General features: G+C 69.5%; 42 protein-coding genes (1 of these 42 only partly in view). 13 read left to right on the top strand and 29 right to left on the bottom strand.

From position 1 onward, the window contains the following. Positions 1–127 precede the first annotated feature (127 nt). Positions 128–988, bottom strand: a complete 861-nt coding sequence (locus AC3WOE_RS29095) for an alpha/beta hydrolase (RefSeq protein ID WP_492695746.1) — start codon at positions 986–988, stop codon at positions 128–130. A 47-nt stretch (positions 989–1,035) separates the two neighbouring features. On the opposite strand from AC3WOE_RS29095, the gene AC3WOE_RS29090 reads away from it, so the two are divergent. Continuing rightward, positions 1,036–2,313, top strand: a complete 1,278-nt coding sequence (locus AC3WOE_RS29090) for a THUMP domain-containing class I SAM-dependent RNA methyltransferase (protein ID WP_492695744.1) — start codon at positions 1,036–1,038, stop codon at positions 2,311–2,313. Continuing rightward, positions 2,300–2,812 carry a hypothetical protein gene (locus AC3WOE_RS29085; RefSeq protein ID WP_492695742.1) on the top strand — a complete coding sequence of 171 codons (513 nt, stop codon included), beginning with the start codon at positions 2,300–2,302 and terminating at the stop codon, positions 2,810–2,812. Before AC3WOE_RS29090 ends, AC3WOE_RS29085 begins: the two co-directional genes overlap by 14 nt. On the opposite strand, the gene AC3WOE_RS29080 is transcribed toward AC3WOE_RS29085, so the two are convergent. The 7 genes from AC3WOE_RS29080 to AC3WOE_RS29050 all read right to left on the bottom strand — a co-directional run bounded on the left by AC3WOE_RS29080 (position 2,794) and on the right by AC3WOE_RS29050 (position 9,972). Continuing rightward, positions 2,794–3,957 carry an MFS transporter gene (locus AC3WOE_RS29080; RefSeq protein ID WP_492695740.1) on the bottom strand — a complete coding sequence of 388 codons (1,164 nt, stop codon included), beginning with the start codon at positions 3,955–3,957 and terminating at the stop codon, positions 2,794–2,796. The genes AC3WOE_RS29085 and AC3WOE_RS29080 overlap by 19 nt on opposite strands. After that, positions 3,954–4,667, bottom strand: coding sequence for a 16S rRNA (uracil(1498)-N(3))-methyltransferase (locus AC3WOE_RS29075; protein ID WP_492695737.1), 714 nt, complete (start codon positions 4,665–4,667; stop codon positions 3,954–3,956). The genes AC3WOE_RS29080 and AC3WOE_RS29075 overlap by 4 nt, the downstream gene beginning before the upstream one ends. A 36-nt stretch (positions 4,668–4,703) precedes the next feature. Then, positions 4,704–5,237, bottom strand: a complete 534-nt coding sequence (locus AC3WOE_RS29070; RefSeq protein WP_492695735.1) for a hypothetical protein — start codon at positions 5,235–5,237, stop codon at positions 4,704–4,706. A gap of 54 nt (positions 5,238–5,291) precedes the next feature. Further along, positions 5,292–6,962: a long-chain-fatty-acid--CoA ligase gene (locus tag AC3WOE_RS29065; RefSeq protein ID WP_492695733.1), complete on the bottom strand. Its 1,671-nt coding sequence runs from the start codon at positions 6,960–6,962 to the stop codon at positions 5,292–5,294. Positions 6,963–7,061: 99 nt separating this feature from the next. Beyond that, a complete protein-coding gene (locus AC3WOE_RS29060; protein ID WP_492695731.1) occupies positions 7,062–8,537 on the bottom strand; it encodes an NAD(P)(+) transhydrogenase (Re/Si-specific) subunit beta in 1,476 nt (491 codons plus the stop codon). Further along, positions 8,534–8,854: an NAD(P) transhydrogenase subunit alpha part 2 gene (locus AC3WOE_RS29055; protein ID WP_492695729.1), complete on the bottom strand. Its 321-nt coding sequence runs from the start codon at positions 8,852–8,854 to the stop codon at positions 8,534–8,536. The genes AC3WOE_RS29060 and AC3WOE_RS29055 overlap by 4 nt, the downstream gene beginning before the upstream one ends. A 2-nt stretch (positions 8,855–8,856) precedes the next feature. Beyond that, positions 8,857–9,972, bottom strand: coding sequence for a Re/Si-specific NAD(P)(+) transhydrogenase subunit alpha (locus tag AC3WOE_RS29050; RefSeq protein ID WP_492695727.1), 1,116 nt, complete (start codon positions 9,970–9,972; stop codon positions 8,857–8,859). A gap of 86 nt (positions 9,973–10,058) precedes the next feature. On the opposite strand from AC3WOE_RS29050, the gene AC3WOE_RS29045 reads away from it, so the two are divergent. The 7 genes from AC3WOE_RS29045 (at position 10,059) to AC3WOE_RS29015 (ending at position 15,976) form a co-directional block, all read left to right on the top strand. After that, positions 10,059–10,556, top strand: a complete 498-nt coding sequence (locus tag AC3WOE_RS29045; protein ID WP_492695725.1) for an NUDIX domain-containing protein — start codon at positions 10,059–10,061, stop codon at positions 10,554–10,556. A gap of 13 nt (positions 10,557–10,569) precedes the next feature. Next, positions 10,570–11,406, top strand: coding sequence for an alpha/beta hydrolase (locus AC3WOE_RS29040; protein WP_492695723.1), 837 nt, complete (start codon positions 10,570–10,572; stop codon positions 11,404–11,406). A gap of 86 nt (positions 11,407–11,492) precedes the next feature. Beyond that, on the top strand, positions 11,493–12,254 hold the full coding sequence (locus AC3WOE_RS29035) for a hypothetical protein (RefSeq protein ID WP_492695721.1): 762 nt from the start codon (positions 11,493–11,495) through the stop codon (positions 12,252–12,254). Between the two features lie 10 nt (positions 12,255–12,264). Then, positions 12,265–12,969 (top strand): 2OG-Fe(II) oxygenase, encoded by a 705-nt coding sequence (locus AC3WOE_RS29030; RefSeq protein ID WP_492695720.1) that lies wholly within the window; start codon positions 12,265–12,267, stop codon positions 12,967–12,969. A gap of 24 nt (positions 12,970–12,993) precedes the next feature. Further along, positions 12,994–14,115, top strand: coding sequence for a tRNA 2-thiouridine(34) synthase MnmA (gene mnmA, locus AC3WOE_RS29025; protein ID WP_492695718.1), 1,122 nt, complete (start codon positions 12,994–12,996; stop codon positions 14,113–14,115). Further along, positions 14,112–15,332, top strand: a complete 1,221-nt coding sequence (locus tag AC3WOE_RS29020) for a sensor histidine kinase (protein WP_492695715.1) — start codon at positions 14,112–14,114, stop codon at positions 15,330–15,332. The genes mnmA and AC3WOE_RS29020 overlap by 4 nt, the downstream gene beginning before the upstream one ends. Next, positions 15,314–15,976, top strand: a complete 663-nt coding sequence (locus AC3WOE_RS29015) for a response regulator (RefSeq protein ID WP_492695713.1) — start codon at positions 15,314–15,316, stop codon at positions 15,974–15,976. Before AC3WOE_RS29020 ends, AC3WOE_RS29015 begins: the two co-directional genes overlap by 19 nt. A gap of 121 nt (positions 15,977–16,097) precedes the next feature. Here AC3WOE_RS29015 and AC3WOE_RS29010 read toward each other — a convergent pair whose 3' ends face one another. Next, entirely contained in the window at positions 16,098–16,589 is a 492-nt protein-coding gene (locus AC3WOE_RS29010; protein ID WP_492695711.1) for a CAP domain-containing protein, read from the bottom strand. 51 nt (positions 16,590–16,640) lie between these two features. On the opposite strand from AC3WOE_RS29010, the gene AC3WOE_RS29005 reads away from it, so the two are divergent. Next, complete coding sequence (locus AC3WOE_RS29005; protein ID WP_492695709.1) at positions 16,641–17,054, top strand: hypothetical protein; 414 nt, start codon at positions 16,641–16,643, stop codon at positions 17,052–17,054. A gap of 76 nt (positions 17,055–17,130) precedes the next feature. On the opposite strand, the gene AC3WOE_RS29000 is transcribed toward AC3WOE_RS29005, so the two are convergent. The 13 genes from AC3WOE_RS29000 to AC3WOE_RS28940 all read right to left on the bottom strand — a co-directional run bounded on the left by AC3WOE_RS29000 (position 17,131) and on the right by AC3WOE_RS28940 (position 33,823). After that, positions 17,131–20,292, bottom strand: a complete 3,162-nt coding sequence (locus tag AC3WOE_RS29000) for a S8 family serine peptidase (protein WP_492695707.1) — start codon at positions 20,290–20,292, stop codon at positions 17,131–17,133. Between the two features lie 26 nt (positions 20,293–20,318). Continuing rightward, positions 20,319–21,053 carry an NF038120 family PEP-CTERM protein gene (locus AC3WOE_RS28995; RefSeq protein WP_492695705.1) on the bottom strand — a complete coding sequence of 245 codons (735 nt, stop codon included), beginning with the start codon at positions 21,051–21,053 and terminating at the stop codon, positions 20,319–20,321. Between the two features lie 260 nt (positions 21,054–21,313). After that, entirely contained in the window at positions 21,314–21,826 is a 513-nt protein-coding gene (locus AC3WOE_RS28990) for a type II secretion system protein (protein ID WP_492695703.1), read from the bottom strand. Positions 21,827–21,832: 6 nt separating this feature from the next. Then, positions 21,833–22,273, bottom strand: a complete 441-nt coding sequence (locus tag AC3WOE_RS28985; protein WP_492695748.1) for a type II secretion system protein — start codon at positions 22,271–22,273, stop codon at positions 21,833–21,835. A 101-nt stretch (positions 22,274–22,374) separates the two neighbouring features. Further along, positions 22,375–22,842 carry a type II secretion system protein gene (locus AC3WOE_RS28980; RefSeq protein WP_492695701.1) on the bottom strand — a complete coding sequence of 156 codons (468 nt, stop codon included), beginning with the start codon at positions 22,840–22,842 and terminating at the stop codon, positions 22,375–22,377. A gap of 9 nt (positions 22,843–22,851) precedes the next feature. After that, positions 22,852–25,032: a secretin GspD/PilQ domain-containing protein gene (locus tag AC3WOE_RS28975; protein WP_492695699.1), complete on the bottom strand. Its 2,181-nt coding sequence runs from the start codon at positions 25,030–25,032 to the stop codon at positions 22,852–22,854. After that, positions 25,029–25,550, bottom strand: a complete 522-nt coding sequence (locus tag AC3WOE_RS28970) for a hypothetical protein (RefSeq protein WP_492695697.1) — start codon at positions 25,548–25,550, stop codon at positions 25,029–25,031. The genes AC3WOE_RS28975 and AC3WOE_RS28970 overlap by 4 nt, the downstream gene beginning before the upstream one ends. Continuing rightward, positions 25,547–26,071, bottom strand: a complete 525-nt coding sequence (locus tag AC3WOE_RS28965; RefSeq protein ID WP_492695695.1) for a hypothetical protein — start codon at positions 26,069–26,071, stop codon at positions 25,547–25,549. Before AC3WOE_RS28965 ends, AC3WOE_RS28970 begins: the two co-directional genes overlap by 4 nt. Further along, positions 26,068–27,216 (bottom strand): hypothetical protein, encoded by a 1,149-nt coding sequence (locus AC3WOE_RS28960; protein ID WP_492695693.1) that lies wholly within the window; start codon positions 27,214–27,216, stop codon positions 26,068–26,070. The genes AC3WOE_RS28965 and AC3WOE_RS28960 overlap by 4 nt, the downstream gene beginning before the upstream one ends. Next, entirely contained in the window at positions 27,209–28,723 is a 1,515-nt protein-coding gene (locus tag AC3WOE_RS28955; protein ID WP_492695692.1) for a GspE/PulE family protein, read from the bottom strand. The genes AC3WOE_RS28960 and AC3WOE_RS28955 overlap by 8 nt, the downstream gene beginning before the upstream one ends. A gap of 169 nt (positions 28,724–28,892) precedes the next feature. Next, positions 28,893–30,086: a type II secretion system F family protein gene (locus AC3WOE_RS28950; RefSeq protein ID WP_492695690.1), complete on the bottom strand. Its 1,194-nt coding sequence runs from the start codon at positions 30,084–30,086 to the stop codon at positions 28,893–28,895. A gap of 12 nt (positions 30,087–30,098) precedes the next feature. After that, complete coding sequence (gene gspG / locus AC3WOE_RS28945; protein ID WP_492695688.1) at positions 30,099–30,521, bottom strand: type II secretion system major pseudopilin GspG; 423 nt, start codon at positions 30,519–30,521, stop codon at positions 30,099–30,101. A gap of 122 nt (positions 30,522–30,643) precedes the next feature. Then, positions 30,644–33,823, bottom strand: a complete 3,180-nt coding sequence (locus AC3WOE_RS28940) for a DUF8696 domain-containing protein (RefSeq protein ID WP_492695687.1) — start codon at positions 33,821–33,823, stop codon at positions 30,644–30,646. 1,030 nt (positions 33,824–34,853) lie between these two features. Here AC3WOE_RS28940 and AC3WOE_RS28935 point away from each other — a divergent pair. After that, positions 34,854–35,615, top strand: coding sequence for a sulfite exporter TauE/SafE family protein (locus AC3WOE_RS28935; RefSeq protein WP_492695685.1), 762 nt, complete (start codon positions 34,854–34,856; stop codon positions 35,613–35,615). 37 nt (positions 35,616–35,652) lie between these two features. Further along, positions 35,653–36,471 (top strand): HDOD domain-containing protein, encoded by an 819-nt coding sequence (locus AC3WOE_RS28930; protein ID WP_492695683.1) that lies wholly within the window; start codon positions 35,653–35,655, stop codon positions 36,469–36,471. Positions 36,472–36,626: 155 nt separating this feature from the next. On the opposite strand, the gene AC3WOE_RS28925 is transcribed toward AC3WOE_RS28930, so the two are convergent. From AC3WOE_RS28925 to AC3WOE_RS28900, 6 genes are all read right to left on the bottom strand, one after another. Further along, entirely contained in the window at positions 36,627–37,628 is a 1,002-nt protein-coding gene (locus AC3WOE_RS28925; RefSeq protein ID WP_492695681.1) for a GGDEF domain-containing protein, read from the bottom strand. 204 nt (positions 37,629–37,832) lie between these two features. Then, positions 37,833–38,711: an amino acid ABC transporter substrate-binding protein gene (locus AC3WOE_RS28920; RefSeq protein WP_492695679.1), complete on the bottom strand. Its 879-nt coding sequence runs from the start codon at positions 38,709–38,711 to the stop codon at positions 37,833–37,835. Positions 38,712–38,967: 256 nt separating this feature from the next. Further along, positions 38,968–40,056, bottom strand: a complete 1,089-nt coding sequence (locus tag AC3WOE_RS28915; RefSeq protein WP_492695677.1) for a GGDEF domain-containing protein — start codon at positions 40,054–40,056, stop codon at positions 38,968–38,970. Beyond that, positions 40,053–40,961 carry a pseudouridine synthase gene (locus tag AC3WOE_RS28910; RefSeq protein ID WP_492695675.1) on the bottom strand — a complete coding sequence of 303 codons (909 nt, stop codon included), beginning with the start codon at positions 40,959–40,961 and terminating at the stop codon, positions 40,053–40,055. The genes AC3WOE_RS28915 and AC3WOE_RS28910 overlap by 4 nt, the downstream gene beginning before the upstream one ends. A gap of 3 nt (positions 40,962–40,964) precedes the next feature. Next, complete coding sequence (locus AC3WOE_RS28905; RefSeq protein ID WP_492695674.1) at positions 40,965–41,870, bottom strand: TIGR02285 family protein; 906 nt, start codon at positions 41,868–41,870, stop codon at positions 40,965–40,967. Beyond that, positions 41,871–43,172, bottom strand: coding sequence for a UDP-N-acetylglucosamine 1-carboxyvinyltransferase (locus AC3WOE_RS28900; RefSeq protein ID WP_492695672.1), 1,302 nt, complete (start codon positions 43,170–43,172; stop codon positions 41,871–41,873). 209 nt (positions 43,173–43,381) lie between these two features. Between AC3WOE_RS28900 and AC3WOE_RS28895 the strand changes: the two genes are divergently transcribed. Then, positions 43,382–44,056: a hypothetical protein gene (locus AC3WOE_RS28895; protein WP_492695671.1), complete on the top strand. Its 675-nt coding sequence runs from the start codon at positions 43,382–43,384 to the stop codon at positions 44,054–44,056. Here AC3WOE_RS28895 and trhO read toward each other — a convergent pair whose 3' ends face one another. After that, positions 44,057–44,420 carry the end of an oxygen-dependent tRNA uridine(34) hydroxylase TrhO gene (gene trhO, locus AC3WOE_RS28890; protein WP_492695668.1) on the bottom strand. 431 nt of this gene lie beyond the right edge of the window, so the window shows 364 of its 795 coding nt (coding positions 432–795); its start codon lies off the right edge, out of view; it ends in the stop codon at positions 44,057–44,059. It abuts the gene before it with no gap.

Raw genomic sequence — 44,420 nt, 5'->3', positions numbered from 1 at the left:
GATCAAGCGACCTGGAATGCCGTCAAGCATCTGCAGTCTCCATCAGAGGCTTGACACCGAACACAGTTGCTCGGGGGGACCGGTCAGACTTGCTGGCGTTCAGCCATGCAAGGCTGGACGAGGGGCTTCAGTCGCGGGACGGGCCCTTCTCCGGCGCCAGCGGCTCGAAGACGAAGCGCATGCCGCGCGTGTAACTCTCGGCCTTGGTGCCGGCATGCCGCTCGCCGTCGATGGTGCGGTTCTCGAACACCAGGCCGGGGTGCTTGAGCTCCGGCAGCAGGGCCTGGTAGCGCTTGATGCCGGCCAGAAAGCCCGGCCATTCGTTCTCGGCCCCTGTCACGTACAGACGCGCCTTGATGGGCTTGCCCGTCGCGGCATAGGCCTTGGCCTGGCCGATGATCCAGTCGCCGCCCACCACCACGGCCGGGCTGGCCGCGATATAGCCCTTGAAGAGATCGGGCTTGGCATACATCGCATGCAGGGTGAACAGGCCGCCCAGCGAACTGCCGGCCAGATAGCGCTGGGCCGGGTCACCCCGGTAGTCGCGCTCGACCAGCGGGAAGATGTCCTTCTCCAGCGCGGCAATGAATTGGTCCGCATGGCCGGTGCCCAAGGCCAGCGGGCTCACGCGCACCGGCGACAACTCCCAGTTGCGCAGCTCGCCGTAGTCCAGGTTGTCGCCGGCATAGCCCAGGCCGACGATGATGAACTCCGGCACGACCTTGTCGTAGTTCAGGTTGTTGTAGGAGGCCACGACGGTGGCGAAGTCCCAGTAGCCGTCGGTCACGTAGAGCACCGGGTAGCGGCGCTTGGGGTCCTTGGCGAAAGAGCCCGGCAGGTGGACGTGCAGCTGGTAAGTGCGGCCGTCGGCGTTCTTGGGCAGGGCGCGCAGCTGGGTGTTGGGAATCGTGTGCGGCGGATAGGCCGCCTGGGCCTGCGCCTGCAGGGCGGTGAACAGGAAGGCGAGAGTCAGGACGAATCGCTTCATGACGGGCAGCACGGATGGCAACGCTGTCAGTTTAGAGGGCGGCGACAATGCCGCCCGTGAGCCTGCCCAACAAACTTTCCCTGTTCGTGTCCTGTGCCGGCGGCGTCGAGCCGCTGCTGGAGGAGGAGCTCAAGCGCTTCCTGCCACCCGGCGTGCGCAGCAAGGTCGAGGTGCTGCGTGGCGGCTGCGGCGTGCTGGGCACGGCCGAGGACGTGCTGCGCATCAATCTCGAGAGCCGCCTGGCGCAGCGCGTGCTGGTCGAGCTGATCGAAGGCCCCTACCGCCACGAGGAAGACCTCTATGCCCTGGCCCGCCGCGTCGACTGGCGCGACTGGATCACGCCACGGCACACCCTCCGCGTCGACACCGTCGCCCAGCGCTCGCCGCTGAAGAGCCTGAACTTCACGACGCTGCGCATCAAGGACGCCATCTGCGACCAGCTGCGCGAGCACACCGGCGAGCGCCCCAGCGTGGACACCCACTCGCCCGACCTGCCGGTGCTGCTGCACGTCGGCCCCGAACGCGCCGCGATCTACGTCGACACCTCGGGCGAACCGCTGTTCAAGCGCGGCTGGCGCGTCGACAAGGGCGATGCGCCGCTGAAGGAGACGCTGGCCGCCGCCATGCTGGCCGCCGCCGGCTGGCGCGGTGAGTCGGCCCTGCACGACCCCTGCTGCGGCTCCGGCACCATTCCCATCGAAGCCGCGCTGATCGCCTGCGATTCGGCGCCGGGCCTGCTGCGCCGCTTCGCCTTCGAGCGCCAGATCCCTTTCTCCACGCCGGCGCTGAAGGCCGCGTGGGGCGAGATGGCCCAGGCCGCGCGCGCCCGCATCCATCCGCCCGCCGTGCCCATCTACGCCAGCGACGTGGCCTTCCGCATGGTTGACTTCGCGCGCCGCAATGCCGAGCGAGCCGGCGTCGCCCAGTACATCCAGTTCAACGGCGGCGACGCGCTGGAGCGCCCCGCGCCGCAACTGCCCGAGGGCATGGCCGGCGCCATCGTCATGAACCCCCCCTACGGCGAGCGCATCGAGGTGCGCGGCAAGGCGGCCATGACGCGCGATGCCGGCGGCAGCGAGGAGCGCGATGCGGGGGATGACTTCTTCCCCCGCCTGGCCGCACACTGGAAGCGCCAGTACACCGAGAACCCGGCCGGCTGGACGGCCTGGATGCTCAGCCCCGACATGAAGCTGCCCAACAAGATGCGGTTGAAGGAATCACGTCGCGTGCCGATGTGGAACGGCCCCATCGAATGCCGGCTGTTCCGCTTCGACCTCGTCAAGGGCTCGGCGCGCAAGCCGGCTGAAGGCGATGCAGCCGCGTGAGCTGATCGCTGCGACGCTGCTGGCGCTGGCCGCCGCCGCCGCGCCCGCCGCACCCTGCACCCTGGTCTTCGGCCAGGGACGCAATCCACCCAGCGAGAGCGGCCCGGACTGGGACGCGCTGAACCAGAACTTCAACACCGCCGTCGCCAACGCCCTCGATGTCGACGACCGGCGCATCGTCTCGATGGCGATGCCGGCCGTGCAGGCGGATCCGGCGGCGGCCGGCGCCGCCCTGCTCGAACAGGCCGACAACCTGGGCTGCAACACGCTCATCGAAACGGCCCTCTTCCAGGACGAAGCCGGCACGCTGGTGCTGCGCCTGCGCGTCTACCCGCTGCTGCCCACGCTGGGCGACGGCGGCGTCATCAACGGCCTGCGCATCGGCACGCCGCTGTTCGTGACCCAGCGCGACCTGGACATCAAGTCACTGCCGCGCCTGAAGCCAGACCTCGTCGGCCAACAAATGGCCGCCGAATACCTTCAGCACGATCGGCGCTGAAGCAGCGCCAGCGCGGCCAGCGCCGCCGCGCACAGCGCGATGGGCACCAGGCTGGCCCAGTTCATCCACTGCCAGCCGCCCGTCGTGACCAGGGCGCCCGACGAGAACGAAGTCAGCGTCATGGTCGCGTAGACGCCGGTGTCCAGCAGCCCCTGGGCGCGCGTCTTCTCCTCGGGGCGATAGGCCTGGGTGAACAGCGTCGTGCCGCCGATGTAGAGGAAGTTCCAGCCGATGCCCAGCAGCAGCAGGGCGCCGAGGAAATGATCCAGGTCCTGGCCCGACAACGCGAAGGCCACGCAGCCGAGATTGAGCAACACGCCCACCGCCATCACGGGCAGCACGCCGACACGCTTGATCAGCGGCCCGGTGAAGAAACTGGGCACGAACATGCCCAGCACATGCCACTGCAGCACCGTCGTGGCGTCTGCGAAGGGCAGGCCGCACTGGCCCATGGCGATGGGCGTGGCGGCCATCAGCAGGTTCATGACGCCATAACCGAGCGCACTCGCGGCCAGCGCGACCAGGAAGACGGGCTGTCGCGCCAGCTCGGCGCTGGAGCGGCCGCCGGCACCGGGCACGGGCTGGGCCAGAGGTGGGAAGTCGATCAGCGAGATCAACAGGAAGCCCACAACGGCGACGCCTATCAGCAGCAGATAGGCGCCGGCAAAGGGCGCCACCAGCAGGTTCTTGCTTTCGCGCGCCAGGACCGGTCCGACGATGGCGCCCAGGCAGCCCCCGCCCAGCACCCAGGAGATGGCGGCCTCGCGCTTCTCGGGCGCGACGATCTCGGTCGCGGCGAAGCGGTAGAGGGCCGCGTTGGACGTGTAGTAGCCCGCCACCAGCGTCGCGAGCACGACACCCCAGAACTGCGAGTGCAGCACGCTCCACAGCGCGACGGCGCAGCACAGCATGGCGACGACGAGACCGATCTGGAAGGCACGCCGGCGGCCGAAACGCAGCTGGTGTCGGCCCACCATGCGCGCCATCAGCGCGCCGCCGGCCACGTAGGCGCAGATGGGCAAGGTGGCCATCCACGGCCGCGGCGCCAGCGCCAGACCGACGAGGCCATTGATGGCCATGAAGCAGATGTTGTTGGTCAGGAACAGGCCCTGGACCAGGACCAGCAGGGCGAGCTTGCGGTTCAAGACAGGGCGAGCCAGGAGAGCACGGCCAGCGGCGCGGTGTCGGCACGCAAGATGCGCGGGCCCAGCGTGATGGCCACGAAGCCGCGGGCGCGGGCGGCCTCCTCTTCGGCGTCGCTGAGGCCGCCCTCGGGGCCGCTGAGGAAGAGGGCACGCTGCTGGGGAAAGCCGGCCAGCGGCGAGGCGGCGCGCGGGCTCAGCAGGCCGCGCCACTCATCGTCGCGAGGTGGCAGCGAAGCGAGCCAATTCGCCAAGGGCAGAACGGGCTCGACGCGCAGCGGCACGGTGCGGCCGCATTGCTCGGCCGCGGCGACGGCCACGCCCTGCCAGTGGCTGCGCTTCTTGTCGGCGCGTTCGCCGTTCAGGCGCAGCACCGAGCGCTCGCCCATCAGCGGCTGCAGGGCCGCGGCGCCGAGTTCCGAGGCCTTCTCGACCAGGAAGTCCATGCGGTCATTGGCCGGCATGACGACGGCCAGCGTGATGTGCAGTGCCAGTTCGCGCTGCGGCTGCTCGGCAGCAAGCAGCTTCACCCTGACCTCGCTGCGGCCCATGGCCGTCACCTCGGCCTGCCATTCCGGGCCGCTGCCGTCGAACAGGGTCAAGGCATCACCGGGCTGCAGACGCAGCACCTGCACATGGCGGGCGGCGCCGGGCGGCAGGGCGATGTCGCCATCGGTCGCGGCGAGCGGGGTGTCGACGAAGAAGCGGGGCAAGGCGGACTCTGCAGGCGGTAGGCCCGCGAGTGTCCCTCAGCGCAGGCCGAGGGCGTCGCGCACGGCCTGGGCGGCGTCTTCGCCCTTGGCCTTCTGCACGCGCTCGACGAGTTGCAGGGCCAGGCCCTGCAGGGTGGCGAGACTGTCGGCGCGTTCGACCTCGAGGGCGAAGGCATAGCCCTTGAACGGGCCGAGCAGCTTGGTCGCCTCGCCGCTCAGATAGGTGTACAGGGCCGCGCGGTCCAGCAGCGGCGAATGACCTGCCGCCGCCGGGGCCGGCGCCGCGGGAGCCAGCGGCGCAGGTGCCGTCGCCACGGGGGCCGGCGCTGCCGCCGGCGGTTGGGTCGCCATGGGTTGGCCGGCAGCGTTCTGGGCCGCGATCAGGCCATGCTGGCGCAGGGTCTCGAAATCGGCCTCGCTCGCACCGGCGACGAGGCGCACCCACTCGCTGCCCGGCTTGCTTGCGTCCAGCACAAGCAGCAGGTTGCGCGCGGTGCGCGACAGCGGCAGGGTCCGCGCGCGAATCTCGGCGCGGCCAGCATCGGTTTTGGAATACAGCAGATCGAGCACGTTATCGAACCTCGCCTGCGGGCGGGTTCACCACCCGCGGGCCATGGGAAAGCATCAGCTCTTGTCCCGCAATTCCCTGCGCAGGATCTTGCCGACCGGCGTCTTGGGCAGTTCGGTACGGAACTCCACGATCTTCGGACGTTTGTAGCCCGTCAGGTTGGCTTCGCAATAGGCGCGAACGTCAGCTTCCGTGACATTCGGGTCTTTCTTCACGATGACGACCTTCACCGCCTCGCCGGCCTTGCTGTCCGGCACGCCCACGGCGGCGCATTCCAGCACGCCGGGCATCTGGGTGATGACGTCCTCGACTTCGTTCGGATACACATTGAAGCCGCTGACCAGGATCATGTCCTTCTTGCGGTCGACGATCTTGAAATAACCGCGTTCGTCGACGGTGCCGATGTCGCCGGTGCGGAAATAGCCGTTGGCCGTCATGACCTTGGCGGTCTCGTCCGGACGCTGCCAGTAGCCGGCCATGACCTGCGGGCCCTTGATGGCGATCTCGCCCGGCTGGCCCATGGGCACTTCGTTGCCGTCGTCGTCCAGCAGCTGCAGGTCAGTCAGCGGCATGGGCAGGCCGATGGTGCCGCTGTAGGCGGTGCTGTCGGTCGGGTTGCAGCTGGCCGACGGCGAGGTCTCGGACAGGCCATAGCCCTCGACGATGGGGCAGCCAGTCTTTTCCAGCCACAGCTTGGCCGTGGCCTGCTGCACGGCCATGCCGCCACCCACCGAGATGACGAGGCGGCTCCAGTCCACCGTGCCGAAGTCGGCATGGTTGGCCATGGCCATGAACAGCGTGTTGACGGCCGGGAAGCTGTGGAAGCGGTGGTTGGCCAGTTCCTTGAACACCGCCGGCAGGTCGCGCGGGTTCGGAATCAGCACATTGGCGCCGCCCATGTGCATGGACAGCATCATGTTCGTGTTGAAACCGAAGATGTGATACAGCGGCAGCGCGCAGATGGTCGTGACCTGCTCGCCGACCGGGATCTTCTTCAGGGCCGGCTGGTACCAGGCCTCGCTTTGCAGGATGTTGGCAACCAGGTTGCGGTGCAGCAGCACGGCGCCCTTGGACACGCCGGTCGTGCCGCCGGTGTACTGCAGCACGGCGATGTCGTCGGGGCCCAGCTTGGGCGCCTTGTAGGTCAGGCCGCGGCCCTTGGACAGCGCGTCGTTGAACTTGATGGCGCCCGGCAGCTCGAAGGCCGGCACCATCTTCTTGACCTTGCGGACCACGTAGTTGACGAGCAGGCCCTTGAGGCCAAGCATGTCGCCCATGGACGCCAGGATGATGTGCTTGGTGGGCACGTTGCGCACCACCTGCTGCAGCACCGAGGCGAAGTTCTCGATGATGATGATGGCCTTGGCGCCCGAGTCCTTGAGCTGGTGCTCCAGTTCGCGCGGCGTGTACAGCGGGTTGACGTTGACGACCACATAGCCCGCCCTCAGCACGGCGGCCACGGCCACCGGGTACTGGAAGAGGTTGGGCATCATGAGGGCGACGCGGTCGCCCTTCTCCAGGCCCAGGCTCTGCAGATAGGCGGCCATCGCACGCGAAGCCTCGTCCACCTGCGCAAAGCTGACGCTCTTGCCCATCATCAGATAGGCGGGCTTGGCGGCGTTCTTCTTGAACGAGGTGTCCAGCAGGTCGACCAGGCTGGGGTAGAGCGACACGTTGACGTCGCGCGGCACAGCGGCCGGGTAATGCTTCAGCCAGATCGGCTCCATGCCTTGTCTCCTTCTTTGTTGCGGCGATTCTGACCGAAGGCTGACAGCCCACGGGTCAGGGGATTCGATAGCGCTCTCTAGGGAGCGCTTTCCGCAGGGCTATTCGACGGCCTTGAGCATGTCCTCCACGACCTTCTTGGCGTCGCCGAAGACCATCATGGTCTTGTCCATGTAGAAGAGTTCGTTGTCCAGGCCCGCATAGCCGGCCGCCATCGAGCGCTTGTTGACGATGATGGTCTTGGCCTTGTAGGCCTCCAGGATGGGCATGCCGTAGATGGCGCTGCCCTTGACGTGGGCGGCCGGGTTCACGACGTCGTTGGCGCCCAGGATGATGGCCACGTCGACCTGGCCGAACTCGCCGTTGATGTCTTCCATCTCGAAGACCTGGTCATAGGGCACCTCGGCCTCGGCCAGCAGCACGTTCATGTGGCCCGGCATGCGGCCGGCCACCGGGTGGATGGCGTATTTGACGGTGATGCCCTTCTCGGTGAGCTTGGCGGCCAGTTCCTTCACCGCATGCTGGGCGCGCGCCACGGCCAGGCCGTAGCCCGGCACGATGACGACGCTTTCGGCATTGCCGAGCACGAAGGCCGCGTCGTCGGCACTGCCGCTCTTCACGTTGCGCTGCTGGGCCGCACCCGCCGCCGGGCCGCCGACCTCGCCGCCGAAGCCGCCCAGGATGACGTTGAAGAAGCTGCGGTTCATCGCCTTGCACATGATGTAGCTCAGGATCGCGCCGGAGCTGCCCACCAGTGAGCCGGAGATGATCAGCATGCTGTTGTTCAGCGAGAAGCCGATGCCCGCCGCCGCCCAGCCGGAATAGCTGTTCAGCATGGACACGACGACCGGCATGTCGGCGCCGCCGATGGGGATGATCAGCGTCACGCCCAGCACGAAGCCCAGGGCGATGACCAGGCCGAAGTCCATGGCGCTCTGGCTGTGCCAGAAACCGAAGATGAAGAAGGCCGCCGCCAGGCCCAGCACCGCGTTCAGCGCATGTTGGCCCTTGAAGACCACCGGCGCGCCCTGGAACAAGCGGAACTTGCTGCCGCCCGACAGCTTGCCCCAGGCGATGACGGAACCGGTGAAGGTGATGGCGCCGATGAAGGCACCCAGGGCCAGCTCGATGCGGTTGCCGCCCGGAATGGGCGCCAGCGTGCGCGGGGCGACACCGTCTTCCGGCGCGATGGCCGCCAGCGCGGCGTCCATGGCCGGCGTGATGCCGAAGGCCGCCGGCTCGGCGACGGCCGCGACCGCGATGGCCACGGCGGCCAAGCCGATCATGCTGTGGAAGAAGGCCACCAGTTCGGGCATCTTGGTCATTTCGACCGTCTTGGCCTTCCAGGCGCCAAAGCCGCCGCCGACGACCAGGCCCAGCAGCACCCAGGTCAGGCCGACGCCCGAGCCAGCCAGCTTGACGATGAGGGCCGCCGTCGTGAGGGCCGCGATGGCCATGCCGGTCATGCCGAAGAGATTGCCGCGGATGGACGTTGTCGGATGCGACAGGCCCTTGAGCGCCTGGATGAAACAGACGCTGGCGATCAGATAGAGCAGCGTGACGAGATTCATGCTCATGGCTTGCCCTCCGCGACCGGTGCCTTCTTTTCCTTCTTTTTGAACATCTCCAGCATCCGTCGCGTGACGAGGAAGCCGCCGAAGATGTTGACCGCGGCCAGGGCCACGGCCAGCACGCCCATGCCCTTGGCGAAGGGCGTCTCGGTCATGGCCGCGGCCAGCATGGCGCCGACGATGACGATGGCCGAGATGGCGTTGGTGACGGCCATCAGCGGCGTGTGCAGGGCCGGCGTGACCGTCCAGACCACGTGGTAGCCCACGTAGATGGCCAGCACGAAGATGATGAGATTGATGATGGTGTGGTCGACGACATCCATGCTCAGCTCCGGGTCACTTGACCGTCTTGGGTCACGCGGCAGGCCGCGACGATGTCGTCATCCAGCGGCACGTTGAACGTGCCCTCCTTGGAGATGACGAGCTTCAGGAAGTCCAGCACATTGCGGGCATACAGCGCCGACGCATCGGCCGCGACGAGCGCCGGCAGATTGGTCTCGCCGATGATGACGACGCCGTGCTTGGTGACAGTCTTGCCGGCCTCGGTCAGCGGGCAGTTGCCGCCGGCGGGGGCCGCGATGTCGACGATGACAGAGCCGGGCTTCATGGCCTTGACCATGTCCTCGGTGACCAGCACCGGGGCGGCGCGACCGGGGATCAGGGCCGTCGTGATGACGACGTCGGCCGCCGCGACGCGCTTGGCGACCTCGGCCTTCTGGCGGTCCAGCCAGCTCTGCGGCATGGGGCGGGCATAGCCGCCGACGCCTTCCGCTGCTTCCTTCTCCTCGGCCGTCTCGTAGGGCACGTCGATGAACTTGCCGCCGAGGGACTCGACCTGCTCCTTCACCGACGGCCGCACATCGCTGGCCTCGATGACGGCACCCAGGCGCTTGGCCGTGGCAATCGCCTGCAGGCCCGCGACGCCGACGCCGAGGATGACGACGCGCGCCGCCTTCACGGTGCCGGCCGCCGTCATCAGCATGGGGAAGAAGCGCTGGTAGCGGTCGGCCGCGATCATCACGGCCTTGTAGCCGGCGATATTGGCCTGGCTGGACAGCACGTCCATGCTCTGGGCCCGCGTCGTGCGCGGCGCGGCCTCGAGGGCAAAGCTCGTCAGGCCCGCACCGGCCATGGCGGTGAGCCCGTCGCGGTCGAAGGGGTTGAGCATGCCGACCAGGGCGGCGCCCGATTTCATCAGCGGCAGCTCGTCGGCGCCAGGTGCGCGCACCTTCAGCACCAGCTCGCTGCCGAGGGCGGCGGCCTGGTCGACGATCTCGCAGCCCACGGCCTCGTAGGCGGCATCGGTGACGCTGGCGGCGACGCCGGCGCCGCTCTCGATGCGCAGCGTGTGGCCGGCGGCCTTCAGCTTCTTGGCCGTCTCGGGCGTGACGGCCACGCGGGTCTCTCCGGCCGCGCGTTCGCGCGGTACGCCGATCTGCATGGAAGCTCCTGTCGGGGGGCAAAGGGTGCGCGGCAGCTTACACAATGGATGGGCCAGTCCCGTGCGGGATTTCGATGGGAGGTTTCATGACTGCCACAGACCGGTTTCGCCCCAGCGTGACTGTCGCCGCCGTGATTGCACGGGAAGACCACTACTTATTGGTCGAAGAAGACACACCCGAGGGCCTGAGGCTGAACAACCCCGCGGGACATCTGGAGCAGGCCGAAAGCCCGATTCAGGCCGTCGTGCGCGAAACGCTGGAGGAGACCATGCGGGCCTTCCAGCCCGAGGCCTTCCTCGGCGTCTACCTGGCCCGCTTTGTCCGCCCGGCACGTTTAGAGGATGTGACCTATGTTCGACTGGCCTTCAGTGGTGCAGTGGGCGAGGAAATCGCCGGCCGCACCCTGGACCAGGGCATACGCCGCACGCTATGGCTGAGCCTGGACGAGATCCGCGCCTGCGCCGACCGCCACCGCAGCCCGCTGGTGCTGGCCTGTGTCGAGGACCACGCGGCCGGCCGCCGGCTGCCGCTGGATACTGTCTTCGCCCATCCCTCGCTGGCCCAGCCCTGGGTCAACGCCTGACACCGGATCTCCCATGCCCCATCTGCTGCTGCGCTGCCTGCTGACTGCCCTGCTGTCCTTCGCCGCCCTCGGCGCCTCGGCCCTCGACTTCAGCGGCGCCCGCCAGCCGCTGGTGATCGGCGACACGCTGATGCTGGAGTCCCGCGTGCTGGGCGAGACGCGGCGCATCAACGTCTACGCGCCGCCGGGCTACGCCGAGAGCACGACGGCCCGCCTGCCGGTGCTGGTGATGCCCGACGGCGGCCTCGCCGAGGACTTCCTGCACGTGGCCGGTTTGCTGCAGGTCGGCTTCGCCAACGGCACCGTGCGGCCCTTCCTGCTGGTGGGCATCGAGAACACCCAGCGCCGCCGCGACCTGACCGGCCCGACCACGCAGGACAGCGACCGCAAGATTGCGCCGCGCGTCGGTGGCTCGGCGGCCTTTCGCGCCTTCATCCGCGACGAACTGCTGCCGGCCGTGGCCGCGCGCTACCGCGTGACCGATGAGCGCGTGCTGATGGGCGAGTCCCTCGCCGGCCTGTTCACCGTCGAGACCTGGGTGCTGGAGCCCGAGCTCTTCAGCACCTATGTCGCCTTCGACCCCAGCCTGTGGTGGAACGCCGCCGGCCTGACGGTACCGGCCCAGGCCGCACTGCGCCAGCGCAAGGGCGTGGCGCCGCGTCTCTTCATCGCCACCAGCTCCGAGCCCAGCCTGGTGGCACCGGCGCAGGCCTTCGTCGACATGCTCAAGCGCGAGCTGGCCCCCGGCAGCGACTGGCAGGTGCTGAACCTGCCGCAGGAGACTCACGGGACGATTTATCACCCGGCCGCCCTGCTGGCGCTGCGCCAGCTTTTCAAGCCGGCGCCCTAGACAACGTGAATTTCGACGCTCGGCGGGCCGCGGCGCGCGGTCGGGGCTGAAGGGTGGGCGTCACAATTCTTGGCCCCCCGCCCAACATGCCCGACACGCCGTCCTGCTCCCACCGCCTGCGCCTCGCCGCCTGCCTCGCCCTGCCCCTGGGCCTGGCCTTGCGTGCCACCGCCCAACCGCAGCCGCCGGTGCAGATCGCAAGCTGGGACCGCACGACCAATCCCCTGATCGGCGTCAGCGAGGCCGTGCTGACGCGGCTCTATGCCGACATCGGTCAGCCCCTGCAGTTTCTCGACCTGCCGGCCCGCCGCGCCGGCCTGCAGCTGGCCAGCGGCGAAGTCGACGCCAACACCCACCGGGCCCGCGACTACATCGAAGCCAACCCGGGCGTCGTCGCCGTCGCCACGCCGCTGGGCCAGGTCGTGCTGCGCGCCTACACGCGCGACCCCACGCTGCGCATCAGCAGCTGGGCCGACCTGACGCGCTGGCGCGTTGCCCACCTGCGCGGCGTCGTGCGTGTCGAGCAATTGATGCCGCCCGGCACGCACCGCGTCGAGGCCGGCAGCCTGCGCGAGCTGTGGCGGCTGCTCGCCACGGAAGCGGCCGATGTGGCCGTGCTCAGCGAGCTGGCCGGCAGCCCGGCGCAGAAGCCCGCGGGCGTGCCAGGCCTGCAGCGCCTGGACGTCGTGCTGGACGAGCACACCGTCCACCATGTGCTGGCCGGCCGCCACGCCGCCCTGGCCCTGAAGCTCAATGCCGCCCTGCTGCGGCTGCAGGCCAGCGGCGAGCTGGAGGCCCTGCGCCAGTCGACGTTGCAGGCCCTGCTGAAGCGCCAGGTCGGCGGCTGACAATGCCGGCATGACATCCCCTGCCGACTTCATCGAGGTCTACGACGGCGCGCTGAGCCCCGAGGCCTGCCGCGCTCTGGTCGAGCGTTTCCAGGCCAGCAACCGCCTGCAGCGCGGCGAAACCGGCAGCGGCGTCGACGTGACGATGAAAGACAGCTGGGACATCGCCATCAGCCGCCACCCCGAATGGGCGGACGCCTGCCAGCAGCTCGACAACGCCGTCATCGCCGGCTTCAAGCACTATCTGCGCCGCTATGCCCATCTGGCCCTGGCGCCGCTGAAGCTGCAGATGCAGAAGGCCGATGGCAGCCTGGCACCGCTGGATGCCGAGGCCGTGGCCGGGCTGAACGACGAGATGCTGATGGGCCTGATCGCCAAGGTCTTCCGCCCCGGCGCCATCAATCTGCAGCGCTACACGGCCGGCCAGGGCGGCTACCCCTACTGGCATTGCGAGCAGTACCCGCGGCTGGACCAGGGCGAGGCCCTGCACCGGGCGGTGCTGTGGACCCTCTATCTGAACGACGACTTCGCCGAGGGCGAGACGGAGTTCCTTTACCAGGGCCGCAAGATAGTTCCTCGCACCGGCAGCCTCTTGATCGCGCCCGGCGGCTTCACCCACACCCACCGCGGCAACCGGCCCCAGGGCGGCGACAAGTTCATCGCCACCAGCTGGGTGCTCTACCAGCGCGCGGAAAGCCTGTTTCCAAAAGGCTGAAGGGCCGTTTGGGACAATCGGGGCATGAGTTCCGCTGAGAAAAAGCATCGAGTCGTCGTCGGCCTGTCCGGCGGCGTGGACTCGGCCGTGACCGCCCACCTGCTGAAACAGCAGGGGCATGAGGTCGTCGGCATCTTCATGAAGAACTGGGAAGACGACGACGACGACGAGTACTGCTCGACGCGCCAGGACTTCCTGGACGCCGCCTCGGTGGCCGACGTGCTGGGCATCGACATCGAGCACGTCAACTTCGCCGCCGAGTACAAGGATCGCGTCTTCGAGAGCTTTCTGCAGGAATACCAGGCCGGCCGCACGCCCAACCCCGACGTGCTGTGCAACGCCGAGATCAAGTTCAAGGCTTTCCTCGACCATGCCATGCGCCTGGGCGCCGAGAAGATCGCGACCGGGCATTACGCGAGAGTGCGCGAGGTCGACGGTGAATTCCAGCTGCTCAAGGGCCTGGACCCGCTGAAGGACCAGAGCTATTTCCTGCACCGCCTCAGCCAGGCGCAGATCAGCAAAGCCATGTTCCCGGTCGGCCACCTGCCCAAGACCGAGGTGAGACGCATCGCCGCCGAGATCGGCCTGCCCAATGCGAAGAAGAAGGACTCGACCGGCATCTGCTTCATCGGCGAGCGGCCCTTCCGCGAGTTCCTGAACAAATACCTGTCGCACCAGCCCGGCCCCATCAAGGACGAGCGCGGCCGCAAGCTGGGCGAGCACGTGGGCCTGAGCTTCTACACCCTGGGCCAGCGCCAGGGCCTGGGCATAGGCGGCGTGAAGGAGAAGGGCAGCCCGCGTGGTGGTGGTGAGCACGAGCCCTGGTTCGTGGCGGCCAAGGACATCCCGAACAACACGCTGATCGTCGTGCAGGGCCACAACCACCCGCTGCTGCAAAGCCCGGCCCTGGTCGCCGACGACCTGAGCTGGGTCTCCGGCCGGGCGCCGACCACTGGCGAGGCCGCGGCCAAGACGCGCTATCGCCAGGCCGACGCCCCCTGCAGCGTCGGCTTCGACGCCAGCGGCCATCTGCAGCTGCGCTTCCCCGACCCGCAGTGGGCCGTCACGCCGGGCCAGAGCGCCGTGCTCTACGACGGCGAGGTCTGCCTGGGTGGCGGCGTGATTTCCGCTGCCCTGCCGGCATGACCAAGTTCGACCGGCTGCTGGCGCGGCTGGCCGAGCCCGGCGTCGTGCTGCGGCTGGCCGCCCTGGTCGTTTGCGTGATGGAGCTGGTCAGCGCCGGCGCGGCGCTGCTGGGCGCCCGCACCGAGCCCTACGACGGCCTGGTCGCCTGGGTCTGGCGCGCGGCCGGCGGTGGCGCCAACGACCGCGGCCTGCTGCTGCTGTGCGTGGGCCTGCTGCTGGCCTTCGTCGCGCTGATGTGGCGCCTGGCCAGCCAGGGTGGCGGCGTCGTCGCCGTGAACCGCCGCCTGGCCTGGCTGCTGCTCGTCGACCTGCTGGCCTTCGGCGTGACGCCCGGCCTGCCCTTCCTGGTCACGGCGCTGGCCGCCGTGCTGCTGCCGGCGCGGCTGGCCCTGGGCTTCGGCTTCGCCCAGGTGCTGCTGAACACCGGCATCTATGCGGCTCCGCAGGCGACGGCCTGGCTGGACCAGTTCGGCCTGCTGTCCTCCATGCTGGCCCTGCACGGTCTGGCCTTCGGCCTGGGGCGCATGGCCGCGGCCGAGGCCGAGAAGCGCCGCTGGCTGCAGGCCGTGCTGGCCGAGCAGATGGCCGGCGAGCACCTGCTGGCCGAGCAGATGCGCTACAACGAACGCATGCAGATCGCCCGTGAGCTGCACGACCTGATGGGGCACCACCTGACGGCGCTGAACCTGCAGCTGCAGCTCGGCGGCGCCCTGCTGGTGCGCCAGGACACCTCGGGCGCCGGCCAGGCCATGGGGCGCGCCGAGGGGGTGGCGGCCCAGTTGCTGGCCGATGTGCGCGAAGCCGTCTCCCAGCAGCGCAGCTCGCAGCGCATCGATCTGTCCGCCGCCCTGCAGGCCCTGGCCGAAGGCATTGCCAGCACCCGCATCGAACTGGCCCTGGACGATGCCGCCCGCGACCTCGGGCCCCGCGCCGCCCATGCCCTGCTGCGCTGTGTACAGGAAGGCGTGACCAACAGCGTTCGTCATGCCGGGGCGCGTCGCGTCCAGGTCGAACTCAGGGGTGATGGGGATGAGGTCGCCGTCAGCATCGACGATGATGGGCGGGGAGCGCCGGGCTGGCGCGAGGGCCGCGCCGAGGGCTTTGGCAACGGTCTCTCGGGCATGACCGAACGCATGGCCGAGCTGGGCGGGCAGATGTGCGTGACCCGCACCAGCCCGGGATTTCGAATCGAGCTGAGATGTCCGCGATGGGTGTGATCAAGATCCTGCTGGTCGAAGACCAACAACTGGTGCGGGAAGGCCTCAAGGGCCTGCTCGCGCTGCATGACGAACTGCAGGTCGTCGGCGAGGCCAGCGACGGCGCCGAGGCGCTGGAATGGCTGTCTGCCGCTGCGGCAGACGACATGCCCGACGTCATCCTGTCCGACATGCGCATGCCGCGCCTGGACGGCATCGGCCTGATCCGCGCGCTGGCCGCGCGTGCCCTGCGCCTGCCGGTCATCCTGCTGACCACCTTCGACGACACCGCCGCCTTCGACGAGGCGGTGCGCGCCGGCGCCCGCGGCTTCCTGCTCAAGGCCATCAGCCCCGAGACCCTGGCCCAGGCCCTGCGCGACGTACACGGCGGCGGCACGGCGCTGCGGCCATCGCTCACCACGCGCATGGAAGCCAAGGGCGGCGAGCGCGCCTTCACGGCGGCCGACCATCCCGACCCGCTGAGTCCGAAGGAGCTGCAGGTGCTGCGCCTGGTGGCCAGCGGCCGCAGCAACACCGAGATCGCCGGCCTGCTGGGCAACAGCGAAGGCGTCATCAAGAACCACTGCTCGGCCATCTTCTCCAAGATGGGCGTGCGCGACCGCACGCAGGCCGTTCTGCGCGCCATCGATCTCGGCTGGATTTAGCGGGCCGAGCGCCGGGCCGCTCCCTAGCCGGCCCGCCTTGGGCGATGTGCATGCGGCTCAATGCCGCATGCATCGGCGTCCCCTCGGGGGACCGGCCAAGGTACTCCTTGGACGAGGGGCTTCATTTTTTCGTGGGGGCCGCCATGTGCAGCACCCAGTAGCGCTGCAGCCTGCCTGAGCCCACCGCACAGGCCAGGCCGAATTCCTGGAAGTCCGGCGCCATCAGGTTCTCGCAATGCGCCGGGCTGGCCAGCCACTGGGCCATGGCCTCGTCCAGGGTCTCCGGGCCGCCGGCCAGGTTCTCGCCGGCCGACTTCATCAGATAACCGGCCTCGCGCAGCCGCGTGCGCAGCGAGGTGCCGCCTGCGCCGACATGCTCGAGGCGGTCGCGCCTGGACAGCTCCAGGGCATAGCGGCGGGCCGATTCGGCCAGCAGGGGATTGGCGTGCAGCGGCGCCACCGCCGGCCAGGCGCGCTCGCCACAGGCTTGGGGCTGGGCACGAAAGGCGTTCAAGGCCGCCCGTACGGCGGCCTCGCTGGGCTGGCAGCTCTCCTGGGCCCTGGCTGGCGCCAGGGCGGCAAGGCCAAGCAACAGGCATGACAAGGCTCGCATGCCGGCATCCTAGTTGTTGCCAAGGACCGGCACGGGGCCCAACATGGGGGCATGAAAACCCATAGCTTGCTCGCCGCCCTGCTCGCCGCCGCCGCCCTGGCCAGTTGCGCACAGACACCGCCGCCGGCACCGGCCCCTGCGCCGGCCGCCGCCGAAACCGAGTCCGTGCGGCTCGGGCGCGAGCTGCGCGCCCTCGTCGGCCCCGCCGCCTGCACCGCCGACTCGCAATGCCGCACCATCGCCGTCGGCGCCAAGGCCTGCGGCGGCCCGGCCGGGTACCTGGCCTGGTCCACCCAGGGCACCGATGCCCAGAGGCTGGCGGCGCTGGCCGCACGCCAGGCCGACGCGGAGCGGCGCGAAACCGACGCCGGCGGCCTGCGCTCCAACTGCATGTTCGTGGCCGATCCCGGCGCGGCCTGCGTCGCGGGTCGCTGCGAGCTCGCCGGCCCCAACAGCGCCCGCTAGCCAAGAAAAAGGCCGCATACCTCGCGGCATGCGGCCCGATGGCGCCAGGGCGAAGGCCCTGGCGAGATGGCTTGGCTTACTCGCCGGTGGTGGCTTCGACCAGCTTGCTCGGCATGTTGGTCGGCACGTTCTGCACCGGCACGCTGCCGTCGGTCGAGACACGCAGGATGGTGGTGGCCTGCACCTTGCCGGAGGCATCCAGCCATTGCGCGCCACCCACGGTGCGCTTGCCCGCAGCCAGGCCCGACCAGCTCAGGCCGACCGTGGCCGTGCTGCCGGCGTAGACCGAGCTCGGCACCAGGGCGTTCAGGCCAGCGGCGTCGCCAGGCATGACGATCCAGCTCGACAGCTTGTGCTTCATCGGCGCGACACCGGCGTAGGCCAGCACGCAGGCGCGGTAGGTGGCGGCTGCCGGTGAGGCGATCTGCACGACTTCATCCGACCCGTCGTTGCCCGAGTAGCCGGCGACGGTGGCGGCGGTCATGTTGATGACGACCATGTCGTGGTCATCAACCGCCGTGCCCACATCGGCCTGGCGCAGGGCCCAACGAGCCACGATGGCACCCGCCGGCACGGTGAAGTTGTACTTGGCGATCGACGCGTAGTTGTTGCTGCTGTAGCAGCGGTTGGCCAGCGTCGTCGAACCGGTCGCCAGCGGCGACAGCGACGTTTCCGCGCCCATCGTCACGTCCTTCAGGCCACCCTTGAGCACGCCCATGCGGCCGGCGAAACCGGTGCGCACCGTGAACAGCTTGCTGCCCGAAGCCTTGGTGTCGGTGAACTCGGCGGGTGCCGAGATCGCCTTGCCGGCCTTGACCTGGATCGGGGCGCGCACGCTGTGGCCGGCGCCGTCGTTCCAGACCAGCTGACCGAATTGCCAGACGCCTTCGGCGGCGCCGGCAGCGGCGATGGTGACGGTGAAGGACTTGGTCTCACCCGGGGCCAGCGTCAGCGTCGACGGCGACACCGTCGTCGTGAAGCCGGCCGGCGTCGTGACCGCGGCCGTGTAGGTCGCGGCCGAGGCGCCGACGTTGGTGACGTTGCGGGCGACGATGGTGCTGCCCGTCACCGTGCTGACCGTGATGGACGGCAGGTTCAGGTTGTAGGTTTCGTCCAGGGTGCCGATGTTGGTGCAGTCGCTGGCCGGCTGGACGGCAGACTTGTTCACCTTGCACTGGTACTTGACCCAGTCGTTCTTGCCGGCGTTGTAGACCAGGCCGGGATCGTTGGCCTTGTTCGGGTCGATGTGGCCAGCGCCCTGCGACCAGGGCAGCAGGCCGTTGGAGGCACCGGCCACGCCGTCGTTCAGCGTCGAATAGGCCGTGGTCATCAGGGCCGACTTGATGGCGCCCGGGCCCCAGGTCGGGTGAGCCTGCTTCAGCAGCAGCGCCACGCCAGCCACGTGCGGGCTGGACATCGACGTGCCCTGGTAGGAGGCCCAATCGGGCGGGGGGACCAGGGTGCCGGCAACGACGGCATTGCGGTCGGCCTGGCTCAGGGCCGGGGTGACCTGGGCAATGATGTCCACGCCGGGGGCGGTCAGGTCGGGCTTGAGGATGTTGCCGTCACCGCCGTTCGGGCCGCGCGACGAGAAGTTCGCCATGATCGGCGCCGGGGCGGTGCCGATGTAGAACTTGGTCATGTCGGCGCTGGCACCGGCAGTCTGGGCGTAGGTCTTGATGGCGGCACCGTCGGCCGTGGTCACGTGGACCGTCGGCACCGAGTGGGCCTCGGCCACCAGGCCGGAACCGTTGTCCATCATGACCATGCCGACGCCGCCGGCGTTCAGCACGGCCAGGCTCTTGTCGACGCGGGCGTTGTTGCCGCGCGTGCAGACGACGATCTTGCCGGCCACCTTGGCGGGATCCAGCTCGAGCGGGTTGCTGAAGCACAGCGGCAGGTTGGCGCTGGCGCCGGCGATGCCGGCATCCTCGGCGCGGATGATGGACTTGCCCGTCAGCGCGGTCAGGCTGTTCAGCGAAGCACCGGTGTACTTCACGCCGTTGCCCAGCGTGACGTCGCCCGAGAAGGCGCGGTCATGCGTGGACGCGGCCACCGTTGTCAGCCAGGGGCTGATGTGGGCGACCGCCTGGCCGGGGCCGCTGTTGCCGGCCGAAGCGGCCACGAAGACGCCGGCCAGCGAAGCGCGGTAGAAGGCCTGCTCGACCGGATCGTTGACCGTGGTCTGCGAGCCGCTGATCGAGTAGTTGATGACGTTGACGCCGTCGGCCACTGCCTTGTCGATGGCGGCCACCGAGTCGGAGTTGAAGCAGCTGTTCTGGCTGCCGGTGCCGTCGGTCGCGGCGGCGTTCACATAGGTGTAGCAGACCTTGTAGGCCGCGACGCGGGCGCGCGGCGCCATGCCGGAGGCCTGGCCCAGGGCGATGCCGTTGACGATGGCGGTGACGTTGGCGTTGCCTGCCGCGGTGGACGCGGTGTGGTCACCGTGGCCGCCATGGCCGGTGGCGCCGCCCAGGTCGTCACGACCCGAGGCGAACGAGGTCCAGTGCGGGGTGTTGCCGGAAGCGATGAAGCCGGCGTTGAAGTGCTGGATGCCGATCAGCTTGTTGTTGCAATGCTTGGCCGGGTCGATGCCCTCGCCAGCCACGCAGCCGCCCAGATAGGTGGCGGGCTTGGGGCCGTAGACCTGCGCGTCGGCCGGGTTGTTGCTCGGCACGCCGTTGGCGTCCACGCGGTCGAAGAAGGCGGGGTTCTCGGGCCAGATGCCCAGGTCGACCACGCCGATCACCATGTTCTCACCCTTGAGGGCCGCACCACCCACGGTCTGAGACCACAGGCCGCCGGCGGCCGTCAGGCCGAGGAACTTGCTGGTGGAGATGGTGTCGACCTGGCGGGCTTCGTCCTGCCACAGGCCGACGACCTGGGTGTTGGTGGCCAGCGTGCGGGCCTCGTCGTCCGTCAGCCGGGCGGCGAAGCCGTTGAACACGGTGTTGTAGGTCGTCAGGACGGGCGCATTGCCGACCGTCGAGATCACCATGTTCTGCTGCTGGCTCAGGTAGTTGACGTAGGCCTGCACCGCGGCGCTGCCGTACCTGAAGGTTTCGCCGGCTGCCGGTTGCGTGGCGGCCAGGCCCGACACCGTGCCTTGGTAGGAGGCAGCGGGTTCGTCCTTGAGCTGGACGATGTAGGTCTTGCGGTCCTGTGCAAAGGAGCTCGTGGCCAAACCAGAGAGCAGGACCAGCGTCGCCAGTGCGGCGGGCTTGAGTTTCATCTTCATTGAATGATCCTTTCGGCGGGGGGCGTTCAGACAGCGCGACGACGACGGGCACCCAGGGCCGCCAGACCGGCGGCACCCAGCAGGGCCAGGCTGGCCGGCTCGGGCACGTGCTCGATGGTGATGTCGTCAAGGGCGAACTGGGCGCGGTTGGTCGAGAACGCCGAGCAGCTCGCGTTGGCGCAGGCATAGCCATAGGCATAGACGGCAGCGAACTCGTAGTCGCCGAAGGCCCCCGTATCGATGGCGCCGAAGTTCAGGTGGCCATTGGCATCGACGCCGCTCAGCGCGTAGTAGGCGGTCAGGGACATGCCGTCGGCCGTCACGCCCTGAAGAGCGAGATAGCCGGGTGTCGCATCAAGCGGGTCGCCGGAACCGATGAAACTGGCGTTCAGGCTCTTCACGGAGAAGGTGAAGTTGCCGGTCGAACCGAAAGCCAGGAAGGCGTCGTCGACCAGGCCGACATAGTTCGTCGCGTTGTTGATCGGGCACATCAGGTCGGCGCAGGCGCCGTTGAGGATGGCGCCGGTGAGGTCGCCAATATGGGCGTCGGGAGAGTTCGACGCCGGGTCGAACCACATCGTGCGACCGCCCAGCCCGGCCTGGTAGAACTCATCACCGTTGACCAGCAGAGGCGGGAAGAACAGCCCCGACGTGTCCACCGGATCGAAGGTCATCGTCGTGCGCAGCACGCCCGCCTGGGCGCCGACCGAAGCGGCAAGGGCCACCGCTGCAAAAGCGATCGACGTCAAAGTCTTCTTCATCTAACTACCCACTTTCTATGCAAAGTTGATCAATGCTGCGCAGGGCCGCGGCGCATAAGCACTGCCACCACCCCAACCGCCAAGGTCTGACGACCAGAGTGCCTGCGCGTAGATAGGCCACCAGGCCCAACTAGGCGGCCGATTCTGTTTGAGCAAAATTCCACGACCATCCCAAGTTCCCCGGCATCCAAGCAAGGGGGGAAGGGGTATTCCCCGAGTCCGCAGACTTGACTAGGTCGACAGAAATTCCCTCGTACAAATCACCTTGACGCCGCACTGGCCGCTGAGGCAGCGGAAGCGGGGTCGGCCGGCAGCTGCGCACCGGCCGTCGCATTGCGCGCGGAGAAGAGCAGGTCGCGCGCGACGCGCACCTGGACACCGTCCGGGCCGACGTCGCGCAGCAGCAGATGCTCCGAGCGGCTGCGTACCGCGCTGAAGGCGCCGGGCTGGCCGGCTTCGGGCACCAACTCCCAGTCCGGCTTGCCGGTGAACGGGTCCACGTAGACCCGGCGCAGATGGCGCCTGGGCGTCACGCTGCGCCGGTCCTCGACAAGATCGTCCAGGCTCTTGGGATATTGCTCGGGCGGGGGCGTGGTCTTGGCATAGGCCGCGATGGCCCGCGCAATCTCGCCGCCGCGGAACAGCAGTTCCCTCTCACGCTCGCGTTCGGCCGCCGTGCTCCAGGCCTGGCCCAGGGCCGCCAGGCCGGCCGCGGTCAAAGCGACGAGGAAGAGAACGGCCAGATAGCTGAAGCCGCGCTGCGGACGCGCCATCACCGGCTACCAGTCGGCGTAGAGACGGCCATCGGCGCTGCGGCCGGCCGCACCGCTGCGCACATCCCAGACCCGGCCATTGGCCTGCATCTCGGTGGGCGGCGGCAGCTCGACCCAGGTCTCGCGGCTGGACGTCAGCGGGTCCTCGGGCACGTCGCGGATGTAGCGCGCCGCGGCCAGCTCCTGCAGCGATTCTGGATAACGGCCCTTGTCAGCGGCATATTGATCGATGGCATCGCGCATCGTCGTCAGCGACTGCAGCAGGGCCGTCTCCTTGCTCTTGTGCAGGGACGCGAAATAGCGCGGCGCGACGATGGACGCGAGCAGGGCCACGATGGCCATCACGACGATGAGCTCGATGAGGGTGAAGCCCTGAGCCGGGCGCCGGGCCGCCCCTAGGCCGGCTCGCGTCCCCTCGGGGGCTGAGGCCGCGCAGAAAGCGCCCAGTGGGCGGTTTCTGGCTGCCGAAGAGTGGCGCCCTTGGGCGGCACGCGGCCTGCAAGGCCGACCGCGTACTCGCGAGCGGGGGGCTGGCATTTCGGGCTTCATCACCAGTCCTTCAGCTTGGAACCGTCCAGCGCCTTGCGCTCCGAGCGCGAGTAGACGTCGAAGACGTCCTTGCCCGCGCGCGGGTCGTCGGGCGGGCTGTCGTAGGCCCGCAGGCCCCAGGTCTCGGCGGCGCCCTGCTCGCTCGGCGCAAACGGGTCGCGCGGCAGGCGGCGCAGGAAATAGATCTTGCGGCCATTGGGTGACTTCACGTCGACCACGCCGTCGACGAGCAGGGTCAGCTTCTGCGGATAGCCGCTGTCCTCGGGGCTCAGCGCGATGCTGCCGGCCTCGGTGGCGTGCTTGTAGGCATCCAGGGCCTCGCGCAGCGTGCGCAGGGCCTGGCGCAGCTCGTGTTCGCGGCTGCGCTGCACCGACAGCTCGAGCAGGGGCCGGGCCGCGGACGCGAGCACGCCCAGCATGGCCAGCACGACCAGCATCTCGATCAGCGTGAACCCACGGGAGCGCATGGCCGGTTCTTACTTCACCGGTTCGACCGTCAGCAGGCCGGAGCCTTCCAGGCGCACCGCCGCCGACTCGCCGTTGAGGCCCGTCGCGGAGAGCGCGCTGACGCTGATGTTGAGCACCTGGCCGGCCGCCGGCGGCAGCGCGCGGAAGGCGACGACGCGGTCGCTGCGCGGCGCCAGTTCGACGGGGTAGCGCCCCGGCGCCGCGCCTTGCAACGGCTGGGCCGGCGTCAGGCGGCTGGCGTCGTATTCCAGCTCGCCCTTGATCTGCAGGGCGCTGTCGTTCTTCAGCGCGACGGAGACAGTGCCGCCGGGGGGAATCTGCGGCGTGACGTCCAGCTTCAGCAGGGCCTCGGCGGGCGGCGCCGCGGCGGGCTGGGGCTGGGCCGCAGGCGCGGCAGCGCCGGCGCTGCTGCTCGGCGCCACGCCGACCTTGGCGTCGCGGCGCAGCAGGCTGCTGAAGGCACCGGGGCTGGCGTCGGTGCCGCTGGCCAGGCGCGTCAACGACGCATCGGGCACGGCCAGGTTGCGCACCACGCGCGGCGTGATCAGCAGCACCACTTCGGTCTTGTTGCGCGTGTCCGTTGTCGTGCCGAACAGGCGGCCCAGCACGGGGATGGTGGACAGGCCGGGGATGCCGGTCGCAGCCTTGCGGTCCTCGTCGTTGATGAGGCCGGCCAGCACCTGCGTCTCGCCATCGGCCAGGCGCAGCACGGTGGAGGTGTTGCGGGTGCCGATCTCGTAGGCCGTCGTGCCGCCGGGGCCGGTGACCTGGCGGATCAGGTTGCTGACCTCCAGGCCCACCTTGATGACGACGTCGTTGTCGAGCTGGATGGTGGGCTCGACGTCGAGCTTGAGGCCGATGTCGAGATAGCTGACCGAGGCCGCCACCGACGTCGAGCCGGTGAAGTTGGTCGTCGTCGTGAACACCGGGAGCTTCTGGCCGATGTGGACCTTGGCCTTGTCGCGGTTGCGCACGCGGATCTTGGGATTGGCCAGGATGTTGGAGTTGCCGGCGGTGCCACGCAGCGTCGCGACGACGGCGGGGTTGGCGATGCTGGCGCGGAAGTTGATCGGGTTCTTGCCGCCGACGAAGACCGATGCCGGGATGTTGCCGGCCGCGTCGCTGATGCCCAGCGAGGCCTGCTCGGGCCATTTCAGGCCGAGCTCGTCGACGCGGTCGGTGGCCAGCTCCATGACCTCGACTTCCAGCATGACCTCGGGCTCGGGCAGGTCGACGGAGGCGATCAGCTTCTCGACGAGGCGCAGCACCTCGGGCGTGTCGCGCACGACGAGCAGGTTCAGGCGTTCATCGATGAAGACGTCGCGCACCTTGGCGATGGTGCGCACCATGGCCTGCACCTGCTTCACGTCGGCGTTGGTCAGGTAGAGGGTACGGGTGATCAGCTCCTGGTGCTCGCGCTGCTTGGCGGCGGTGTTGGGGAAGACCAGCACCGAGGTCTCGTTGAGCATCTTGCGGTCCAGCTGCTGGGTGCCGAGGATGACGCGCATGGCCTCGTCCATCGTCACGTTGCGCAGGAAGACCGTCACGCGCGCATCGGCGCGCACGTCCTTGTCGAAGACGAAGTTGACGCCGCTGCTGCGCGACAGCGCCTCGAAGACCTGCCGCAGCGGCGCCTCGCGGAATTCCAGCGTGACCGGCTTCTGGAAGGCGGCCCCAAGCTCGCCGACCGTCGTCTCCAGCGGCCGCGCCTGGGCGACCTGGCTGGCCAGCAGACGGGCGCCCGGATGCTGGGGCGACTCGGCCAGGATGTCACGCGCCACGGCTTCGGCACGCTCCAGCCGCCCTTCCTTCAGCGCCGCGCGGCCGGTGGCGAGCTGGGCGTCCTGACGGCGGCTGCGTTCGACCTCGGTCGTCAGCGCGGCCAGGCGCGGATGCCGGGCATCGGCCAGGGCCAACTGGCTCAACAGCGCCGAGGCCTCGTCCCAGCGGCTTTGCGCCCGCAGGGCTTCGATCTGCAGGATGAGGCGGGCCGACGCCTGCTCGCGGGCGCGCACCTGGGCGGCACGCAGCTGCGGATCGGTCGGATCCTTGGCGACCGCGTCGTCCAGCACGCGCAGGGCCGCGGGCCACTGGTTGCTGCGGCCGAGGTCTTCGGCCTGGCGCAAGGCCGGGTTGGCGCAGCCTGCGAGAAGCAGCGTGACGCCGAAAAGAAGGAGGAGCTGCTTCATGGCACAGCCTTGAAAACGATGTTCTGGGGAAGCTGGCCGGGCAGCCAGGTCAGGCGCACGCCGCTGTCGGAGACCTGCTCGACGCGCCACTGGCCGTCGATGACATCACCGGCTTTGGCGCTGAGGACCTTGTTGGGGCCGGTCAGCAGGGCGACATCGACGGCCTTGGCGCCCTCGCCTTCGACGACGCGACCGATCATCTGGTAGGGCGCCGGCGGCGCGACGGGCGGGGGTGGCGGCGGCGCCACCAGGGGTGGCGGTGCCGGCGGAGGCGGCGGCGGTGGAGGCGGCTGCCAGGCGGCGAGTTGAGACTCGGGCACTTCGGCCCAGGCCTCACGCGCCGAGGTCGTCGGCGCCGCTGCGAGGACTGCGGAAGCCGCTGGGGCCGACGAAGCCACGCGGCGCGCCGGCGCGGCCACGACGGCAGCCGTGTCGTCGTCGGGACGGGTGGCCACCCAGGCGGTGGCGGCCAGCGTCGCGGCCAGGGCGCCGCCGAGGGCCAGCTGACGCGGCGTCATGGCGCGGCCCTTCCGTGCAGCGACCATTGCAGCTCGGCGTCGACGCTGGCGCTCACGGGACTGACGCGACGCAGCTTGATGCCGTCCAGGCTCAGCGCCGGGTCGTGCTCCAGCGCCGCGCCGATGAAACGGCGCACCTGGGCATAGCTGCCCGTCACCGGCATGGTCACGCGCAGCCTCTCCAGGCCTTCGCTGCTGGACAGGCGGTGCTCGGTGCGAGCGCCGTTCAGGTCGAGGCGGATGCTGAGCTCCAGCAGGTCGGCGAGTCGCTGCTGGCGGCTGCTCGACGGCGGCAGCGAGGCCTGCCATTGCTGCACGCTGATCGGCGCGGAGGCGGCCGCAACTGCCGGCCGCGCCTTGGTGCGCAGCTCGCGAGCCTCGGCCTGCAGCTTGGTGGCTTGCGCGTCCCAGCGCTGGCCGAGCACGACGGCGATGATGGCGAGTGCGAGGGCCGCGAGGCCCAGCAGGCCGGGCCAGCCCAATGTTTTGAGGAGCGCCTTGACGAAGGCGGGGCGCTTCACGAGCCGCCTCCCGTCGTCACGCGGGCATTGATCTCGAAGCGCTGGCCGACCAGGCCGGCCTCGGCGGTCGAGAAGCGCGACAGCACGACCTGGCGCCAACCGGGCGTCGTGCCCAATTGCTCGGCCAGCTGCAGGGCGAGCAGCTTGTCGGGCGTCAGGCCTTCCAGGCGAAGCTCGCCGCGGCCGGCGCTGGCGTCCAGGCCCAGCCAGGCGATGGTCTTGGCCTCGGCGCCGGCAACTTCGACACGAGTCAGCAGAGGCTCCCAGGGCATGGCCAGCAGGGCCCGGGCTTCGATGGCGGCGCGGTTCTCGGCCGGCTCGGCGCGCGTGCTGCGCGCAGCCGGCTTGGGTGCCGCCGCGGGGCGCAGCGTGGCGACGCGGTCGCGCGCAGCCTGGGCGACGTCCAGCGCGCGATGGCTGTCAAAGGCGCTCCACGCCGCCGTGGCCAGCACCAGGGCGCCGGTCAGGGCCAGCGGCCAGGCCAGATTCGAGCGACCGCTGCGCGGCAGGAAGTCGGGCTGCGGTGTGGCGGGGCCGGGCTGCGGAACGAGCTCATCGGCCGGGGTGCCGACGGCCAGCGGCCCTTCATCGCCCAGGCCGCCGAGGTCGGCCAGGCTCTGCACGCGGCGCGACTGCAGGCCGGTGACGCGGCCGCGGTCGAGCTGGATGACGACGGCCGTCTTTTCCCCATCAGCGCCCTCATGCCAGACCACGCGGCCCGAGCCGGCGCGCGTGACGGCCGGCAACGAGGCCAGCCAGGCGGCCCAGGCGGGACGCACCGCATGCAGGCGCACGTTCGCGGCCTCGGCCTGGCTGCGCAGCGCGGCCAGGTCCAGCCCATGCAGGGCCGAAGCGCCGGTGGCGTCGCCCTGCTTCCAGGGCGCAATGGCAAAGCGCTGCGCGGAGGCGCCGAAATAGTGGGCGAACTGCTGCTGGGCATAGGCCTGCACGGCGTCGAGGTCAGCCAGCGGCAGGCCGGGCTCGACGACCAGCTCGTGCAGGGCACGGGCGCTGATCACCAGTTCGACGGCCGTGCCGGGCAGGTCCTTGCACCAGGCCGCGAACTCGTCGCCGCCGGGCGTGACGAAGACGCGCCGCGGCTTGGCCAGCCGCGCGCTCAATTGCCGGCGCAGGCGCTCACTCATCGAGGGTGACACGTTCCAGCTCCTCGAAGGTGGTGTCGCCGCGGCAGACGGCGGCCAGGGCCATCTCGCGCAGCGACTTCATGCCGCGCGCCTTGGCCGCGGCCTTGATCTCGGACATGGGCGCGCGCGCCGCGATCAGGTCGCGCAGGCCGTCGTCGAGCTTGAGCAGCTCGGCCACGGCGCGGCGGCCCTTGTAGCCGGTGCCGCGGCAATGGCCGCAACCCTCACCCTTCATGAAGTGGCCATTGACGACTCCATGTCGGGCCAGCGTGGCCGCGTCGGGCGTGAAGGGCCGCGCGCAGTGCTTGCATGTCAGCCGCACCAGGCGCTGGGCCAGCACGGCATTCAGGGCCGAGACGACGTTGTAGAGGTCCAGGCCCATGTGCATGAAGCGGCCGATGACGTCGAAGGCGTTGTTCGCGTGCACCGTGCTGAACACCAGGTGGCCGGTCAGCGCGGCCTGCACGGCGATCTGCGCCGTCTCGGCATCGCGGATCTCGCCCACCATGACGCGGTCGGGGTCGTGGCGCAGGATGGAGCGCAGGCCGCGCGAGAAGGTCAGGCCCTTCTTCTCGTTGACGGGGATCTGCACCACGCCGCTGAGCTGGTACTCGACGGGATCTTCGATGGTGATGATCTTGTCGGCGCCGGTGTGGATCTCGGCCAGGGTCGCGTACAGCGTCGTCGTCTTGCCCGAGCCGGTCGGGCCGGTCACCAGCAGCATGCCGTGGGGCTGGCGGGCCTGGTGGCGGATGGCGGCACGCTCCTCGTCGTCGAAGCCCAGGGCATCCAGCGTCAGCGTGCCGGCACGGGCGATGGCCGCGCGGTCCAGGATACGGATGACGGCGTCCTCGCCGAAGACGCTGGGCATGACGCTGAGGCGGAAGTCGATGTCGCGGCCCTGCACACGCAGCTTGAAGCGGCCGTCCTGGGGCAGGCGGCGCTCGCCGATGTCGAGCTCGGCCATGACCTTGAGTCGCGACACCAGCTGCTCGGCAACCTGCGGACTCTCGACCTGGCGCACCACGGCCATGACCCCGTCGACGCGGAAGCGGATGGTGGCGCCGCGGGCCGTGCATTCGATATGGATGTCGGAGGCCGTGTCCTGCAGCGCGTCGTAGAGAGTGGCGTTGAGCAGGCGCACGACGGGGCTGGCCTGTTCGCTCAAGGCCAGGGCCGACAGCTCCTCGGTGTGGTCCTCGACGGCGGTCAGCGCATCCTCGACGTCAGACAGGGCGCGGAAGTCGGCCTCGCCGGCGCCGAGGAAATGGGTCACCGCCTCGGGCGTGCAGCGCTGCCAGCCGACGGGCGCGTTCAGGCGCGACTCGACGCTCTGCAGCAGCATGGCGTCCTCGTCGCGCTCGGCCAGCAGCACGCGCTTGTTGCCCGCGCCCACGGCCAGCACGGCGCGCCAGCGCTGGGCCTGGGCCTGGGGCCACTGCTCGAAGTCGAGATGCCAGGGGCCTTGCTCGGCGGGCAGCCAGTCGGTGAGCGAGATCGCGCTCATTGCACCTGCTCCACCAATTGGAAGATCGGCAGATAAATCAGCACGATGATCCCGCCCGTCATGGAGCCCCTCGCCCCGCGGGTACGCGAGGCGGTCCCCCGAGGGGACGCGGCCCGGCTAGGGGCGGCCCGTCGCTCGGTCCGCAATGATCGGCTCGCCACTCCGCTCATCATTGGACTTGCTCCACGAGCTGGAAGATCGGCAAGTACATCAGCACGATGATCCCGCCGATCAGCACGCCCATGATCAGCATCAGCGCCGGGTTGACGAGGCGCGACAGCAGATCGGTCAGGCGCGCGGCCTCTTCGTCGTGGAAGGCGGCGGCGCGCTCCAGCATGGCCGCGACCTCGCCGCTGCGCTCACCGACGCGCAGCATGCGGCGCGCCACCGGCGTGGCCAGATCCTGGGTGTCGAAAGCGGCCGACAGGCGCTCGCCGCGCTCGATCTGCGCGGCCGCGGCCTGCACGGCGGCGCGCCAGGGCGCGGCGACCACGTCGACGACGATCTTCAAGGCCGCCAGGGCCGGCACGCCGGAAGCCAGCAGCATGGCCAGCGAGCGGTACAGCCGCGCCAGCGCCAGCACGCGCAGCCGCGGGCCCAGGCCCGGCAGGGTCCACAGCGCCGCCTGGGCGCGCTGGCGCACGATGGGCTGACGCAGCAGCGCGTAGACCGCAAAGCCGAGGGCCGCGAGGCCGCCGATGACCAGGCCCGGATGCGCGCCGGCCGTCTGGCCGAACTCGATCAGCACGCGCGAGGCCCAGGGCAGGTCGGCACTGGTCTGCTCCAGGATGCCGGCAAAGCGCGGCAGCACATAGAGCAGCAGGAAGAGGATGACGGCGCCGCCGACGCCCAGCAGCATCAGCGGATAGACCAGGGCGGCGACGAGGCGGGAGCGCAGCGCATCGACCCAGGCCAGATAACGCGCATGCTGGGCCAGGGCCGTGGACAGTTGGCCGGTCTTTTCGTTGGCGGCGACGATGGCGCAGATCAGCTCGTCAAAGGCCTGCGGCTGCTGGCGCAGCGCGATCGACAGGGGCTGGCCCTGCTCGATCTGGCCGATGACGGCGTCGAGCGCCGCGCGCACGCCGGGCTGGCCTTCCTTCTCGCGCAGGGTGTTCAGGGCTTCCAGCAGCGCGATGCCGGCGTCCAGCAGCACCGCCAATTCCTGGCTGAAGAGCTGCAGCGGAAATTTGCTGTTGCGGCGCCACGGACGGACGGCTTCGGTGCTCGCGACTTCGCTCACCTCCAGCACATGCTGGGGCGGCACGCCGAGCACGGCGGCCACGGCGGCGCGGTCGGGTGCTTCGACCCGTTCGCTGCTGACGGCGCCCGCGCGCATCACGCGGGTCTGGAACTGCGGCACGGTGCTCGCCTGCTACCAGGACGTGAGGTCGGCGTCCTCACCCTCGCCGCCGGGGCGACCGTCCTTGCCGAAGCTCAGCAGGTCGTATTCGCCATGCTCGCCGGGGCTGCGGTATTGGTAGTCATTGCCCCAGGGGTCCTTGGGCACGGCCTTGGACAGGTAGGGGCCGGCCCATTTGGGCTCGTCGGCCGGCTTGGTGACCAGCACGGCCAGGCCCTGGTCGGTGCTGGGGTAGCGGCCGACGTCCAGGCGGTATTGGTCCAGCGACTTGGTCAGCGCATCGATCTGGGCGCGCGCGGCCTTGACCTCGCTCTTGCCGATCTGGCCGAAGAACTTGGGGCCGACGTAACCGGCCAGCAGGCCGATGATGACCATGACGACCAGCAGTTCAAGCAGGGTAAAGCCGCGCGGGCGGACAAGACGGGGTCGGAACATGGGGAGCGAGGGTACAGCGGGAGGGCGACTGTTGTACGACAGGCGGCGGCGGGCAATCGGGATTTGACCGACCCGCATTCTCAGGGGAGGCATGTAAAGCCTCCCGCCGGGGGGCCGGCCGTTCAGTCCCCGACGATGGCGCCCTCGCTGAGGAAGACCAGCCGGCCGGCTGGCGTGACGGTGATGGCCGTGGGCTGGTTGATGTTGCCGCCCGGGCCCGGCTGCAGGGCCGACACCAGGCTGTTGCTGGCGATCACGGTACTGACCTGGCCGCCCGGGGTAATGCGCCGGATGGCGTTGTTGCCGGTGTCGGCCACATAGAGGTTGCCGCGGGCGTCGAATGCGAGGCCGCTGGGGTTGCTGAAGCGGGCGAAGGCGCCGATGTCGTCGATGAGGGCGGCGGAATAGGGGGCTCCCGCCACGGTGCTGACCTCGCCATTGGGCGCCAGCTTGCGCACGGTCTGGAAGCCGTCGGTGAAATAGACGTTGTCCGCCTTGTCGATGGCCAGATACCTCACGGCACCGAGCCGGACCTCGCCGCCCACCCCGTTGACATAGCCGTATTCGCCGGACTTGCCGGCCAGGGTGGTCACCACGCCGTTGGGCGTGACGCGCCGCAGCACGTAAAAGCTCTGCTCCGCGACGATGAGATTGCCCTTGCTGTCCACCACCATGCCGGCGGGCACGCTGAAGCGCGCGGCGGAGCCGACACCGTCCACGCAGCCCCAGTCCCAGGTCTTGCCGGCGATGGTGGTCACCGTGCCGCCAGTGCTGATGCGGCGGATCTGGCCGCCGTCGGAGACATAGAGATTGCCCGCCGCGTCGTAGGCCAGGCCGATGGGATAGGCGAAGGTGGCCGAGGCGGCGGGGCCATCGTCGCCGCCATAGGTCCCGATGCCGGCCAGGGTGTCCAGCAGGCGGGTCTCCAGGGAGAAACGCCGGATGCGGTGATTCGTGGTGTCGGCCAGGGTCAGCGAGCCGTTCGGTGCGACGACCAGCGCGCTCGGATGGCCGGAGTAGGCGGCAAACCGGGCCGCGCTGCCGACGCCGTCGGCGAAGCCCCCCGTGCGCCCTCCGCCCGCCAGCGTCGCCACCGTGGCGTCGACGGTCAGCGTGCGCACGGCATAGGCCGAACTGTCGAAGAAGGCGACGCCCCCGTTGGGAAGGCTGGCCAGCACCGTGGGATAGCCGGCCGACGCGGTGGCGCCCGGTCCATCGACGCTGGTCGGGTAGCCATCGCTGGTCATGCCGCTGCCGACGGCGGTCACGAGATTGCCGATGGTGGAGATGCGGGCAATGCGCTGGCTGTCGCCGACGAAGAGATTGCCACGTCCATCGAAGGCCAGTCCCTGGATGTAGCCGAGGCGGGCCGAGGTGCGGTAGCCCTCGGTCTGGCCATAGCTGTCGGGGGCGCCGGCGTAGTAGCTGACCTCGCCGGCCGGCGAGATCTGGCGGATGGCGTTGCCGTCGGCCACGAAGACGTTCTTGTTGGCGTCGACCACCAGCCTGCCGATGCTGGAGAAGCGCGCGGCAGGGCCGGCGCCATCGGTCTTGCCGCTCTCCGTGGGGCTGCCCGCCAGCGTGCTCACCACACCTGCCGCTGTGATCTTGCGCACCAGCTGGCCGTTGCTGTTGGTGCGCTCGGAGAAGTAGAGCGTGCCATCGGCATCGAAGGCCATGCCCATGACCTGGGTCACGCTCGCCTGGCTGAGGGCGCCGTCCCGGGTGTTGCAACCGTCGGCGCCCAGGAAGGTGGACACCACGCCCGCGGCAATACGGCGGATGTCGCAGTACTCGGCCACGTAGATGGCTCCGGCCCGGTCCACCGCGATTTCCGACGGGTAGTAGAAGCGCGCATCCGCCAGGGGGCCGTCGACGCGGGCCGGCGTCTTGGTCTGGCCGCCAAACAGCTTGACGGTGCCGTCGGGACTGATGCGCCGGATCACGCTGTTGCTGTTGTCGGCCACATAGAGGTTGCCGCTGGCGTCGGCGCTGAAGCCGCTGGCCCAATTGAAGCGTGCCAGGTTGCCCTTGCCGTCGGCATAGCCGCTGCCCCCGGTGTTGCCGGCCAGGATGCGCACCAGCGGCGTGACCTCCACGCGGGCGGCATTGCTGTTCAGCGTTGCGGCCGCATTGCTGACGGCCACCCGCACCCGGGTGTGCGTATCGGCCAGCGTGACGCTGCCGATGGAATAGGCGGAGAACGTGGCGCCGGGGATATCGCTCCAGCTCAGGCCCTCGTCCTGGCTCAGCTGCCACTGGTAGCGCAGCGGCGCGGTGCCGGTGGCGGAAACGCGGAAGGTGACGCCTTCGCCGTTGAAGAGCAGGGTGGCATCGAACGGCTGCTGGGTGATGGCCGGCGCCGCGGCATTCACGGTGGCGACGGCCGCATCGCTGAGGACGTAGCCGGCGCCATTGCCGACACGCACGGTGAAGCGGTCGCCGCTGCCGGCGATGGCCAGGGTGGTGGTGTAGCTCGCGTCGGTGGCGCCGACGATGGTGTTGCCGTTGCGCAGCCACTGGTAGGTCAGGGGCGCGCTGCCCGCGGCCGTGACCTTGAAGGTGACTGAGGCGCCGTCGCTGGTGGTGACCGACTCGGGCGCCGTGACGACGCGCGGGGCGACCGCCGTCACCGTGAGCCTGGCTTCCTGACTGGTGACGGCGCCGGCCGGGTTGGTGACGACGACCTTGAAGACCGCGGCGCTGTCGGCCAGCGCCAGGGCCGGGGTCGTGTAGGTCGACTTGTCGGCACCGGCGATGACGATGCCATTGCGTTGCCACTGGTACTGGATGGGCTCGCTGCCGGTGGCGGCGACGTCGAAGGACACCACGTCGCCGTCCTTGGCCGTCTGGGCCTGCGGCTGGGCCGTGAGGCTGAGGGCGATGGGCGTGACGGTCAGCGTGACGGCGCTGCTGGCCACCGAGGCATTCGGGCCACTGACCACCACCTGGTATTTGCCGCCGTTGTCGGCCATGTGCAGGACCGGCGTGGTGTAGCTGGCGCCGGTGGCGCCGGCGATGTTCTGGCCATCGCGTTGCCACTGGTAGCTCAGGCTGGAGCCGCTGGCCGTGACGCTGAAGGTGGTGGTGGCGCCGTCGCCGACCTTGGCGTCCGACGGCTGGGTGCTGATGCTGGGCGCGACGATGGCGGGGGTGACGGGCGGCGTCGGCGTGGGACTGTCGGAGCCACCCCCACCACCGCCACCGCAGGCGGTCAGCACGAGGCCCGCACACAGGCCCAGGATCAGCGCGCGCAGTCGTTGAGTTCCCGCCTGCGGTGCCACGCTTTCGATTCTCGTCATCACAATCCCCAGCTCTTGCATTCCAGCCGGGGCATGCGTGCAGGCCGCGGCCAGCCCGCGGGCCGTCCGTCCTGCTGTTGCGCGCCTCCCCAGCGCCAGCCCATCTTGGGGCCCTGTCGCGATGGCGCCGGAAACCAGCCGCCTCGCGACGGCGCCACGATAGAGGCGGCGCGGCGCGAGTGTCCATGGCAAGAATTCCCTGCCGGGCCCGGCCACCCCCGCGTTCGGGCGAGCGCCGGCCCTGGTGCAAACCCTGGCTGTGCCTGTCGGGGCCCGGCGGTTGGCGGCGGCGTCCGGGCAAGGACCGCCCCCCGGCGGATCTGCGTGGCCGCCGCCGGCGGCAGCGGCGCGCGGCTGTCCAGTGGGTGGCCGCGCACCCCGCTGAACGCGGCCGGTGAAGTCCACGCGCCGCTCGTGCCGACGTGGTGTTCCAGGCTGTGGCGGGGCATCAATGTCGGATTTATGCAACGCGACGTCCGCAGCGCCGAGAGCCTTCGCCGGGCTGCCTCAGCCCCGGCTCAGCACGCGCTCAGCGTCACCGGCGACCAGGGCAGCCACGGGAGGATAAACAGGCTCACGCGAGCATTCTTGCAGCGCAGGCGACCCGTTAGCGAAGCACAACTTTGGTGCAGTCTGCACCTTTCGCACCCAGCGAACCCGGGCTTACCCCAGTGCCGTGCACCTTGGCGGGGCAATAGAGTCTCGCCACTCGACGCGGTTCCGGGCTCCGGTTCAGGACCGCCGGGCGGGTTGTGAGGAGACAAATCAAGCGCCAAGCGCACAAGGTTGCTTCGTAACCCCGAAGACAATCCCACCGGCCACCAAGGCACCCCTTGGTGGCCGTTTTCTTTTGGGGCCGAACCGAAAGCCCCTCGTCCACGGAATAAGTGACCGGTCCCCCGAGGGGACGGCGATGCTTGCGGCATCGAGCCGCAAGCACATCGCCTGACGGGCCGGCTCGGGAGCGGCCCAGCGCTCGGCCCGGTCAAGGCACGACGGCCACGTTGCGCTCAGTGATAGAACCGAATACATGCTTGAACTCGCCACAGTCGCCCTCGCCTCTTTGCTCGCCGGTTTCATTGACGCAGTCGCCGGCGGTGGCGGATTGGTGCTGGTGCCGGCGCTGTTCAGCACCTACCCCGGCGCGGCGCCGGCCACGCTGCTGGGCACGAACAAAGGGGCCTCGGTCTGGGGTACGGGCTGGGCGACGCTGCAGTATGTGAAGCGGGTCGACCTGCCCTGGAAGCGGCTGATGCCGGCCGCCGCGCTGGCGGGCGCGGGCAGCTTTGTGGGCGCCTGGACCCTGACCCTGGTCAGCGCCGACGGCCTGCGCAAGGCCCTGCCCCTGGTGCTGGCGGCGGTGCTGATCTACACCCTGGCCAAGAAGAACCTCGGCCGCGAGCACAAGCCACGCTTCACGGGCCGGGCCGAGGCCACCGTGGCCGGCGGCATCGCGCTGGCGGTGGGCTTCTATGACGGCTTCTTCGGACCGGGCACCGGCAGCTTCTTCGTCTTCCTGTTCGTGCGACTGCTGGGTTACGACTTCCTGCACGCATCGGCCACGGCCAAGCTGATGAACCTGCTGACCAATCTGTTCGCGATCGCCCTGTTCGTCAGCAAGGGCCATATCTGGTGGCATGTCGCCGCGGTGATGGCCGTGACCAATGTGGCTGGCAGCCTGCTCGGAACCAAACTGGCCCTGAAACACGGTGCCGGCTTCGTGCGCGGCGTCTTCGTCATCGTCGTCGGCGCACTCATCCTCAAAACAGCCTGGGATGCCTTCTTCCGCTGAACTACGATCAGGCATTCCCCAGAAGAATCCACCCACCATGCCCGTCGATCCTCAACTGCGCAATCTGGACATCGAGATCCCGACCCAGCCCGAGGTCCTGGTCAAGCTCTCGCTGCTGATGGCGGCCGAGGACATCGACCTGCAGGCCATGTCCTCCCTGGTCGAGACCGACATGGCCCTGGCGGCCGCCGTCATGAAGGCGGTCAACTCCTCCCTCTATGGCCTGCGCGGCCGCGTGCAGACCGTGCACCAGGCCCTGACCTACCTCGGCATGCGCGAGGTCGCCGCCATCACCTTCGAGATGGGCCTGCGCGCCGCCTTCCCGGCCGCGGCCGAACTGGAGCAGGTCTGGACGCGCGCCTCGCAGCGCGGCCTGCTGATGGGTCGCATGGGCCAGATGCTGGGCGTCGACCCCTGGGCCGCCCACTCGGCCGGCCTGTTCGAGGAATGCGGCAAGGCGGTGCTCTACCGCCATGCGCCCACCCACTACCCCGCCATGCTGCGCGCCGCCACGCGTGACGCCGAGCTGGTGGAACTGGAGAAGACGGCCTTCGGCGTCAGCCACGACGCCCTCGGCGCGGCCCTGTGCGAAAGCTGGGGCCTGGCGCCGGCAGCCGTCGCCAGCGTGCGCCATCACGTCGAGATCCAGGCCTCGCTGACCATGCCCGAGAGCCTGGCGCGCCGCAGCGTCGCCGCGATCTCGACGGTGGCCTGGGCCCTGCTCAACCACCCCGACCAGCTCGACGACATCGCCAGCCAGATCGCCCCGCAGGCGCAGCTGGACGAGACCCTCGTGCTGCGCGCCGCGCGCCGCGTCAACGAGCAGCTGCTCGCCGCGCAAGAACACGGGCGCTAATTCCCGGACTTTTTGAAACTGTGGGGCGGCGCCGGGCCGCCCCAAGCGGACCCACAGGCGATGTGCTTGCGGCTCAACGCCGCAAGCATCGCCGTCCCCTCGGGGGACCGACCAGGCGCGCTCGCGTCCAGCGCAGCGAGACTGGGCGAGGGGCTTCAAGCAGCCAGGCTGAGCCGGTCGCGACCGGCGTGCTTGGCGATGTAAAGCGCCTCGTCCGCCGCCTGCAGCAGCGCCTGCGCACTCAGGTAGGGATGGGCCGGGCTGGCTGCCGCCAGGCCCACGCTCAAGGTCAGGTTGCCCGCGCCATCCGGCAGGCGCAGCGCCCGCAATTCATCCCGCAGCGACTCCAGCACGCCCTGGGCTTCGGCCATGCCGAAGCCCGGCAGCAAGGCCACGAACTCCTCGCCGCCAAGTCGGGCGACGACATCGGTATCGCGCTTGAAGCGCTCGTTGAGCAGATGGGCCACGCGCTGCAGGGCCGCGTCGCCAATGGTCACGCCATGGGCGAGGTTGAACTGCTTGAACTGGTCCAGGTCGAGCACGGCCAGGGCCAGCAGGCCGCGCTGGCGCTGGGCGCGCTTGAACTCGCGGCGCAGGGCCTCGTCGAAGGCGCGCTGGTTGGCGATGCCGGTCAGCGGGTCGACGCGCGCCAGGCTGGCGAGCTCACGCTGGTTGGCCTCCAGCGCCGCATGCGCTTCCTCGAGCAGATGACGCTGCTGCGTCAGCTCGCGCCGCAGTTCACGCGCATCCTGGTCCTGCTGCCACAGCGAGCCGCGGGCGCGCCGCATGGCGTGGCCGATGCGATCCAGCTCGGCGGTCAGTCGCGGTGTCGCGCTGGCATCCGGCGTCAGCGGAATGGGCGCCGACTCCATGGCCTCGCAGCCCGCCGCCAGCTGGCGCAGCGGCCGCAGCAGCAGCGCCTCGATCAGCAGCAGCTGGGCGGCACTGAGCAGCAGCACCAGCCAGGCGGCGCGGGCCAGGCCTTCGCGCGGCGACTCAAAGTCGCCCAGGCTCCATTCGAAGACGGCGACGATGCAGGCCGTCAGCAGCGGCACGCCGATCGTCAACCGCATCCGCAGCGATCCCAGCCGCCGCGGGCTGACGCTGACGCTGACGCTGACGCGGTCCAGGGTTTCGGCGGAGGAATCGGTACTCATGGGTCGGCGCTGACTGCGCACAAATTGTCACGGCCGCCTCCCGGCGCTTCGCTCGGGGTTTGTCTGCAGGGAGTGCTGCATGCCGGCAACGCCGGCTCCGACATGCGGGGCCTGCCCCGGTCCGGGCTCATGCCCGGCCGCTGGCAGGCGCCCGGGCCTTCGCCAGGCGTCGGACAAGCCGCAGGGCTTGTCCTCGGTCCGGGCTCAGTAAGGCACCTGGTCCGAGGGGTACTTCCAGAAGTCCCTGAGCAGATAGTTCATCGGCAGGTTCAGCGAGGTGTTCTTGGGCGGGATGGGCTTCAGGAACCAGCGCTCGTAGATGGCATGCGCCTCATGGCTGGTGACGAGGCGCTTCATCTCCTCATCGACGATGGCCTTGAGCTCCGGGTCGTTCTTGGGCAGCACGATGGACAGGGGCTCGATGGTCAGGAACTTGCCGACGACGCGGAACTTGGCCGCGTCGGGCCGGGCAGAAGCGAGGCCATAGAGCAGCACGTCGTCCATGACGAAGCCGTCGGCCTGGCCGGCCGCCAGCATCTCCATGGCCTTGGCATGGTCGGGCGCCTCGACGATCTTGACGTGCAGGGCGCGTTCGTCGTTGGCCTGGGTGATGGCCTTCAGCGGCGTCGTGCCCTTGCTGGACACCAGGATCTTGTTCTCGAAGCCGGCCAGGTCGTTGATGCCGCTGTCGGCCTTGACCAGATAGCGGGCGCCCGTGATGTAGTGGGGCACCGTGAAGGCGACCTTCTCGCGCCGCTCGGCGTTGTTGGTCGTCGAGCCGCACTCCATGTCGGCCTTGCCGTCGACCACCATCTGGATGCGGTTGGCGGGCGTCACCAGCAGGAACTGCGGACTCAGCGTGTTCATCTTCAGCTTCTTGCGCACGGCCTCGGCCACCTTCAGGCACAGGTCCACCGCATAGCCGACCGGCCGCCCATCGGGCAGCAGATAGCTGAACGGCACGGAAGACTCGCGGTGGGCGAGCACGATGCGTCCGCTGGACTGCATGCGCTCCAGCGCCGGGCCGGCCTGTGCGTTGTTGACGAAGCTGAGGGCGAGGAGGAGCGGCAGCAGGGTTTTCATGGCCGGACCATTGTGATTCAGACCCCTAGAGTCTGACCATGCGAAGTTGGCTTTGGCTGATGCTTGCGGCATTGGCCTGCTTGGCCGTGGCCGATCCGGGCTCACCTGGTCCCGCCCGATGACCAGGTCGGTCGCATGGGCGCCGAGCGGCGCTACCGGACCGTGAAGGCCCTGACGAAAAAACCGTGCTCTGGCCGGACGTCGGCCTGAGCGGGGGGCCGGACACGGTGACGCTGAACGCGGCCCCGCCGTAGCTTCAGCAGGCCACCGTGTCGACGCCTTCGGCGACGGTGCGGTTGCGCCCGCCACGCTTGGCTTCGTAGAGGGCCTTGTCGGCCGCGGACAGCAGGTCTGCAAAGCTGGTCGCGTTGGGAGTCAGCATGGCCAGGCCGGCCGACAGCGTCGCGCTGACCGTGCCGCCCTCGGGCGTCACGAAGGGCGCCTCCTGCACCATCAGGCGGATGCGCTCGGCCACCTCGCAGGCGCCGGCCAGGTCGGTGCGCGGCAGCAACACGACGAACTCCTCGCCGCCATAGCGCGCGGCGAGGTCGCCGGTGCGCAGGGAGCGCAGGATCAGCCCGCCCACCTGGCGCAGCACCTCGTCGCCGGCCGGGTGGCCATGGCGGTCGTTGATGGCCTTGAAGTGGTCGATGTCCAGGAACAGGCAGGCCAGCGGATAGCGATGCCGCACGGCCTGGCTGAACTCGATGAGGCTGCGGTGGTCGAAGTAGCGGCGGTTGTGCACGCCGGTCAGGCCGTCGGTCATGCCGGCGCGGCGCAGGCGCTCGCGGTTCAGCATGCTCTCGATGGCGATGGCCGCGATGGCCGCAAGGCGGTCCAGGAATTTGGTGCCCGAGGCAGCGTCGTAACGGTCGGGGTCGCGCGAGCCGAAGTGCAGGCTGCCGATCAGCAGGCCCTGGCGGATCAGCGGCAGCAGGGCCGCCGAACGCATCGTCGTGTCTTCGCCGAAGGCCTTGAGCAGCAAGGCCTGGTCGGGGCCGGGGCCGACGAGGCGGGTGGTGCGCGCGGCGCCGAACAGATTCTTCAGCGGGCCGTGGCTGTCCAGCAGCTGCGGCGCCTTGATCATGGGCAGGGCCGGCAGGGCGCGGCGCAGTTCCTCGTCGGGGTCGAGCAGCCACAGCTCGGCGGCGTCCAGGCCGAAATCGTCGCGGCATTCGACGAGCAGCAGGTTGACCAGCTCCTCCATCGAGCTCACCGCGATGAGGCGGCGCTCCAGCGCGTCGAAGCGGTCCAGCTTGCGCTCGTTGGCCGTGGCAGCGTCCAGCAGGGACTGCAGCTGGCGGCGCAGTTCCTGGACCTGGACTTGAGGGTTGGGCGCGTTCATGAAGCCGCGATTGTGAGGGCGGCGCGCTCGAAGCTTCTTTGCAGGCCGGTGACCGGGTCCTTGAAAGCGATCGCGCGTGCAACCAATTGCAGCGGCGCGTCCAGCTTCGGCGGGTTCTCGTGAGGCTGCAGCACGGGGTAGATGCGGTCGCCCACCAGCGGCAGGCCGAGGGCGTTCATCTGGGCGCGCAGCTGGTGGCGCAGGCCGGTGTGCGGACGCAGTTCGTAGCGGGCCAGCCCACCGGGCAAGGCCTCGACCAGGTCGACCCAGGTCTCGGCATTGGGCTCGCCGTCAACGACCTGCATCTGCATGAAGTTTTCGCCCTCGGGCTCCTCCAGACGATGCTTCACCACGCGCGGCCAGGGGCCGGCGCCGGCCGGCGCGAGGGCTTCGTAGACCTTGGTGACGCTGCGGTCGCGGAACAGCCGGTGGTAGGCGTCGCGCTCCTCGCGCTTCAGGTTGAAGACGACGAGGCCGGCCGTCTCGCGATCCAGCCGATGCACCGGATTGAGGTCAGCCAGCCCGGTGGCATGGCGCAGCCGCGCCATCAGCGTCTGGCGCGCGTAGAGGCCGCTGGGCGTGACGGGCAGGAAGTGGGGCTTGTCGGCGACGAGCAGGTGCTCGTCCTGGAAGACGATGCGGGCCTCGAAGGGGATGTCGGGCTCGACGTCGAGATGGCGCCAGTAGTAGATGCGGCGGCTGCCGCGGTAAGGCGCGTCGGCCACGGGCCGGCCGTCGTCGTCCACCACGTCGCCGCGCTGCACGCGCTCGGGCCAGTCGTCCACGCGCGGCAGGCGTTCGACGAGAAAGGCCGTCGTCGTGGCCCAGGGCCCCGGCGGGCAGAACACGGCACTCGCCGCGACACCCTCGCGCAGCGGCAGCGCGGGTTTGGGCGGCCGCGCCACGCCCTACTCGATGCGCGGCCCGCCGCGGGCGCGCTCGTCCATGTAGGCATCGAGCCGCTTCCTGTCCTGCGGCTCGGCACGGTTGCCGCGCCATTCACGCACCCAGGCGTCGCGCTTGGGCTCGCTGGCCAGCTTGCGCACGGCGGCGTCGATGGCCTCGATATGCCGGCGGCCTTCCGGCGTGCGGCTGCAGGAGACCGTGGCCAGCAAAGTGCTCAGGCCCTCGGCCACGGGCAGGGCCACCAGGGCGCCGGGGTCGCCGACGCGAGCCAGGTAGTCCTTGACGACGCTGGGGTACTCCAGCGTGTAGTCCATGCGGCCGGCGCGCAGCATGTCCAGCAGCTGGGTGCTGAGCTGGGCGCCCACGGCCAGGCGCGGCACGACCTGGTGGGACAGCAGGTTGTCGATCTGCGGCCCGAAGGCGCGGTCGCGGGCCAGCAGCAGGCGCAGGTCCTGGCGCTGCAGCAGATCGGCCAGCACCAGGCGGCCGTCCTGGGGCCGGCCCTGGGACAGCTCGGCCATCAGCTTGCGCGGCACGATGACGTGGATCTCGCGCGAGATCAGCGGCGGGTAGAGGTGGGAGAAGTAGAGCCACTGCAGGCGCTCGGGCGTGCGCACATGCATGGTCGAGCACAGGGTCTCGCCGCGCCGGCTCTCGGCTTCGTAGCGCGCCGTGCTGGCCTCGACGAATTCATGCCGGTACTCGGGCATGCGCTTGAGCAGCACGCGCATGAAGCCGTCCACCTCGCCATGGCCGAGCTCGGCGATGGAACGCGGCGGGCGGCCCTGCACGAAGCTGAAATGCGGCGGCACGTCCTGGGCCACCCAGCGGATGGTTTCAGCGGGCGGCGGGGCAGCCTGGACGGCCAAAGCCACCAAGCCGGCGGCTGCGCACAGCCAGCGCAACACTCAATCTCCCTCTACCCATTCAATGCGGGCGCCGAGCTCGCAGATGTGCTCGACGAAGTTCGGGTGGGCGCGGCGAATGGGCGTCGCGTTCTTGATCACGCTCTTGCCCGGGATGCTGGCCGCCACCATCAGCAGCGCGATGGCGACGCGGATGATGTAGGGACTCTCGACCTCGGTCGGGCTCAGCGGCTTGCCGCCGAAGGTGATCATGCGGTGCGGGTCGCTCAGGAAGGCATGGGCGCCGAACTTGGCAAGCTCGCTGGTCCAGCCCATGGCGCCGTCGTAGATCTTGTTCCAGAACATCACGCTGCCTTCGGCCTTGACGCCCAGGGCCACGAAGATGGGCAGCAGGTCCACCGGCACATAGGGCCAGGGCGCCGCTTCGACCTTCTGCAGGATGTTGCGGGTGAAGGGTTCCTTGACCTTGAGCGGGCCGTTGGTGACGCAGCGGCTCCAGCCGTCCTCGTGGACGATCTGCACGCCGAACTTGGCGAAGGTGCGGTCCAGCAGCGGGAACATCTCCGGTGCGCTGTTCTTCACGCGCACGTCGCCGCCGGTGATGGCGCCCAGGGCCAGGAAGGTGACGATCTCGTGGAAGTCCTCGGTGAAGCTGTAGTCGGCACCGCCGAGTTCCTGCACGCCGGTGATCTTCAGCTTGGACGTGCCATGGCCTTCGATCCTGGCGCCCAGCAGCGACATGAAGTTGCAGAACTCCTGCACATGGGGCTCGCTGGCGGCATTGGTCAGCGTCGACACGCCGTCGGCCAGGGCCGCGCAGAGCACGAAGTTCTCGGTCGTCGTCACCGAGGCGTAGTCGGTCCAGTGGGCGTTGGCCGTGAGAGGCCGGTTCACGCGCAGCACCAGGCCGTCGGGCAGGCGCTCGACCTGGGCACCGAAGCGCTCGAAGACTTCCACGTGGGGGTCGATCTCGCGCGCGCCCAGGGTGCAACCCTTGACGTCGTCCTCGATGCGGGCGGCGCCGAAGCGAGCCATCAGGCCGGGCACCAGCATGATGGAGGAGCGCATCTCCTCGGGCAGGCGGTCGACGGCCGGGTCGAAATGCGTGTCGCGGTGGTGGACGTCGAGGATGCCGGTCTTGAAGTCCAGCTCGACCTGGGAGCCGAGCTTGCGGAAGACCTCGACGATCTTCTTCACGTCGGTGATCTCGGGCACGCCGCGCAGACGCACCGGCTGCCTGGTCAGCAGCGTCGCGCAGAGGATGGGCAGGACGGCATTCTTGTTGGCCGAGGGAATGATGCGGCCGGAAAGGGGGGTGCCGCCGTGGACGATCAGGTGAGACATCGAATGACAGTTTGCGGTGCGCGCAAGCGGCGCGCGGTCGCATTGTCGGGGTTTGCGGCCGGGCGCATCGGCCGGGGCCCGGAAGCTTTGCTCCGAAGCGGGGGAATCATTCCTCCGTAGTGGCGCCCCCACCGCAGGAACGGGGGGCAATCCGGATGACGCGGCCGGCCGGCCTTGCTGCAATCGCGGGCAAAACCAGGGAGCCCGCCATGTCCAGCCTGCCGCCGCCACTGCCCTATGCCCGCACCCCCCTCTACTTCGCGCTGGTTCTGGGGGCCGGCCTGTGGGGCTTCTACCCCTCCTATCTGTCGCAACTGAGGGAGACCGACCTCGGCCACCATGCCCATGGGCTGACGGCCTTTGCCTGGATGCTGATGCTGATTGCGCAGCCCACGCTGATCCGCCTGCGCAGGCGCGATCTGCACCGCCGTGTCGGGCAGCTGGCCTACGTCCTCGCGCCCCTCTTCGTCGCCGCCGGCCTGTGGATGACCTGGCAAACGGCCCACCCCGACAACCCCTTCACCCAGCGCTTCGGGCCGCGCCTGGTGCCGGTGGACCTGAGCTTTCTGCTGGGCTTCGCCGTCGCTTTTGCGCTGGCCATCAAGTACCGGCGCGACATCCATCGTCACGCCCGTTACATGGCCGTCACCGGCCTGCTCATCCTGCCGCCGGCCCTGGCCCGCGTCGCGCCGCAGATCCTGCCCGTGCACGGTTTCGAGCCGGCCTTCCACCTCGCCTATTTCGCGACGGAAGCCGTCACGGCACTGCTGATCGCCGTCAGCTGGCGGCTGCGCCAGCCGGTGCTGCCCTTCGTGCTGCTGATGGCCCTGCTGGTGCTGCAGCAGATCGGCTTCCGGGCTGGCTTCAGCCTGACGCTGGGCTGATCAGGACGCGGGGTCCAACCGCCTGGCGCGCGCCAGCCGCCAGGCATCCGCCGGGTCGCTGAAAACGTCCTCGGCCGTCGTGCCGGTTTCCCGTGCGGCGGCATCGATGGCGATGCGCTTGTCGAAGACATAGCACTCGCCCTGCCAGTCGCGGGCCGCGTCCTCGGGGAAAGCCTCGAGGTAGCTCAGGATGCCGCCGTCGAGCTGAGCCACCTGGAGTCCACGGGCCTGCATCCAGGCCGCCGTCTTCTCGCAGCGGATGCCGCCGGTGCAGTACATGGCCACCGTCTTGCCCCGCCACTCGTCGCGATGCGCCTCGACATAGGCCGGGAAGTCGCGGAAGTGGGCCACGCCGGGGTCGATG

The sequence above is a fragment of the Roseateles sp. FW305-36 genome, assembly GCF_058787015.1.
Note: the sequence above shows the minus strand (reverse complement) of the source record. Positions and strands in the feature narration are given on the sequence as shown.

Excerpts from the sequence above, each read along its gene's own strand:
- AC3WOE_RS29065 (WP_492695733.1), bottom strand. The coding sequence starts at position 6,962 with ATGGAGCCGATCTGGCTGAAGCATTACCCGGCCGCTGTGCCGCGCGAC.
- AC3WOE_RS28960 (WP_492695693.1), bottom strand. The coding sequence starts at position 27,216 with ATGAGTGAGCGCCTGCGCCGGCAATTGAGCGCGCGGCTGGCCAAGCCG.
- gspG (WP_492695688.1), bottom strand. The coding sequence starts at position 30,521 with ATGTTCCGACCCCGTCTTGTCCGCCCGCGCGGCTTTACCCTGCTTGAA.
- AC3WOE_RS28980 (WP_492695701.1), bottom strand. The coding sequence starts at position 22,842 with ATGCGCTCCCGTGGGTTCACGCTGATCGAGATGCTGGTCGTGCTGGCC.
- AC3WOE_RS28995 (WP_492695705.1), bottom strand. The coding sequence starts at position 21,053 with ATGAAGAAGACTTTGACGTCGATCGCTTTTGCAGCGGTGGCCCTTGCC.
- AC3WOE_RS29015 (WP_492695713.1), top strand. The coding sequence starts at position 15,314 with ATGTCCGCGATGGGTGTGATCAAGATCCTGCTGGTCGAAGACCAACAA.
- AC3WOE_RS28930 (WP_492695683.1), top strand. The coding sequence starts at position 35,653 with ATGCCCGTCGATCCTCAACTGCGCAATCTGGACATCGAGATCCCGACC.
- AC3WOE_RS28940 (WP_492695687.1), bottom strand. The coding sequence starts at position 33,823 with ATGACGAGAATCGAAAGCGTGGCACCGCAGGCGGGAACTCAACGACTG.
- AC3WOE_RS29035 (WP_492695721.1), top strand. The coding sequence starts at position 11,493 with ATGCCCGACACGCCGTCCTGCTCCCACCGCCTGCGCCTCGCCGCCTGC.
- AC3WOE_RS28970 (WP_492695697.1), bottom strand. The coding sequence starts at position 25,550 with ATGACGCCGCGTCAGCTGGCCCTCGGCGGCGCCCTGGCCGCGACGCTG.
- mnmA (WP_492695718.1), top strand. The coding sequence starts at position 12,994 with ATGAGTTCCGCTGAGAAAAAGCATCGAGTCGTCGTCGGCCTGTCCGGC.
- AC3WOE_RS28990 (WP_492695703.1), bottom strand. The coding sequence starts at position 21,826 with ATGGCGCGTCCGCAGCGCGGCTTCAGCTATCTGGCCGTTCTCTTCCTC.
- AC3WOE_RS29005 (WP_492695709.1), top strand. The coding sequence starts at position 16,641 with ATGAAAACCCATAGCTTGCTCGCCGCCCTGCTCGCCGCCGCCGCCCTG.
- AC3WOE_RS29000 (WP_492695707.1), bottom strand. The coding sequence starts at position 20,292 with ATGAAGATGAAACTCAAGCCCGCCGCACTGGCGACGCTGGTCCTGCTC.
- AC3WOE_RS28900 (WP_492695672.1), bottom strand. The coding sequence starts at position 43,172 with ATGTCTCACCTGATCGTCCACGGCGGCACCCCCCTTTCCGGCCGCATC.
- AC3WOE_RS29020 (WP_492695715.1), top strand. The coding sequence starts at position 14,112 with ATGACCAAGTTCGACCGGCTGCTGGCGCGGCTGGCCGAGCCCGGCGTC.
- AC3WOE_RS29085 (WP_492695742.1), top strand. The coding sequence starts at position 2,300 with ATGCAGCCGCGTGAGCTGATCGCTGCGACGCTGCTGGCGCTGGCCGCC.
- AC3WOE_RS29060 (WP_492695731.1), bottom strand. The coding sequence starts at position 8,537 with ATGAGCATGAATCTCGTCACGCTGCTCTATCTGATCGCCAGCGTCTGT.
- AC3WOE_RS29045 (WP_492695725.1), top strand. The coding sequence starts at position 10,059 with ATGACTGCCACAGACCGGTTTCGCCCCAGCGTGACTGTCGCCGCCGTG.
- AC3WOE_RS28955 (WP_492695692.1), bottom strand. The coding sequence starts at position 28,723 with ATGAGCGCGATCTCGCTCACCGACTGGCTGCCCGCCGAGCAAGGCCCC.
- AC3WOE_RS28915 (WP_492695677.1), bottom strand. The coding sequence starts at position 40,056 with ATGAACGCGCCCAACCCTCAAGTCCAGGTCCAGGAACTGCGCCGCCAG.
- AC3WOE_RS29095 (WP_492695746.1), bottom strand. The coding sequence starts at position 988 with ATGAAGCGATTCGTCCTGACTCTCGCCTTCCTGTTCACCGCCCTGCAG.
- AC3WOE_RS28975 (WP_492695699.1), bottom strand. The coding sequence starts at position 25,032 with ATGAAGCAGCTCCTCCTTCTTTTCGGCGTCACGCTGCTTCTCGCAGGC.
- AC3WOE_RS29040 (WP_492695723.1), top strand. The coding sequence starts at position 10,570 with ATGCCCCATCTGCTGCTGCGCTGCCTGCTGACTGCCCTGCTGTCCTTC.
- AC3WOE_RS29090 (WP_492695744.1), top strand. The coding sequence starts at position 1,036 with ATGCCGCCCGTGAGCCTGCCCAACAAACTTTCCCTGTTCGTGTCCTGT.
- AC3WOE_RS29055 (WP_492695729.1), bottom strand. The coding sequence starts at position 8,854 with ATGGATGTCGTCGACCACACCATCATCAATCTCATCATCTTCGTGCTG.
- AC3WOE_RS29030 (WP_492695720.1), top strand. The coding sequence starts at position 12,265 with ATGACATCCCCTGCCGACTTCATCGAGGTCTACGACGGCGCGCTGAGC.
- AC3WOE_RS28925 (WP_492695681.1), bottom strand. The coding sequence starts at position 37,628 with ATGAGTACCGATTCCTCCGCCGAAACCCTGGACCGCGTCAGCGTCAGC.
- AC3WOE_RS29010 (WP_492695711.1), bottom strand. The coding sequence starts at position 16,589 with ATGCGAGCCTTGTCATGCCTGTTGCTTGGCCTTGCCGCCCTGGCGCCA.
- AC3WOE_RS28935 (WP_492695685.1), top strand. The coding sequence starts at position 34,854 with ATGCTTGAACTCGCCACAGTCGCCCTCGCCTCTTTGCTCGCCGGTTTC.
- AC3WOE_RS29050 (WP_492695727.1), bottom strand. The coding sequence starts at position 9,972 with ATGCAGATCGGCGTACCGCGCGAACGCGCGGCCGGAGAGACCCGCGTG.
- AC3WOE_RS28895 (WP_492695671.1), top strand. The coding sequence starts at position 43,382 with ATGTCCAGCCTGCCGCCGCCACTGCCCTATGCCCGCACCCCCCTCTAC.
- AC3WOE_RS28920 (WP_492695679.1), bottom strand. The coding sequence starts at position 38,711 with ATGAAAACCCTGCTGCCGCTCCTCCTCGCCCTCAGCTTCGTCAACAAC.